The organism is Schaalia cardiffensis F0333 (assembly GCF_005886435.1).
Taxonomy (GTDB): Bacteria; Actinomycetota; Actinomycetes; order Actinomycetales; family Actinomycetaceae; genus Pauljensenia; species Pauljensenia cardiffensis.
Map to the genome: position 1 here is coordinate 115,343 of NZ_CP040505.1, position 57,671 is coordinate 173,013.

At 61.5% G+C, this 57,671-nt stretch carries 49 protein-coding genes and 4 tRNA genes (2 of these 53 running past the window's edge); 21 read left to right on the top strand and 32 right to left on the bottom strand.

Going from position 1 to position 57,671, the window contains the following annotated elements; genetic code table 11:
• From FFA61_RS00450 to FFA61_RS00480, 7 genes are all read right to left on the bottom strand, one after another.
• Window positions 1–218: the 5' portion of a DUF3618 domain-containing protein gene (locus FFA61_RS00450; protein ID WP_005962471.1), read on the bottom strand. Its footprint begins 85 nt before the window's first position; only the first 218 of its 303 coding nucleotides appear in the window; it begins with the start codon at window positions 216–218; its stop codon lies off the left edge, out of view.
• A complete protein-coding gene (locus tag FFA61_RS00455) occupies window positions 215–670 on the bottom strand; it encodes a phage holin family protein (protein ID WP_040313566.1) in 456 nt (151 codons plus the stop codon). The genes FFA61_RS00450 and FFA61_RS00455 overlap by 4 nt, the downstream gene beginning before the upstream one ends.
• Window positions 671–1,317: 647 nt before the next feature.
• Window positions 1,318–3,261 (bottom strand): ATP-binding cassette domain-containing protein, encoded by a 1,944-nt coding sequence (locus FFA61_RS00460; RefSeq protein ID WP_005962468.1) that lies wholly within the window; start codon window positions 3,259–3,261, stop codon window positions 1,318–1,320.
• Window positions 3,262–3,547: 286 nt separating this feature from the next.
• Window positions 3,548–4,663, bottom strand: a complete 1,116-nt coding sequence (locus FFA61_RS00465) for an IS1249 family transposase (protein WP_040314467.1) — start codon at window positions 4,661–4,663, stop codon at window positions 3,548–3,550.
• A 293-nt stretch (window positions 4,664–4,956) separates the two neighbouring features.
• A tRNA-Phe gene (locus FFA61_RS00470) sits at window positions 4,957–5,032 on the bottom strand.
• 27 nt (window positions 5,033–5,059) lie between these two features.
• Window positions 5,060–5,133: transfer RNA gene (locus FFA61_RS00475), tRNA-Asp, on the bottom strand.
• Between the two features lie 60 nt (window positions 5,134–5,193).
• Window positions 5,194–5,266: transfer RNA gene (locus FFA61_RS00480), tRNA-Glu, on the bottom strand.
• Window positions 5,267–5,455: 189 nt separating this feature from the next.
• On the opposite strand from FFA61_RS00480, the gene FFA61_RS00485 reads away from it, so the two are divergent.
• On the top strand, window positions 5,456–7,234 hold the full coding sequence (locus FFA61_RS00485; protein WP_005962466.1) for a mechanosensitive ion channel family protein: 1,779 nt from the start codon (window positions 5,456–5,458) through the stop codon (window positions 7,232–7,234).
• A gap of 187 nt (window positions 7,235–7,421) precedes the next feature.
• Here FFA61_RS00485 and FFA61_RS09150 read toward each other — a convergent pair whose 3' ends face one another.
• A complete protein-coding gene (locus FFA61_RS09150) occupies window positions 7,422–7,571 on the bottom strand; it encodes a hypothetical protein (protein ID WP_005962465.1) in 150 nt (49 codons plus the stop codon).
• Window positions 7,572–7,577: 6 nt separating this feature from the next.
• On the opposite strand from FFA61_RS09150, the gene msrB reads away from it, so the two are divergent.
• The gene (gene msrB, locus FFA61_RS00490) at window positions 7,578–7,994 is read left to right on the top strand and encodes a peptide-methionine (R)-S-oxide reductase MsrB (protein WP_005962464.1); all 417 of its coding nucleotides are present in this window, start codon (window positions 7,578–7,580) and stop codon (window positions 7,992–7,994) included.
• Window positions 7,995–8,021: 27 nt separating this feature from the next.
• Here msrB and FFA61_RS00495 read toward each other — a convergent pair whose 3' ends face one another.
• On the bottom strand, window positions 8,022–9,254 hold the full coding sequence (locus FFA61_RS00495) for a multidrug effflux MFS transporter (RefSeq protein WP_051057806.1): 1,233 nt from the start codon (window positions 9,252–9,254) through the stop codon (window positions 8,022–8,024).
• Window positions 9,255–9,442: 188 nt separating this feature from the next.
• Window positions 9,443–9,514 (bottom strand) — tRNA-Lys (locus tag FFA61_RS00500).
• 73 nt (window positions 9,515–9,587) lie between these two features.
• On the opposite strand from FFA61_RS00500, the gene FFA61_RS00505 reads away from it, so the two are divergent.
• The gene (locus tag FFA61_RS00505) at window positions 9,588–10,223 is read left to right on the top strand and encodes a hypothetical protein (RefSeq protein ID WP_005962462.1); all 636 of its coding nucleotides are present in this window, start codon (window positions 9,588–9,590) and stop codon (window positions 10,221–10,223) included.
• A 130-nt stretch (window positions 10,224–10,353) separates the two neighbouring features.
• On the opposite strand, the gene FFA61_RS00510 is transcribed toward FFA61_RS00505, so the two are convergent.
• From FFA61_RS00510 to FFA61_RS00535, 6 genes are all read right to left on the bottom strand, one after another.
• Window positions 10,354–10,836: a DUF4853 domain-containing protein gene (locus FFA61_RS00510; protein WP_175406547.1), complete on the bottom strand. Its 483-nt coding sequence runs from the start codon at window positions 10,834–10,836 to the stop codon at window positions 10,354–10,356.
• A 293-nt stretch (window positions 10,837–11,129) separates the two neighbouring features.
• Window positions 11,130–11,687 (bottom strand): DUF4853 domain-containing protein, encoded by a 558-nt coding sequence (locus tag FFA61_RS00515; RefSeq protein ID WP_138588732.1) that lies wholly within the window; start codon window positions 11,685–11,687, stop codon window positions 11,130–11,132.
• Between the two features lie 155 nt (window positions 11,688–11,842).
• On the bottom strand, window positions 11,843–12,325 hold the full coding sequence (locus tag FFA61_RS00520; protein ID WP_175406548.1) for a DUF4853 domain-containing protein: 483 nt from the start codon (window positions 12,323–12,325) through the stop codon (window positions 11,843–11,845).
• 293 nt (window positions 12,326–12,618) lie between these two features.
• The gene (locus FFA61_RS00525) at window positions 12,619–13,176 is read right to left on the bottom strand and encodes a DUF4853 domain-containing protein (protein ID WP_138588736.1); all 558 of its coding nucleotides are present in this window, start codon (window positions 13,174–13,176) and stop codon (window positions 12,619–12,621) included.
• A gap of 319 nt (window positions 13,177–13,495) precedes the next feature.
• Window positions 13,496–14,059 carry a DUF4853 domain-containing protein gene (locus FFA61_RS00530; protein WP_175406549.1) on the bottom strand — a complete coding sequence of 188 codons (564 nt, stop codon included), beginning with the start codon at window positions 14,057–14,059 and terminating at the stop codon, window positions 13,496–13,498.
• A complete protein-coding gene (locus tag FFA61_RS00535; protein WP_175406550.1) occupies window positions 14,056–15,657 on the bottom strand; it encodes an alpha/beta hydrolase in 1,602 nt (533 codons plus the stop codon). Before FFA61_RS00535 ends, FFA61_RS00530 begins: the two co-directional genes overlap by 4 nt.
• Before the next feature lie 789 nt (window positions 15,658–16,446).
• On the opposite strand from FFA61_RS00535, the gene FFA61_RS00540 reads away from it, so the two are divergent.
• Entirely contained in the window at window positions 16,447–18,924 is a 2,478-nt protein-coding gene (locus FFA61_RS00540) for an RNA degradosome polyphosphate kinase (protein ID WP_005962455.1), read from the top strand.
• Window positions 18,925–19,057: 133 nt separating this feature from the next.
• On the opposite strand, the gene FFA61_RS00545 is transcribed toward FFA61_RS00540, so the two are convergent.
• A complete protein-coding gene (locus tag FFA61_RS00545) occupies window positions 19,058–20,275 on the bottom strand; it encodes a TsoY family (seleno)protein (protein ID WP_005962454.1) in 1,218 nt (405 codons plus the stop codon).
• A 201-nt stretch (window positions 20,276–20,476) separates the two neighbouring features.
• Window positions 20,477–20,824: a DUF4342 domain-containing protein gene (locus FFA61_RS00550; RefSeq protein WP_005962453.1), complete on the bottom strand. Its 348-nt coding sequence runs from the start codon at window positions 20,822–20,824 to the stop codon at window positions 20,477–20,479.
• Between the two features lie 138 nt (window positions 20,825–20,962).
• Between FFA61_RS00550 and FFA61_RS00555 the strand changes: the two genes are divergently transcribed.
• Window positions 20,963–22,006, top strand: a complete 1,044-nt coding sequence (locus FFA61_RS00555) for an NUDIX hydrolase (protein ID WP_005962452.1) — start codon at window positions 20,963–20,965, stop codon at window positions 22,004–22,006.
• 185 nt (window positions 22,007–22,191) lie between these two features.
• On the opposite strand, the gene FFA61_RS00560 is transcribed toward FFA61_RS00555, so the two are convergent.
• The 3 genes from FFA61_RS00560 to FFA61_RS00570 are packed head-to-tail and all read right to left on the bottom strand — an operon-like array spanning window position 22,192 to window position 24,354.
• Window positions 22,192–22,656, bottom strand: a complete 465-nt coding sequence (locus FFA61_RS00560; RefSeq protein WP_005962451.1) for a septum formation family protein — start codon at window positions 22,654–22,656, stop codon at window positions 22,192–22,194.
• On the bottom strand, window positions 22,653–23,717 hold the full coding sequence (locus FFA61_RS00565) for an inorganic phosphate transporter (RefSeq protein ID WP_005962450.1): 1,065 nt from the start codon (window positions 23,715–23,717) through the stop codon (window positions 22,653–22,655). The genes FFA61_RS00560 and FFA61_RS00565 overlap by 4 nt, the downstream gene beginning before the upstream one ends.
• Window positions 23,718–23,721: 4 nt before the next feature.
• A complete protein-coding gene (locus FFA61_RS00570) occupies window positions 23,722–24,354 on the bottom strand; it encodes a DUF47 domain-containing protein (RefSeq protein ID WP_005962449.1) in 633 nt (210 codons plus the stop codon).
• A 238-nt stretch (window positions 24,355–24,592) separates the two neighbouring features.
• On the opposite strand from FFA61_RS00570, the gene FFA61_RS00575 reads away from it, so the two are divergent.
• From FFA61_RS00575 to FFA61_RS00620, 10 genes are all read left to right on the top strand, one after another.
• Window positions 24,593–26,428, top strand: a complete 1,836-nt coding sequence (locus FFA61_RS00575) for a phosphoenolpyruvate carboxykinase (GTP) (protein ID WP_005962448.1) — start codon at window positions 24,593–24,595, stop codon at window positions 26,426–26,428.
• 479 nt (window positions 26,429–26,907) lie between these two features.
• Complete coding sequence (locus FFA61_RS00580; protein WP_005962447.1) at window positions 26,908–28,527, top strand: SpaH/EbpB family LPXTG-anchored major pilin; 1,620 nt, start codon at window positions 26,908–26,910, stop codon at window positions 28,525–28,527.
• Window positions 28,528–28,683: 156 nt separating this feature from the next.
• Entirely contained in the window at window positions 28,684–31,569 is a 2,886-nt protein-coding gene (locus tag FFA61_RS00585) for a CshA/CshB family fibrillar adhesin-related protein (protein ID WP_005962446.1), read from the top strand.
• 178 nt (window positions 31,570–31,747) lie between these two features.
• Window positions 31,748–32,584, top strand: a complete 837-nt coding sequence (locus FFA61_RS00590; RefSeq protein WP_040313562.1) for a class C sortase — start codon at window positions 31,748–31,750, stop codon at window positions 32,582–32,584.
• A 109-nt stretch (window positions 32,585–32,693) separates the two neighbouring features.
• Entirely contained in the window at window positions 32,694–34,043 is a 1,350-nt protein-coding gene (purD, locus tag FFA61_RS00595; protein ID WP_005962444.1) for a phosphoribosylamine--glycine ligase, read from the top strand.
• A 26-nt stretch (window positions 34,044–34,069) separates the two neighbouring features.
• Window positions 34,070–35,197 (top strand): phosphoribosylaminoimidazolesuccinocarboxamide synthase, encoded by a 1,128-nt coding sequence (locus FFA61_RS00600; RefSeq protein ID WP_005962443.1) that lies wholly within the window; start codon window positions 34,070–34,072, stop codon window positions 35,195–35,197.
• Between the two features lie 52 nt (window positions 35,198–35,249).
• Entirely contained in the window at window positions 35,250–35,513 is a 264-nt protein-coding gene (gene purS / locus FFA61_RS00605) for a phosphoribosylformylglycinamidine synthase subunit PurS (RefSeq protein ID WP_005962442.1), read from the top strand.
• On the top strand, window positions 35,510–36,220 hold the full coding sequence (gene purQ, locus FFA61_RS00610) for a phosphoribosylformylglycinamidine synthase subunit PurQ (RefSeq protein WP_005962441.1): 711 nt from the start codon (window positions 35,510–35,512) through the stop codon (window positions 36,218–36,220). The genes purS and purQ overlap by 4 nt, the downstream gene beginning before the upstream one ends.
• Window positions 36,221–36,303: 83 nt before the next feature.
• The gene (gene purL, locus FFA61_RS00615; RefSeq protein ID WP_005962440.1) at window positions 36,304–38,670 is read left to right on the top strand and encodes a phosphoribosylformylglycinamidine synthase subunit PurL; all 2,367 of its coding nucleotides are present in this window, start codon (window positions 36,304–36,306) and stop codon (window positions 38,668–38,670) included.
• Window positions 38,671–39,084: 414 nt separating this feature from the next.
• Entirely contained in the window at window positions 39,085–39,861 is a 777-nt protein-coding gene (locus FFA61_RS00620) for a CDP-alcohol phosphatidyltransferase family protein (protein ID WP_005962439.1), read from the top strand.
• A gap of 64 nt (window positions 39,862–39,925) precedes the next feature.
• On the opposite strand, the gene FFA61_RS00625 is transcribed toward FFA61_RS00620, so the two are convergent.
• Both FFA61_RS00625 and FFA61_RS00630 read right to left on the bottom strand, forming a co-directional pair.
• A complete protein-coding gene (locus FFA61_RS00625) occupies window positions 39,926–40,879 on the bottom strand; it encodes a hypothetical protein (RefSeq protein ID WP_005962438.1) in 954 nt (317 codons plus the stop codon).
• Window positions 40,880–40,908: 29 nt separating this feature from the next.
• A complete protein-coding gene (locus FFA61_RS00630) occupies window positions 40,909–41,178 on the bottom strand; it encodes a hypothetical protein (protein WP_005962437.1) in 270 nt (89 codons plus the stop codon).
• A 22-nt stretch (window positions 41,179–41,200) separates the two neighbouring features.
• On the opposite strand from FFA61_RS00630, the gene FFA61_RS00635 reads away from it, so the two are divergent.
• Complete coding sequence (locus FFA61_RS00635) at window positions 41,201–41,566, top strand: sterol carrier family protein (protein ID WP_005962436.1); 366 nt, start codon at window positions 41,201–41,203, stop codon at window positions 41,564–41,566.
• A gap of 109 nt (window positions 41,567–41,675) precedes the next feature.
• Here FFA61_RS00635 and FFA61_RS00640 read toward each other — a convergent pair whose 3' ends face one another.
• Entirely contained in the window at window positions 41,676–41,939 is a 264-nt protein-coding gene (locus FFA61_RS00640; protein ID WP_005962435.1) for a DUF4235 domain-containing protein, read from the bottom strand.
• Window positions 41,940–42,101: 162 nt separating this feature from the next.
• Here FFA61_RS00640 and FFA61_RS00645 point away from each other — a divergent pair, with 162 nt between their 5' ends.
• Window positions 42,102–43,226 (top strand): hypothetical protein, encoded by a 1,125-nt coding sequence (locus tag FFA61_RS00645; RefSeq protein WP_005962434.1) that lies wholly within the window; start codon window positions 42,102–42,104, stop codon window positions 43,224–43,226.
• A gap of 34 nt (window positions 43,227–43,260) precedes the next feature.
• On the opposite strand, the gene FFA61_RS00650 is transcribed toward FFA61_RS00645, so the two are convergent.
• From FFA61_RS00650 to FFA61_RS00670, 5 genes are all read right to left on the bottom strand, one after another.
• On the bottom strand, window positions 43,261–44,580 hold the full coding sequence (locus FFA61_RS00650; RefSeq protein WP_005962433.1) for a DUF4921 family protein: 1,320 nt from the start codon (window positions 44,578–44,580) through the stop codon (window positions 43,261–43,263).
• Window positions 44,581–44,761: 181 nt separating this feature from the next.
• Window positions 44,762–45,172, bottom strand: a complete 411-nt coding sequence (locus tag FFA61_RS00655; RefSeq protein WP_005962432.1) for an ACT domain-containing protein — start codon at window positions 45,170–45,172, stop codon at window positions 44,762–44,764.
• 119 nt (window positions 45,173–45,291) lie between these two features.
• Window positions 45,292–46,137, bottom strand: coding sequence for an aldo/keto reductase (locus FFA61_RS00660; protein WP_005962431.1), 846 nt, complete (start codon window positions 46,135–46,137; stop codon window positions 45,292–45,294).
• Between the two features lie 296 nt (window positions 46,138–46,433).
• Window positions 46,434–48,596, bottom strand: coding sequence for an ABC transporter ATP-binding protein (locus FFA61_RS09480; RefSeq protein WP_005962430.1), 2,163 nt, complete (start codon window positions 48,594–48,596; stop codon window positions 46,434–46,436).
• Complete coding sequence (locus FFA61_RS00670) at window positions 48,593–50,332, bottom strand: ABC transporter ATP-binding protein (protein ID WP_005962429.1); 1,740 nt, start codon at window positions 50,330–50,332, stop codon at window positions 48,593–48,595. Before FFA61_RS00670 ends, FFA61_RS09480 begins: the two co-directional genes overlap by 4 nt.
• 446 nt (window positions 50,333–50,778) lie before the next feature.
• Between FFA61_RS00670 and FFA61_RS00675 the strand changes: the two genes are divergently transcribed.
• A complete protein-coding gene (locus FFA61_RS00675) occupies window positions 50,779–51,510 on the top strand; it encodes a hypothetical protein (protein ID WP_005962428.1) in 732 nt (243 codons plus the stop codon).
• Between the two features lie 51 nt (window positions 51,511–51,561).
• Entirely contained in the window at window positions 51,562–52,134 is a 573-nt protein-coding gene (locus FFA61_RS00680; RefSeq protein ID WP_005962427.1) for a PadR family transcriptional regulator, read from the top strand.
• Window positions 52,135–52,561: 427 nt separating this feature from the next.
• On the opposite strand, the gene FFA61_RS00685 is transcribed toward FFA61_RS00680, so the two are convergent.
• Window positions 52,562–53,071: an RNA-binding S4 domain-containing protein gene (locus tag FFA61_RS00685; protein WP_005962426.1), complete on the bottom strand. Its 510-nt coding sequence runs from the start codon at window positions 53,069–53,071 to the stop codon at window positions 52,562–52,564.
• A gap of 26 nt (window positions 53,072–53,097) precedes the next feature.
• Window positions 53,098–54,030, bottom strand: a complete 933-nt coding sequence (locus FFA61_RS00690; RefSeq protein ID WP_040313561.1) for a hypothetical protein — start codon at window positions 54,028–54,030, stop codon at window positions 53,098–53,100.
• 265 nt (window positions 54,031–54,295) lie between these two features.
• On the opposite strand from FFA61_RS00690, the gene FFA61_RS00695 reads away from it, so the two are divergent.
• Together FFA61_RS00695 and FFA61_RS00700 are read left to right on the top strand one after the other, a co-directional pair.
• Window positions 54,296–55,864, top strand: a complete 1,569-nt coding sequence (locus FFA61_RS00695) for an aspartate:alanine exchanger family transporter (RefSeq protein ID WP_005962424.1) — start codon at window positions 54,296–54,298, stop codon at window positions 55,862–55,864.
• Between the two features lie 824 nt (window positions 55,865–56,688).
• On the top strand, window positions 56,689–57,228 hold the full coding sequence (locus FFA61_RS00700) for an NUDIX hydrolase (RefSeq protein WP_005962423.1): 540 nt from the start codon (window positions 56,689–56,691) through the stop codon (window positions 57,226–57,228).
• 317 nt (window positions 57,229–57,545) lie between these two features.
• On the opposite strand, the gene FFA61_RS00705 is transcribed toward FFA61_RS00700, so the two are convergent.
• Window positions 57,546–57,671, bottom strand: partial view of a M18 family aminopeptidase gene (locus tag FFA61_RS00705; RefSeq protein ID WP_040313560.1) — the end only. 1,173 nt of this gene lie beyond the right edge of the window; 126 of the gene's 1,299 nt are visible here — the last part of the coding sequence; its start codon lies off the right edge, out of view — the gene reads right to left on this strand; the stop codon is at window positions 57,546–57,548.

Consider the following 57,671-nt stretch of genomic DNA (forward strand, 5'->3'; position numbering starts at 1 on the left):
GCTTCGGAGTCGCCGTCCTTCGCGTCATCAACGGTCTGTGCAGCGAAAGACTTGAGTTCGTCAAACTTCGCTCTCGCGTTGTCTTTCGCCTGACCGACGATGTAGTCGGGCTGGACTCGGCCGAAGAGTTCGTCAACGGTTTGGGTCATCTGCTCGCGCACCGCTTCGAGTTCGGCGCGGATCTGGTCTTCTGTGCGTTCGAGGTTGTCAGTGCTCACTTCCCCAGGCCTTTCTTCAGAGCGTCAATGTCACGAGTGAGACCGTCCTTCGGATCAGGAACGTCCGCCTGGCTCTTCCCCAGGAGGGACGCGCCGACGGCCGCGAGGACAGCCACGATGAGTAGAAGGATGACGGTGGTGATCAGCGAAGCCGCCCAAGCGGGGAGGGCAACGGCGATCGCGAGTTCGATCGTGTGGAACACCCAGGCGAGGAGATAAAGGGCGAAAACGGCGGCAAGTGCGAGGAGCGCACCACCCGCACCGAATTTCTTCGCAAAGTTCTTCACCTTGAGCTTGTTAAGCTCGATCTCACCATTGACGAGGGTCGTCACCTGCGTCGATAAGGCGGAGAAGAGCTCTCCCATGCTCGCAGGGCGTTGAGGCTCGGTGCTCCAAGTCGCTGCTCGTTGGGTGCGCTGAGTCGTGGAGGGCGGTTCGATCGGTGTCGTCATCGGAGGCACTCGCTTCCTCTTTCGATGGTCGCGGGCGTCCCGCGCTTCACCTCAGTTTCTCACGTCTCGCATGCATCTGCAGACGACCCGTGAATCACGAGGTCGGGGCATAGACCCCAGAAGTCGAGTGGCGAAAAAACAGCCCCGGTGTATCTGGTGATGTCGGAGCGATGCAGAAGAGTTGATGCGTCGCAGCCCTTGCATCACAGCCCTTGCGTCGCCGTCACGTCATGCCCGAGCTCGCCTGAGCGTTCTTGATCGTCTTCGCTTGACGTGCATCATCACGACACGGCGATTTCTTCGTAACGCTCATCGAATATCCTCTCAGAGGATGTTCGCACGCTCATTTTGATGGAATGATGCCCAAAAACGTCAATCCTGTACAGACGTGCGCCGCTAACCCGCGAAAGTCCCCTTTGGGGTCGAAAGCCTCCGATGGGCCGAAAAGTGAAGGGGCTTCGCAATCCCCGCCTTCAAAGCTTGAAAGTCGAGAGGCTCTGCGGATCGTCCTTGCCTTCAACGAAAGCTCCACATTCAGAAGCTGAGTCCTTCCCCGTCGGGGTGATCCTGCTGGCTGGAGTGCAGAGCCCACTCCTCCGGCAGGACTGGGCCCCGGGTGTGCGTGGTCGGCGGCGCGCTCGCAGTCGCTATTCTTCCGGCACGACTGGGCCCGGAAGGTCTTTGAGGATCCTGCGAGCCTTATCGATGACCGCCGCAGTTTCAGGCGTTGGCGCAAGGGGGACAGGCGCGGATTGCGGAAGATGAGTGATGCGCGCTTCGTTCTCTCTGGGACGGGCGTGTCGAGCAGAGACATCGTGAAGCCCAAGGGTACGAATCACTCGCGTAATCGGATCTGATTCATCGTCGAGGATGGGGCATTCAGCCGACGTGGGGAGCTTATTTTCGAATGAGGTGCGTGCGGGTTCTTCCTCCGGCTCCGCAGTGTCGGGGTGCGCCTCTGAGTAGCTGGAAGCCAAAAGGGATTCTGATGCCTCGAAGTCTGCGAGAACCGAGCTGGACTGAAGTGTCGAATCGGACTCAAGGGTCCCAGGTGTTTTATTGTCAATGGGCGCCGGGGCGATCTGAGTCGGCTCCTCGGGTTCAGATGGCACTTCCTCAGACCCTGAGGGGGCGTCAGTCTCAGATGGTGAGGCATTGGATTGGACGTCCTCAGAGGTATTGCTATCCCCGGGTGATGCATCGGCTTGAGGGGCGGCGATAATCTCAGCCAGACTCAAGGAGACAAAGGGCGCGGTGTCATACACCTCCGTGCTCGTATCGGCAGAGTCTTCGTGCGGGGTCTTCGACGCTTGCTCGGCGTTACTCGGGAGAGATTCTTCCGCCTTCGCGTGAGCGAGAGTCTGCTCAGCAGGTGTCGCCGTCGCCGTCGTCAGTGGATGGAAGTTCGGGCGTCGCCGCAGCGGGGTGGCGGAAGAAGGGAGAGTGGAAGGAATCGCAGTGCTCTCCTCTCCTTGGGCCGGTGCTGTGTCGTGGCGAGGAACATCGCCCGGTGATGCGTCGTGAATCGCTGCCTTGCCAGGGGTTGTCTCTGCCTTGGATTCCTGTACCGTTTCCAGGGTTTCCAGGGTTTCCAGGGTTTCCAGGGTTTCCAGGGTTTCCAAAGTTTCCTGGGGCCTGGTTTCGCTCCGCTCAAGAGCTTTAGAGAACGCAAGGTCACGAGTGTGCGTCCCCTGGTCGACCTCGAAAATTAAACTCTCGTCCTCGGCGGGGAAAAGAGAGGCGCTCGGTGCCGAAGTTGAGTCTTCGTTCTCGATACGCGCAAGAGCAAGAGGGATGGGGCCGAGCAGAGTTGTCGGATCCTCCACACCATCGCCGAGGGCCTGACGAAGCTCCTCCTCCTTGGGGCGCACGAAGTCTGCGCTCAAGCGGCCATTCGTCAAGAGGATCGCGCGTCCTGCCTGAGCAGCAGCTGCAGGATCTGCGGTCGCGAGGATGACAGCCGAACCCTGAGAAGCGAGAATCGGCAGAAGATCAAGCGCCTGACGACGATCTTGAGTGTTTCGCAGGTGCGTTGGATCTTCAACGAGGATCAGATCACCGCCGCCGACGATCGCACGGGCAATCGAGAGTCGGAAGCGGTCGAGCGTAGACAATTCCGAGACCGGAATCGTGGTCTTGTCTTTCAGGCCAGTGACGGCCAGAGCGGCGTGAAACTGTCCGTGACTGGCGAAGGTTCCCGTCTCTGCGAGGGGAAGGATGAGATTCTGGTTGACAGTCATCGTCGGATCCAGTGGGGAATGCTCGTGGATCAGGGAGACGGAAGCGGTCCGACCAGGTTTGCGGGCCGAAGCTGGAAGCTTCACGGTGACGCGGCCAGAATCTGCAAGGGATAGCCCTGCGAGTAGGAGGAACAGTGCGCGCGAGCGCGCAAGGGTAGGGTCAAGGATCGCGCTGTAGGACTTTGTGCGAAATCCCAGCGTCACTGAATCGATGAGGTGGGCGCCCACTTCAGAAACCGAAGTCACTCGATCGCAATATGCGAGGACGATGCCTCCGTCTCCTGCGGCGGAGTGCTCTCGACGACTTCTCCACCAGGGCTTTGGGCTGAGACTTCCGTTCGGACCAGACATGGTCGCATTGTCTCAGTTCTGAGCGTCTGAGTGTCGAGGACGCGGCCGAGGGCGGGAGTGTTGGGGGGATGCAGGGGGTGTTGTGGATACGTGTTGTGGTTGTGGAGATCGGACTGTTGCGTTGTTTCCGAATCGGCCATGTGGGCAGGAACGAGTGAAACGCAGTGGCACCTACCCTGATTATGTTTTCGGTGAGGGTCGACCCGGGGTGGGGGTGGTGAGATTGTGTTTGGGGTTGTGTGGGTGCGCGAGTGCCGGGTTATAGGACAAAATGTGTTGGTCGGGTCTAGTCCCAGTCGGTGCGGTAGGGGCTGTGGTGGTGGAGTTCATGCCAGGCGATGGCGTCTCCCCATTGGGGGATGATGCCGGCGGCGGGGTGGTCGCGTGAGGCCTGTTGCCAGGCCTGTTCGATCTGGGTGTCGGTGGGCATGACTTTCAGGATCTGAGCGGCCGACAAGGGGTGCTCCGTGTGCATGTAGCACCACCAGAAGATCGCCTTGATCCTGCGCGTGAGCCGCATACCCCGGTGGTCGCGCAGCATTTGGCGCAGGGGCGCGTTCGTGGCTCCTTCGATCTGGTTGTTCATCGCCGGCATCGCCTGCCCCCAGGTGGGGTCGCAGAACGTGAACAACACACCCCTCGCCAGTAGCCGGTTCAGGCTGTTACGGGCGCGCACGAGCCGCTCATGCGTGTACTCCCACCCGCCATCGTCTCTGGGTGTCTTCTCGGCGAGGAACGCCTCCCACCGCTCACACCACCCCCTGTAGTCCTCCACCCACGCCTCGGCCTGCGGAAGATCCGTGACGCGAATGAGCTGCTTGCCCAGGGCGTACAGCTCTTTGGACGCAGGCAGCTTCGGACGGGTCGTTGTCGCTTCCTTCACCTTCGAAAACGCGTGAAACGTGCACCGCTGCACCCGCGAATCCGGCCAGATCTTCTTACGCGCCTTCTCGAACCCACTCCCCCCATCGGTCACCACCAGCTCCGGAGGGGCGATCCTGCTCATGAGGGCCTCCCAGGCGCGCGAGTTCTCCGTCCTGGCCACATACCAGCCCACCACATGCTCACGCGTCTGAGCGATCACCACGACCGCCTTGCGGCCCAGATGAATCCCGTCAACGAACACGACCTCGTGCACCTCATCGACCACGGGAGCGAAAGGCCAGACCTCCCACAGGTGCTGGCACCGCCGCCGAAACGACCGCCCACCCCCAGGCATATCCGCCTGACGGGCCCCGCTGAGCAACCAGGAAAGGAACTCGCCCAGGTGCTTGGCCGACGCGTCAATCTCATTCAGACCGGTGACATTGCAGGCCGTACACCTCCACCGCTGCCGTCCAGCTGACGTCTTCCCATGACGCGTCATCCGACCACCACACACAGGGCACGAAGCAGTATTCACCCCGAGAGGCAAACACACCCAACTAAAACCCGGACTTTCCCGCACCACAGAGCCGAAAAACCCCGATCAGACCAACACATTCTGTCCACCCTCATAGTTGGCCGCCACCAACTAAAACCCAGACCTTCCCGCACCAGCACAACGAAAAGTCCCAGTCAGACCAACACGAGGTGTCCTTTAACCCCGAGTGCCAGGTCGTCTCGAGCGCCACCGCGTCGCCGGAGTCGGGTGTGCCTCAGAAGTGCGCCGCAGAAACCAAAAAATCCCCGAAGCTCTCGCTTCGAGGATTTCAGTGGTGGCTCCGACCGGCGTCGATCCGGTGACCTTTCGATTTTCAGTCGAACGCTCTACCAACTGAGCTACAGAGCCATGAACCGGACCGAGCGGTCTGGTCGGCGACCCCGACGGGACTTGAACCCGCGACCTCCGCCGTGACAGGGCGGCGCGCTAACCAACTGCGCTACGGGGCCTCACAACAGGTAAGACCTATTGAATTGTTTTCCACCGCGCGAAGGATTCGCGCTGAGGAGTACCCCCAACGGGATTCGAACCCGTGTCGCTGCCGTGAAAGGGCAGTGTCCTAGGCCGCTAGACGATGGGGGCCAATCTCGGCCACCGAGGTGGCGTCCGAAGACGAAGAGAAGCATATGCAATTCTGATGCCTCTTGGCAAAATGAGATTGGGTGACGCCTCTCACAGTCGAAAGAAGTGGCGGAATCCTGCGGGAAAGTCCTGTGAGAATCGCGTGGGGTCCACAGGAAAAGAGCAGAGTCGCCCTCTAGTCTGGTCGATATGAATCGGATGATGACCGCACTCGACTTTCGTGGGCTCTCCTCAGCCCCTCACTTCTTGAGTCAGGTCCCTCACGGAAGGGCTGGCTTGCTAACCTCCGCGCCGATAGAACCAGCGCTATCCGCCCAGGCAGGACACTTCGCCCCCGAAGAACATTTCTCCCTTGAGCCGCTGCGAGCAGCGGCCGATTCAACTGCGGATGAACTCCAATCCGGCGCGGATGCTGCTGTCGCGGTTGCCGTCGATTTCGTGTCTCCACTGCTGGGAATCGTGGTCGGCCTCGTACTGGGATTCTTTGCAGCGGCACTCGTGTCTTGGCTGCTGCGCCGCACAATGCGCAGATGGGCGGTTGGCGCTGTCCTCACGAAGCGAGTCCGCACTCCGCTGTACGTCACCGGAATGGTGTGGCTCGCCTGGATGGGCGTGCAGTGGCCATTCTTCAACTCGGATGGGGATTCGACGAACGCGACCGTGGTTGCGACCGCTGCGCATGCGCTCCTGATTCTCGCGATCGCCGCGATGACGTGGATCGCCTACGCTGCCGCGTGGGTGTTCGAGGACGCGGCCCGCTTGCGGCAGGGGGCTGACCAAGGACGGGCCCGCCGTTTCGAGACCCAGGCGCAGGTCATTCGCCGCCTCATCCAGGTGATCGTCGTGATCGTCGGAATCGTGTCGGTTCTGGGCACTTTCGCGGCTGCGCGACAAGTGATGACGACCCTTTTGGCCTCTGCGGGCCTGATTTCGGTGATTGCGGGTCTTGCCGCACAGCAGACCCTTGGGAATGTGTTCGCCGGTGTTCTCCTCGCTTTCACGGACGCGATCCGCGTGGGTGATGTGGTCGTCGCGAATCAGAAGGGTGAATCGGGTGCGATCGAGGAGATCACCCTTTCCTACGTGGTTGTGCGCCTGTGGGATGAGCGTCGCCTCATCGTTCCTTCGACCTACTTCACGTCGAACTCTTTCGAGAACTGGACTCGTCGCGCTGCCGCCCAGCTCGGCACGGTGGAACTCCAACTCGATTGGGCAGCGCCGATGGCTCTGCTGCGTCAGAAGGTCGAGGCGATCCTCGCCTCTACGGACCTGTGGGACGGGCGCACCTGGAATGTTCAAATGACGGCTTCGGACATGTCCACGGTCACGGTCCGAGTCCTCGTTTCTGCCCAGAACTCCGGGAACTTGTCGGATCTGCGCTGCTACATTCGCGAGCATCTCATCGATTGGATCGTCTCCGAAGAACCGTGGCTCCGGCCCGCATCGCGTATTCAGCCTCAGGAGAGCATCACTGTCGAGGTCGATCCCACGCGCGCCAGAGTGGCGGCCCTCGCTTCCGAGCTCGCTTCGATCGCGGGCGACCCGACGCAGACAGCATCGCACAAGGGCGCAGCTTCGGCTCTCGCCTCCGGTCCTGGACTTGCGGACCAGGATGAGGCGATCCACGCGGCGCGAATGGTCGCTGCACGCCGGAAGGCGAAGAGGGCCCGCAGGCGCGCGATGTCTGACCGGATGCGTGAACTTGCCGAGAAGGGCGACACGGATGTTACTGCGACTTCGCAAATGCCGTCCTTTGCGCGTACACAAGTCATGACCCAGGGGACTCTTGCGCGGATCCTTGCTACGCCGAAGAGTGCGGTGAGTGGAGGGGAACGCCTCTACTCGGGCTCGCCTGATGCTGAGGAGCGTTCGGGGATCTTCGCTGGCCCTGGCGAAGAGGCCCTTGCCGAACGTGAAGCGGTGGCCAAGCGCCGTGAGGCGGAGGCTCGAGGTAGAGAACACAGTTGAACCTCAGCCCAAGTGGCATCTGGCTTGAGTGGCATCTGGCTTGAGTGCGCGTCCTTGCGCCGTCGTCAGCCCACTTGCTGAAGATGAAGCGTGCCATGAAGACCTGGGCCATGAAGCCCCTCTCCATGAAGACCATGCCATGAAGAGCCCAGGGAGTGGCCGAACTGCCCGGCCCTGCGGCCCTCGATTATGCCCTCACCACCTTCGACAGGCTGTAGAGAACCTCGTGATGAGGTAGAGAACCCCGTGATGAGTCGGGGAAGCTCCCGTCCTCGTTGATGTTCCCGATGTTCGCATCGAGGGAGATGTCGCGCACGCTCAAAATGTGGAGGAACATTGGGACATGAGTGAGTTTCCGAGTCTTGACTTCAAGGAGCTGAGCGAGGCGCAGTGGCGCCGCATGCTCACGCCCATGCAATACCACGTCCTTCGCGAGGGCGGAACGGAGCGCCCCTTCACCGGGGAACTTCTGAACGAGGAGCGAGCAGGCTCTTACCATTGCGCCGCATGCGGAGCCGAGCTTTTCGATGCGACGACCAAATTCGAGTCGCACTGCGGATGGCCGTCCTTCTACGAGTCGAAGGGTTCGTCCACGACCGAACTTGAGGACACCTCTCATGGGATGATCCGCACCGAGGTCCGCTGTACACAGTGCGGTTCGCATCTCGGACACGTGTTCCCTGATGCGCCGGACCAGCCGAGTGGTCGACGCTACTGCATGAACTCTGCGGCACTGAGCTTCGTTCCTCGGAGCGAATGAGTTCTCGGGCGGCGGATGAACTGACTGTCAGGACGCTTTGGGACGCGCGATCAGGAAGAAGGATACCCAGGCGCCGAGTGTGCCGAGGATCATGACGAGGATCATCGGGACTGCCGAAGTACCCCCGCCCGAGGTCGCCAGCGGGGAGGCGGTCGCCATCGCCGTCGCCTGCACAAGCCCTTGAACGGCCGAGGCTGTGCCCGCGTGCTCGCGGCTCTCAGCCAGGGCGCGAGCCCCCGCATTGCCAAAGATGAATGCTGTCGCCGCCATGATGAGCGCGAATCCGATGAGCACAGGGATAGTCGTCACATTGAAGACGAAGACCGACAGGCTCAGGATCACGACGCCCAGGAGGGACAGAGCAAGACCGAAGGTAATGAGGGGCCGGGGCTCGAAACGCCCGATCAAACGAACGTTCACCAGGGCGAGCACAGTGGACAGCAGAGCGTTGGATGCGAAGACGATCGAGAAGCGTAACGGCGACATTCCGAGCATCTGCTGGAGGATGTAGGACGAATCCGCGATATAGGCGAACATGCAGAATCCGGAGAAGGCGGAGGTGAGCATGAAGCCGAGGAAGGCGCGGATCTTCAGAACCGAACCCATGTCGACCAGGAAACGCGAGAAGCCGCCGCCGTGTCGCCGCTCCTCGGGCAATGACTCGGGTGCCCACGCCCATGCCGCCAGAGTCATGAGGATCGTAAAGGCCGTGAGGAACCAGAACACCCAGCGCCACGGCATGTACGTAACGATCACGCCACCGAGCACCGGCGCGATCATGGGGGCCAAGCCGCCGATCGCCTGCAGAAGAGACATTGCCCTCGCGAGGACGTGCCCGTGCGCAAGGTCGACGAGAATAGCGCGTGCGACTGCTGCTGCGGCTCCACCTCCGAGCCCCTGGAGAACTCGTCCGAAAAAGAGGAAGAGGATCGAGGGCGAGAAAGCGCATGCGAGGGATCCGAGGATCGAGAGGAGACCGCCGATGATGAGGGGGCCGCGGCGTCCTCGCTGATCGGAGAGTGCTCCACCGCCGATTTGCCCGGCGCCGAAGCCGATGAAGAATGCGGTGAGGGTGAAGCCGACGGCGCTTGCGCTCGTCGAGAGATCAGTTGTGATCTCCGGGAAGGCGGGGGAGTACATGTCCGTTGCCAGGGGAGGGACCGCATTGTGCAGAGCGATCGTGATGAGGAGCGTCCCGGTGACTGCGCCGCCGAGGACGCTGCTGCTCTTCTCATTCTTGAGAGGATTTGGGCTGTTCATACTTCGATTGTCACGCCGCTCCTGAAGGTGTTTTCGCCGAGGTTCGCCGTTTTTCAGGGGGAGATCATTCACTCTGTGGGATGTGTCACCTGTCGTGTGCAGACACCTATGTGAGGGGAGAGCTGGGGTTCACGAGGAGTATCCGGGCGAGTGTGCCGGAGCGTGTGTGACGCTGCCCGGGGCGACAGTAGGCCCAGGGGGACTCGAACCCCCAACCCACGGATTAAAAGTCCGCTGCTCTACCATTGAGCTATAGGCCCGCGCGGCTCACCGCGCTCGCGGTTACCCGCGGGATCATGAGATCCGATTCTATTGTAAGAGGAGGAAGGCGAAATGGCCGAACTGAGACTTCCTCGGCGTCCTGCGATCCTCTCTCCCGCCAGAGCCGAGACGATCATCGGCGATGAGGATCCAGCTGCCGCCTCTGGAATTGCGCATTCGACGGCTTGGGCTCTCCTGGGGATCCCGGATGAGGACTTCGACTTGGAAGCGATCACCCGCCTCCGTTCTCTCGTATGCGCTCAAGGGCCCGATATTGTTGCGCACCTGTGGTCGCGCAGCCCGGAGTTCACCCTGCCCGGTGTTTTGTGGCGCCTCCATCTGTTCGTTGAATGGTGCGAGAGAGATCTCCCTCTCGTCAAGGACAGGTACGAGGTCGGGCGTCAGGCTGAGATCGTCCCCGCCGGAATGGAGGTTCTGAGTGAGGTTCCTCTGCTTGAATCCGTCATCGAGGACGCGAAGGCTCTGCTGCGCGGGGAGCTGACGGATGACGACCTTGAGCGTGTTGCCGTGCAAGCAGCGATCGCGATGCGTGTGCTCGCCGCGGGTGAGGGCGGTGAGGGTTCTTGGATCACGGATCCGGGTGATCCTTTGGCTCACATGGTGACGACCCGCGCTCGGGCTTTGTTGAAGACTGCTGAAGAGTTGGATCTCGCGGCGCGCGAAGCGGCGTTCGGGAACTTGGAGTAGTGCCTGGGAAGGTGTGAGCTTCTAAGTAGCTGCCTGTGGGGGCTTTCGCTTGCTTGCGAGGGGTCGTGGGGTGGTGGCAGAGAGAAGTTTCTGGCCGGGTGCTTTCGAGATTGTGAGGTGGGTTCTGTTCCTATCGAGATTGTGGGGTGTTGGGGGTGAGGTCGTGTTCCCAGGTGGGGATGTTGCGGGTTTGGCCGACTTTGGTGGTGCCGTCGGTTGGTCGACACCCTGAGAATGCCGCGAGGCTCGCGTCCCCGTCCTTAAGGAACGCGAGGGTGATGTATCCGCCGTTGGCTTTGTCCATCCAGCGGATGTGGTCTTCGTCTTGGGTGAGCAGTTCATAGCCCAGGGGCGTGAAGGTGTGGGTGACGGCGTTGATCATGTCGTTGTGGTCGAAGGGCGGGGCGAAAGCGATCGCCGCCGTGAAGAGCTCGAAGCCCTCCTCGCCACAGGCTTCGAGGTTGGATGGGACGTAGACGCTGATGGGTCCGGTGTTGGCGGAGTAGGTGTAGGCGAACTCGCCGAGTGTGCGTTCGATGTGATCCTCGAAGTTTTCGATGCTCCGACGCTGCTCGAAGGGTAAGGACCCGTCCCACCACAGTTTCTTGTTCACAGTGTCTCCTCCCACAGAACACGCAGAAACCACCACAACAGCAACCAGGGTGAGAGTGGTCAGGGCTACGAGTGGTAAACGCAGGTGTTTCATTCATGTCCTTTCCCCTTCTTCACTCCAACGGGGGAACGTGTACGAGAGGAGATACTTGCGAGGGTCGTGGGGTGGTGGCAGAGAGGAGTTTCTGGCCGGGTGCTTTCGAGATTGTGAGGTGAGTTCTGTTCCTATCGAGATTGTGGAGTTGAGGTCTGATTCTCCCAGTCCGCGTGTTTTGGGGTGTGGTGATTTTAGGATTATGGGGTGTTGGGGGTGAGCTCGTGTTCCCAGTCGGGGATGTTGCGGGCTTGGCCGACTTTGGTGGTGCCGTCGGTGGGCCGACACCCTGAGAATGCCGCGAGGCCCGCGCCCCCGTCGTCGAGGAATAGGAGGGTGATGTATCCGCCGTTGGCTTTGTCCATCCACAGGATGTCTCGTTCGTCTTGGGTGAGCAGTTCATAGCCCAAGGGTGTGAAGGTGTGGGCGACGGCGTTGATCATGTCGTCGTGGTCGAAGGGCGGGGCGAAAGCGATCGCCGCCGTGTCAAGCTCGAAGCCCTCCTCGCCACAGGCTTCGAGGTTGGATGGGACGTAGACGCTGATGGGTCCGGTGTTAGCGGAGTAGGTGTAAGCGAACTCGCCGAGTGTGCGTTCGATGTGCTCCTCGAACTCTTCAATGCTCCGACGCTGCTCGAAAGGCAAGGACCCCTCCCACCACAGTTTCTTGTTCACGGTGTTTCCTCCTATAGAACACGCCGAAACCACCACAACGATCAGGGTGAGGGTCGAGGCGAGCAATAGACGCAGGTGTTTCATTCGTGTCCTTTCCCCTGATTCACTTCACCGTGGGGTGGTGGCAGAGGTTCTTGTAAGCCTGGTGCTGGTTGGATCACGCGGGGGTTTTCAGGCTTGGTGTTTTCGGGTGGGGGTTGGGTTGTTGTCCTTTCGTGATTGTGGGGTGGGTTCTGTTCCTATCGAGATTGTGGGGTGTTGGGGGTGAGCTCGTGTTCCCAGTCGGGGATGTTGCGGGTTTGGCCGACTTTAGTGGTGCCGTCGGTGGGCCGACACCCTGAAGCAACATAGAGGCCTGCTCTGCCGTCGTCGAGGAATAGGAGGGTGATGTATCCGCCGTTGGCTTTGTCCATCCAGCGGATGTGGTCTTCGTCTTGGGTGAGCAGTTCATAGCCCAGGGGCGTGAAGGTGTGGGTGACGGCGTTGATCATGTCGTTGTGGTCGAAGGGCGGGGCGAAAGCGATCGCCGCCGTGAAGAGCTCGAAGCCCTCCTCGCCACAGGCTTCGAGGTTGGATGGGACGTAGACGCTGATGGGTCCGGTGTTGGCGGAGTAGGTGTAGGCGAACTCGCCGAGTGTGCGTTCGATGTGATCCTCGAAGTTTTCGATGCTCCGACGCTGCTCGAAGGGTAAGGACCCGTCCCACCACAGTTTCTTGTTCACAGTGTCTCCTCCCACAGAACACGCAGAAACCACCACAACAGCAACCAGGGTGAGAGTGGTCAGGGCTACGAGTGGTAAACGCAGGTGTTTCATTCATGTCCTTTCCCCTTCTTCACTCCAACGGGGGAACGTGTACGAGAGGAGATACTTGCGAGGGTCGTGGGGTGGTGGCAGAGAGGAGTTTCTGGCCGGGTGCTTTCGAGATTGTGAGGTGAGTTCTGTTCCTATCGAGATTGTGGAGTTGAGGTCTGATTCTCCCAGTCCGCGTGTTTTGGGGTGTGGTGATTTTAGGATTATGGGGTGTTGGGGGTGAGCTCGTGTTCCCAGTCGGGGATGTTGCGGGCTTGGCCGACTTTGGTGGTGCCGTCGGTGGGCCGACACCCTGAGAATGCCGCGAGGCCCGCGCCCCCGTCGTCGAGGAATAGGAGGGTGATGTATCCGCCGTTGGCTTTGTCCATCCACAGGATGTCTCGTTCGTCTTGGGTGAGCAGTTCATAGCCCAAGGGTGTGAAGGTGTGGGCGACGGCGTTGATCATGTCGTCGTGGTCGAAGGGCGGGGCGAAAGCGATCGCCGCCGTGTCAAGCTCGAAGCCCTCCTCGCCACAGGCTTCGAGGTTGGATGGGACGTAGACGCTGATGGGTCCGGTGTTAGCGGAGTAGGTGTAAGCGAACTCGCCGAGTGTGCGTTCGATGTGCTCCTCGAACTCTTCAATGCTCCGACGCTGCTCGAAAGGCAAGGACCCCTCCCACCACAGTTTCTTGTTCACGGTGTTTCCTCCTATAGAACACGCCGAAACCACCACAACAATCAGGGTGAGGATCGAGGCGAGCAATAGACGCAAATGTTTCATTCGTGTCCTTTCCCCTTCTTCACTCCAACGAAGGAACGTGTACGAGAGGAGGTGATTGCAAGCCTGGTGCTGGTTAGATTGTGCGCCGCTTTCAGGCTTGGTGCTGGTTGGATGACGCGGAGGCTTTCAGGCCTCGTGTTTTCGGGTGGGGGTTGGGTTGTTGTGCTTTCGAGATTGTGGAGTTGAGTCCTGATTCTCCCAGTCCGCGTGTTTTTGGGTTCGGGGTGTTGTGGATTGTGGGGGTTGGGTTGCTGTGCTTTCGAGATTGTGGGGTTGAGGTCTGATTCTCCCGGGCCGCGTGTTTTGGGGTGTGGTGATTTTAGGATTGTGGGGTGTTGGGGGTGAGCTCGTGTTCCCAGTCGGGGATGTTGCGGGTTTGGCCGACTTTGGTGGTGCCGTCGGTGGGCCGACACCCTGAAGCAACATAGAGGCCTGCTCTGCCGTCGTCGAGGAATAGGAGGGTGATGTATCCGCCGTTGGCTTTGTCCATCCAGCGGATGTGGTCTTCGTCTTGGGTGAGGAGTTCATAGCCCAAGGGTGTGAAGGTGTGGGCGACGGCGTTGATCATGTCGTTGTGGTCGAAGGGCGGGGCGAAAGCGATCGCCGCGCTGTAGAGCTCGAAGCCTTCTTCGCCACAGTGTCTAAGGTTGGATGGGACGTAGACGCTGATGGGTCCGGTGTTGGCGGAGTAGGTGTAGGCGAACTCGCCGAGGGTGCGTTCGATGTGATCCTCGAACTCTTCGATGCTCCGACGCTGCTCGAAAGGCAAGGACCCGTCCCACCACAGTTTCTTGTTCACGGTGTTTCCTCCTATAGAACACGCCGAAACCACCACAACGATCAGGGTGAGGGTCGAGGCGAGCAATAGACGCAGATGTTTCATTCGTATGCTCCTGTCACGACGCGAGCGAAGTCCTTGAGAGCCCCAGAGCCCTCTTCCAGATAGGAGCTGTGACGCCCGACGGGCGACCATTTATTCGGGTCGTCGGGGGCATCACTGGACAGATGGGTGATGCCCTTGAGGTCCGTGGGGTTGGTGCCGAAAGTGCGGTCGGGACCGACGCCCTGAACCCAGTCCTCAGAGTCGACGGCGGACACATAAGCTCTGCCCGAGTCGAGATTGTATTCGCGGATGTCGTGAACGCCCGAACCTGGAGAACCGAACATCACCAGATCATCAACCGCTCCGGGAGCAATGCGAGACACGGCTTTACCTGAGGTCATGGACCCATAGGAGTGCCCCAGGATCGTCGTGTGCGGATCAGAGGCAGAGCCGGGGACAGAGGAGGCGTGCATGGCGCGAGAGGCGTGCAGGCCCTCCTGGAAAGAAGAGAGAAGACGAGCTCCGGTTTCCGCCCTGCGGGTGGAGGCCACCTCGGTCCAGCCCGGATCTCCTAAGGCCGCAGGAGCGTCATAGCCCAGCCAGGCGACGGTCGCTATAGTCCCTGTACCGAAGCGCCTCGACTCCTCTTCGATATTGGAGGCTTGCCTCAGACACAGCTCCAAACTATCCGCCGGGTTGGTACTCATTCCCGGAACATAGGTAGCGATATGATCCGCCGTATCGACATCGCCGATCGCCATCGCAACGCGCAGATGGTCCGAGCCCGAGGCATCCAGGGTGAGCAGCTTGTAATCAGGATTCAATGAGGCCTGCCGAATAGTCTCATCAATGTCAGCAAGCTTGGCCCAGGCAATGCGCAGTTGCTCCGCGTAGGGGTTGGGGCCGTCCGCCGAGCCGCGCGATTTGGCGGCCTCAGCGTATAAGGCACGAATCCTGTCGACATCGGCTGCTAAGGAATCCCTCAAAGGAAGCAAACGTCGACGGTTCGCCAGATCACGCGAACGAGCGTCGATCCCGTCAAGGTTTCCGATCAGCTCCGGATGATTCGTGATGATCTCGGCCCGCTCCTCGTCACTGAGACCGTTCCACCAGGAGGACACCGCGAAGACCGACCAGTCGGCCTGGGGTAGATCCGCCAGACCTGGAGAATGACTCGATGACGTCTCCTCGCACCTATACGTCCCCGAGGCCACAGCATTCAAGCGCGCCCGATAATCCGCGTCGACCTGCTCAGCGTACTCGAGTGCGTCGTTCACCATCTCTTGCAGCTCGTGCCCGGCCTGAATCTTGGCGATATTGCGCGACTGGGCAGGACCAACGGTGTACTGCGAGGCCGAAGGCGGGACGGATTCAAGTGAGTATGACACTTTCCCAGAAGCTTCCACGCTGATGTTGTTGAGCCCGGCGAACTGCTCGCACTCGAGAACCCTTCTTTGCACCTCCCACACGCCATCGGCGGCCTGGGCAGTCGCCATCAATAACTCCGACACGTCATTGATGAGACGATCAAGGTCGCCCTTTGATCCACTGAGCTGTGAACGCGCCGCTTCAAGGGTTTCACCCCGTGACTCTCCAAAGAGGAAAAGCCTGTGCGCCTGCTCCAAGGAATCTCCATTGCTTTCCGCAATTCGCCTCACCTCGCTCAGATCGGCAGTTGCTGCATTGAGCGGCCCTGGTTTCCATGCGCTCACATCACCCCACGAGAGCACTCTTAGCCCAACCTCTCGACAAGCCATGACATAGAACGGGAAGAGAAAGTGGGAGGAGGGACATCGGCTCTTTGAAATGCTCCGCTGAGATTCTCCTCGTTCGCCATGAAGGCGTTCCTCGCGGCGAGTACATCGTCACTGAAGGTACGCAAATCTTCCACGAGTCTGCGCTTTCGAGTGTCAACCTGAGTGCCCGCATCCTCCATCGAAGCTCGCGAGGTACTTCCCGGCATCGCTGAAGTCCCCTCCGAAAGAGCGTCAAGAATGCGGGAGCTAGACAGCGAATCAGCGACATCACAGGCCGTAGAAGAAACCGAAGTCAACTCATGTGGGATCACAAGGAGCTCATCCATGGGGGCCTTTCAGTTCCCGGGTGAATCGTTGAGTACATGCTAAAAGCGGAATCTGCGTGCTGCAATCCTCGGCTTCCGGGGGTGTTGAAAGGACTTTAGAAGAGACTTCGAGGAAGGAAACCTCTGAGAAACGCTCTGTGGTTCCCCTTCTGAAGATGAATACTCGTCATGTCGGAGGCGAATATGGGTCATTCCCGAGGCAGTGAGATCTGTCTTCCCGAGGTAGAGGGATCGCTGTAGGGCGAGACGAGGACCTCAGGGGGCTGCGAAGTCGCAGGTGAGATGACACCATGGGAGTGTGCTCCCGAGGGAGTGGGCGCAATGCGGCCCTTCCCGGGTCACTGCGAGCGAGGAAGGACGGCCAATGCCGGAGACATCGAAGAAGAGCTCAAACGACAACCGGTCAGCGAAGACTGCCTCCCCATCGAAGAAAGAGCGGGAACTTCGAGCGGATAGTCCCGTCTTCTCCGCTCCCGACTCCTCTTGGCCGGGCCCAGGCTCTGAAATCCCCGAGGAGGCCTTCGCCCCAGACACCCTCCCCGCATCCTCCTCCACGGCCCTCGTCGAGGGCGCTCGAGCGGAGGAGATGTTCGTTCCCGCCGACGATACTGGGCTGGTCGGCGTCGAGTATGAGGACGAGGAGTTCGAAGGGGAAAACGGAAAGGCTCGTCCCGCTCAACCGATCCTCACGAACGAGGTTGACACCTCCGCTCCTCTCGGTGAGGACGAGCCCTTACCCAAGGGGCGTTTCGCCGATCGTGAGATTTCCTGGATGGCCTTCAATCAGCGCGTCCTCGAACAATCGGAGGACCTTGAGCTTCCCCTGCTCGAGCGCGCATGGTTCTCGGCGATCTTCTCTTCGAACCTCGACGAGTTCTACATGGTTCGCGTCGCAGGCCTCAAGCGTCGCATCGCTGCGGGAATCGCGAAGAAGACGGCTTCGGGTCTGGAACCGCGCCAAGTCCTCGAGGGGATTCAGGCTCGTACTCGCGAGCTCAGTGCCCGCCAGGCCGAAGACTTTCAAACCCAAATCCGCCCGGCCTTGGATGCTGTGGGCATCCACCTGCGGCGCTGGGCGGAGCTGAGCGAAAAGCAGCATCATGAACTCGCCCGCTACTTCCGTCGCCAGATCTTCCCGGTCCTTACCCCGCTCGCGGTCGACCCTTCGCATCCCTTCCCCTATATCTCGGGTTTGTCTTTGAATCTTGCGGTCGTGGTCCGCAATCCTTTGTCCGGCAAGCTGCATTTTGCGCGGGTGAAGGTCCCGCAGTCTTTGCCCCGCCTCATCAATGTGGACACCGCAGGGATGGATGGAGTCGCAGAGGACTTCGTCGAAAGCGAGAGCGGCGCGACTTTCGTGACACTTGAGGATGTGGTCCGGGCGCATCTTGAGCACCTCTTCCCCGGAGTTGAGATCGTGGAGGCCCACGGTTTCCGCGTCACGCGCAATGAGGATCTCGAGGTCGAGGAGGATGACGCTGAAAACCTCTTGACCGCGATGGAGGAGGAACTTCTGCGCCGTAAGTTCGGCCCGGTTGTGCGCCTCGAGGTCGAAGAGACGATCTCGAAGTTCGTCCTCGACTTCCTCGCCGAAAAGCTTGAGATCCAGATGACGGATGTCATTTCCCTGCCCGCGCCACTCGACTTGACTTTGTGCAATGAACTGCACGAGCTTGATCTGACGGACTTGAAGTACCCGAAGTATGTTCCCGTCACGGCGGCGGGGCTGGCGGAGTTCGAATCGGCGAGGGCGGGGGATATCTTCGCGAGGGTCCGCGACCATGATGTGCTCTTGCATCATCCTTATGATTCTTTCGCGACCTCAGTTCAGGCGTTCATCACCCAGGCGGCGCGCGACCCGAATGTTTTGGCGATGAAGCAGACCTTGTATCGGACTTCAGGTGATTCGCCGATCGTTTCCGCTCTGATCGAGGCCGCCCAGTCGGGTAAGCAGGTTGTTGCGATTGTCGAGATCAAGGCTCGTTTTGACGAGGAGGCGAATATTGGCTGGGCGCGCAAGCTTGAACGCGCCGGCGTCCATGTCGTCTACGGCATGGTGGGCTTGAAGACGCACTGCAAGCTTTCCCTCGTCGTCCGTCAAGAATCTGAGGGGCTGCGCCGCTACTGTCACATCGGCACCGGCAATTACCATCCGAAGACGGCGCGCGGATACGAGGATTTGGGCCTCTTGACCTGCGATCGTGAGGTCGCTCAGGACTTGACGCGCCTGTTTAACCAGCTTTCCGGCTACGCGCCGCGCTCGACCTTCCACAGGCTCCTCGTCGCGCCCCTGTCGATCAGGGATGGACTCATTGAGAGGATCCAGCGCCAGATCGCCCGTAAGAAGGCAGGTGAGGAGGCGTGGATCGGCATTAAGGTCAACTCCGTTGTTGACGAGGCCGTGATCGATGCCCTCTATCGGGCTTCTCAGGCGGGAGTCCCCGTTGATGTCCAAGTGAGGGGGATCTGCGCGATCCGTGCAGGCGTTCCCGGTCTTTCGGAGAACATTCGGGTCCGTTCGATTCTTGGCCGCTACCTTGAGCATTCGCGAATCTACGCTTTTGGCCCGAAGGGCGAGGAAGAGGTGTGGATCGGTTCAGCGGATCTTATGCACCGCAATCTCGACCGTCGTGTTGAAGCTCTCGTGAGGATCGCTGATCCGAGGCAGGTTTCTTATCTTGCGGAGCTTGTGCGTCGCGGAGTTTCGCCGAAGACCTCCTCTTGGGCTTTGAAGAAGCGTGGGGAGTGGAAGCGCCAACAGTATGCGAAGGATGGTTCTCTTCTCAGTGATGTGCAGGAAGAACTGATGGAGGAGGCCTCCTCCCGAGTTGTCGGAAGGTAGACCTCCTCCACCTTGCGTTGTGGGTTGAGAGTGCCGCGGTACTGTGCGGTCGGCGCAGCCCTGTCGGCCAGGCTCAGCGCAAGCCCGCTCAGTCCCTCAGCCTGGTCCTCGGCTCTGGTGCGGGCAGCGCGGCTCAGGCCGCCTTTGCCTCCGCCTTGTCCTCTTCGCTCGCCTTGGGTGCGCCTAGGAGTTTGGCGTTCAGGCGCGCCACGGTGCGGATCGTCAGAAGCTGGAGCGCGAAGATGAGGGCGAGCAAGGCCAGGTGGGGGATGGAGAACTTCTCCAGTATGCCGGTGGCAACGAGGCCGCGGCCGATGAAGAACTGGGAGAGGACTGCGAGAGCGACTCCCGGGCAGATGAGGCCGTATGCGGGGATGGAGCGTCCCGGCCCGGAGACGAAGTGCGAGAAGTAGCCCTGGCGGCGCATGACCGCCCAACCGAAGAGGCCGACGATGAGCTGTAAGGCGATCAGAGCCCCGAAGACAACGAGCCACACGATGTTCGGAATATTCGCGTGGAGGATATTGTGGGCGATTCCGCTGCTGACGCGGATACCTGCGATGCCGAAGAGAGTGAGGATCGGGATGGCGAGCCACAGGGTCGGGCCGGCCTCGCGTGCCATTCCGTGACGCAGCATGGCGCCGAAGCTGACGGGCATCTTCACGAATCCCCACAGGGCGGCTGCGGCGAGGAAGAGGGCGGTTCCTGCGGCACCGATGAGGGAGGTCACCAGGGTGTTGCTCATGGCGGCGGCGGAGGAAAAACCGACGCCGATCATTGCGAAGGCGAATGAGGGCAGCACTTGGCTGAAGTGGTTCGTGTCATCGACGTTGAAGGAGCCGTCGGAAAGGATCCGCGTGATGTAGCGGCCGAAGAGTCGCAGGGCGTAGGCGCCGATGGCGATATTCGCTGCGAGGGCGAAGGGGAAGAGCCATTCCTTGATATCCCAGAGTCCAGGGATCGCGAGTGCGCCGAGGACGAAGAGGACGCTGACGGTCATTGACAGGGTCAGTGGGATCGCCATGAGTTGGACTTCCCCATTGGAGGAGATCAATGCCGTGTATTCGGGTGTACGGCTGAATCGGCGGTGGGCGCCGATGTTCGCGATGAGCAGTTGCACGTGGCGCACTGCGAAGTAGGCGATGGCGAGGAGGGCCACAACCATGAGGGTGTTGCTCAGCATGGTCCCCTTGGCGAACTGAGTGGCAAGCGCATCGAATGTGGGGATGGGGGTATCGGGGTGGGGGACGAGGAACATCAGGTACATGAAGAAGGAGATGCTCAGGCCGCCCATGCCGAGTGCGGCCAGGAAGTACAGCGGGCGGTAATTCTCGCTGAAGCGGGGGATCATATGTGGTCCAACCTCTCGAAAACGTGTGGTCACGAAAGGGTAGCTAATACCCCCGGGGGTATACAAATGGGGTGAGGAACGACATGAATAGTTTGAGTGTTCCGTGCTCAGCAGCGGCCTCGGCTGTGCGTACTGTGACAGCCGAGGCCGCTCAACTTCGTTCCTCGTCCTGCAAGAAGCTGCGCATTTTGAGAGTTCGGCCTAGTTCTTCTCGGAAGAGTCCGGGTCAGAAAGCGGCGCCCCGGCCTCGGTGTCAATCGGATCACTCGTGACGATGTCGGTCCGCTCAACCTCGACGGTGTACCTCGTCATCTTCGCGCCCACGGTCGCCGTCGCCCCGGCAAGGAGAGTCAGCACTGGATTCGTCACGAGGGCGAGAATGCCGACACCCGCACCAAGGTTCATGGGGATCGACACTCTCTCCTTACCGGTCTCATCACGAATCACGATCTTGCGAACAGAGCCGTCCTTCACGAGCTTCTTCACGGTGGCGAGAAGCTCGTTGGCGAAGACCTGGATCTTCTCGTTCGTGGAATTGGATGCGTTCACTTATGGGTTCCTCCCCTAAAGATCGAAAGCGTGTAGTCAAGCCTAGAAGGCCCCGGGAGGAGGGGCGATGGGGGAGGACCCCGAATGTTCCCGGACCCGCGTTCAGCAGATCCCCGCTACCCTTGAAGCGTGCCCCGAATGTCTCGCCCCGCCCCTGTCCCCTCGCGCCTCGTGCGAGCCGCAGGATCCTTGGTGTGGCGATTCACCGACCCGGAGAGGACCGCCATTCCCGGTGAAAGCCTGAAAGCCTCCGAGATTCAAGTGCTCATAGTTCATCGTCCGCGTTACCGAGATTGGTCGTGGCCGAAAGGCAAAGCCGAGGCGAATGAGCCGATCGTCGCCGCTGCGGTTCGCGAGGTTGAAGAAGAAACAGGTGTTGTCGCAGTCCTCCATGCCCCATTGACGACTCAGCGGTACCGCCTCGGATCCGGGCAGACGAAGGAAGTTCACTATTGGGTGGGTACTGTCGCTCCCGGAGAAGCAATCTCCCCAGTGACTCGTTCGAGAATTCCGGTTCGCCCCGCTCCAAGTTCTGAAATTGACCAGACCCGCTGGGCCAGTCCCGCCAAGGCTGATCAGCTTCTCACCCGACGCGGCGATCGACGCCTCCTTTCCGAGCTTGTCGCCCGCGCCCAGGATGGACGCCTTGTCACGACGACTATGGTGATGGCGCGTCATGCGAAAGCGATCTCGCGCCACTCCTGGCACGAGAGTGAAGCGACTCGCCCCCTGACGCGTGTTGGTGCGCGTCAGGCAATCGACCTCGTGGATCTTCTCTCGGCTTTCGGAATCGAAGAGTGCGTGAGTTCACCGTGGACCCGATGCGTGCAGACGCTTTCCCCCTGGGCGGGGCTCAGTGGAGGGGAACTCAGTGTCCGCGGGGAGCTGACCGAGACGGCGGTTGAAGGGGACCCGAGTGCGGCAGGGAATATGACTGCAGCGCTCCTAAGAAAGATCGAGGTCCCCACGGCGCTGTGCGTGCACCGCCCAACGATCCCAGTCCTCCTCAAGCCCCTGAAGGCCATCGCCCCCTCGTCTCTGGCGCGTTCCTTCCCGAATCACAGCCCCTGGCTTGCGACTGCAGAGATCCTCGTCGCGCACATCTCTCGCGCTGACACCGAGCCCCACCTGCTCTCACTTGAACGCCACGCGACGCGAACGAAGCTTCTTTTCGGAGTGTGACGCCCCGTTTTTCATGGCTTAAGGCCCTGTTTCTTCGGGTTCTTTCGGGGGACACTGCTCCTCGTGCCCCACTCCCAGGGTAGATTCCGCTTCGGGGCGAGCGCATTGTGGGTGCACTCCTCCTGAAGGTAAAGTCGTGGCTGAAAAGCTTCCTGTGCTTCACAGCAAAGGTGCTTACCCGAAGCTCAGAGTTTCGAATCCTTGACGGAGGACATCAGAGGCTGAGCGTCCATCGCGTTCACGAGGCAGACGATCTGACGATCGCCCTCGCCCCAGGAACTCTTGGTGGGCAGCAACCAGGTGACGTCCAAAGACGAGAGGACATAGGGCGTGCCCACGTAGGATTCGAAGGATTCCACGCACGCGCTTTCTGCCTGAAGAGCCAATGCCTCCTCGCCCGGGAACGGCGCTGAGGCGTCCTTCGGGTCCGTGTCGACGAGGGTGGAAACCTCAGCTTCGTGAGACTCAGAGCAGGAGGTGTGCTCAATGGTGACAGCCTCATCCCCATGGGGAAGCATGACGCAGTCCCCGACTTTCAAGTCCAGAACGGATGAGCTTTGACATGCGCTGAGTCCGATTGCGCACAAGACGAGGCCGCCCGCCCCGAAAAGACGGGCGACCCGAGTGAAACGCGAACTCCTCACCCTCATGCAAGAGTCACAAGGAAGTTCACGATGAAGAACATGATGGCCGCGACGAGGGCAGCCGCTGGAAGGGTGAGGAACCATCCTCCAACGATATTGCCGGCGACCCCCCAACGGACTGCGGAAAAGCGTTTGGTCGCTCCGACACCGAGGATCGCCGAGGTGATCGTGTGTGTCGTCGAGATTGGTGCGTGGAACACGAAGGCCGACAAATACAAGACGAGTGCGGACACGCCTTCGGCGACGAAACCGCGGGCCGGATCCAAGTCGATGATCTTCCTGCCGAGGGTGCGCATGATGCGCCAGCCGCCCGAGTAGGTCCCCAAGGAGATAGCACCGGCTGCTGCCAGCTTCACCCATAAGGGGATCGTCATGTCCCCAGTGACAGGGTCGAAGACATTGTGGGTATGTCCGTAGCCACCTGCGACGAGGGCCATCACAATGACGCCCATCGTTTTTTGCGCATCCTGCAGGCCGTGGCCCAAAGCCATGGCCGCAGCCGAGAGCGTTTGCAGCACGCGGAATCGGCGCATCGTCCGGTGGTAGGGCAGGCGCGTGAGGAGGCGCATCATGATCCACATGAGGATGTAGCCGAAGAAGAAACCGATGAAAGGCGAGGCGAACATCGGGATGATGACGTGCTCGACGATCCCCGACCAGTGCACTTCTGTTGCGGAGGCGAGGCCCGCTCCGACGAGGCCGCCGATGAGGGCGTGCGAGGATGAAGAGGGCAGACCGAACCACCAGGTGATGAGATTCCAGACGACCGCTCCGACGAGTGCAGACAAGACAATGACGAGGCCTTCGCGCTGCATCATGAGGTCGGTGGAAGAGGTGTAGTGAGAAATGTCGATGATGCCCTTGCCGATCGTCTTCGCGACTTCGGTCCCCATGAGGGCGCCAATGACATTCATGATCGCTGCCATGAGCAGAGCGGCTCGCGGAGTCAGGGCTCGCGTTGAGACCGATGTGGCAATCGCATTCGCGGCGTCGTGAAAACCGTTCGTGTAGTCGAAACCAAGAGCGATGATGATGACGAGCGAAACGAGGATCAGGTTGAGATCCACGGTCTCAAGACTCCTTCACCGCGATCGTCTCGATCCTGCTCGCCAGGTTCTCGAAGGCGTCGGTCGCCTCCTCAAGGACCTCGACGAGATCCTTGAGCTTGATGATCGTGATCGGATCGGCTCCAGAGTCGAAGGTTGCGGTCAAGGCGCGACGGTAGGTCAGGTCGCCCTCGTTCTCCAAACGATTGAGCTCAACCCAGAAGTCGCGCAGATCGAGGGGGGACTTCAATGCGGGAATGTTGTGCGCGGTCTGATCGGCGCAGCGGGCGATGATGTCGATCTGCTCGGCGACAAGCGAATGCACGGATGCGGGAATGTTTTCGATGCCGTACATGACGATGAGGTCGCCGGCCTCGTCAATGAAATCCATGCAATCGTCGAGGCAAGAGGCGACGGCGCCCAGGTCCTCACGATCGAAGGGCGTGACGAAGGTCTGGTTGACGAGCTGGGCGATGCGGTGGTTGATCTCGTCGCCTTGGTGCTCGATCTCGTGGAGGTGGTCGCGCAGGGCCACGCGTTCCTGAGCGGAGGCGTCGAGGATCGACGCGAGGAGAGCAGCGCCTGAAACGAGGTTCGCGGCCTGCTGCGAGAAGAGGTCGAAGAAAGACGGCCCTTCAGAGCCCTTACGGAATCCCACGATTTTCCTCCTGTGGATGGGGTGTGCGGACGAGGCACATCCTCAGAGTAGGGCACACGAAGCAGTGCGAGAGTGCGGTAGCTCATGCGAATTGCTACGGACTGCAAGTGTGTGAACTGTTGCACATTTGTTCACGGGACCATTCGCCCGTGCGCTCTGCCACACGATCAGGGATGATTGTTCGCGTACTAAAGGAGCGTGACCGCGCTCCTGAATACCGAGTGCCTCAGGAGGCAAAATGTCCGTGACTGAACAGGATGTGCGCGCAGCTGCGCCCGCCAACGCTCCCGAAGACGTCCTCGCATGGGTGGCTGAGATCGCAGCGCTGACGACGCCTGACGCCATTGAGTTCTGCGATGGCTCGCAGGAAGAGTGGGATCGTCTCACCGCTCTCATGGTTGAGAACGGCATGTTCACCAAGCTCAACGAGGAGAAGCGCCCGAACTCCTTCCTCGCCCGCTCCAAGCCCTCCGATGTCGCGCGCGTTGAGTCCCGCACCTTCATCTGCTCCGAGAAGGAAGAAGATGCCGGCCCGACGAACCACTGGGCCGATCCGAAGGAGATGAAGGCGATCCTCAAGGAGAAGTTCGCTGGCTCCATGGTTGGTCGCACCCTCTACGTGATCCCCTTCTCCATGGGCCCGCTCGGCGGCCCGATCTCCCAGCTCGGCGTTGAGATCACCGACTCCCCCTACGTCGTGTGCAACATGCGCATCATGACCCGTATGGGTACTGCTGCCATGGACCTCATCGCTGAGGGCAAGCCGTGGGTTCCCGCCGTCCACTCTGTCGGCGTTCCGCTCGCTGAGGGCGCCGTTGACGACAACTGGCCCTGCAACGACGAGAAGTACATCACCCACTTCCCCGAAACCAATGAGATCTGGTCCTTCGGTTCCGGCTACGGCGGCAACGCCCTCCTGGGTAAGAAGTGCTTCGCGTTGCGCATCGCCTCGACCATGGCCCGTCGTGATGGCTGGATGGCCGAGCACATGCTCATCCTGCGCCTGACCCGCCAGGAGACCGGCCAGCAGTTCCACGTGACAGCCGCCTTCCCCTCGGCCTGTGGCAAGACGAACCTCGCCATGCTCCAGCCGACGATCCCCGGCTACAACGTCGAGACCGTCGGCGACGACATCGCCTGGATGCGCCCGGGCCCCGATGGTCGCCTCTACGCGATCAACCCCGAGGCCGGTTTCTTCGGCGTTGCCCCCGGCACCTCCTACGACACCAACCCGATGGCCATGGACACCATGCGCGCCAACTCCATCTTCACCAACGTCGCCCTGACCGATGACGGTGACGTGTGGTGGGAAGGCATCGACGGGGAGGTCCCCGCGCACCTCATCGACTGGCTCGGCAAGGACTGGACCCCCGAGTCCGGCGAGAAGGCGGCTCACCCGAACTCCCGCTTCACCGTCCCCGCGTCCCAGTGCCCGATCATCTGCCCCGATTGGGAGGCCCCCCAGGGCGTTCCGGTCGACGCGATCCTCTTCGGCGGACGCCGCGCCACGAACGTGCCGCTCGTCGCCGAGCAGTACGAGGCCGCTCACGGCGTCTTCATCGGTGCTTCGGTCGCCTCTGAGGTCACCGCCGCTGCGACCGACGTCAAGGCCGGTTCGCTGCGCCACGACCCCTTCGCCATGCTCCCCTTCTGCGGCTACCACATGGCCGACTACTGGGGCCACTGGCTCGAGATGCAGGCCGAAGTCGGCGACAAGTTCCCGAAGGTCTACCAGGTGAACTGGTTCCGCAAGGACGAGAACGGCAAGTTCATGTGGCCCGGCTACGGCGACAACTCGCGCGTCCTCGACTGGATCGTTCGCCGTGCGGCGGGCGAAGTTGAGGCCATTGATGGTGTCACCGGCCGCTACCCGAAGTTCGAGGACTTCAACCTCGACGGTCTCGACATTGACGAGGCCGTGTGGGCCAAGCTCTTCGAGATCGATCTCGATGCCTGGACCGCTGAAATGGACGGCACCGAGGAGTACTTCGCCCAGTTCGGCGACAAGCTCCCCGCAGCCATCACTGAGCAGCTCGCGAAGTTCCGCGCCCGCATCGAGGCCGCTCGCGCCTGATCCTTTTTAGTCTGTGAGGTGACGCGAATTCGGCGGGGTCCGACCTTAGGGTCGGGCCCCGCCCTGTTTGTATTTCGGACCCTGAATTTCAATTCCTACATTTCAAGCCCTCTAGTTCAGCTTTTGCATTTCAGTGTCTGTTTGTAATTCGGCGCCTGTATTTCGACCTCATATCGGGATGTGGCGCATGTGGGGGCCGAGTGCGTTTTGGCGCTGTAAAGCGATCAGAGCGCTCGTGTGGCAGGCGTGTTGTATCGGGGTTGCATTCTGTCAAGGTTCGCACGGCGATGGATTCGTCAAGACGCTTCTGCGCACTGAGCGCCTCTTAAGGACGCACCCGATGTTTCAGGAGTGAAAGTGATTTCCTTTTCAGATTCCTCTTCCGAACTTCTCAAATTTGGAATGATCCCCTATCATTGCGTTTGAACTATCCAATCCCGTCACTATTTAAGAGTGCGGAAGTATTGAGAGCAAGAGGAGTGAGCAGGAAAAACGCCCCCCTCGAGCGTCGGCTCATGGCCGTCGCGGGCGCCCTGAGCATCGGTGCGGCGAGCGTCGTCGCCACCAGCGCAGCGGCCTTCGCGAAGGACCCGGCTTACGGCAACATCGATCAGAATGCCACGGGTTCAATCATCATCCACAAGCACCTGAAGAACGATTCGGGCATCGTGGGCAATGTCGATGGAACCGCCGATGCCGGCGGCGACGGCGTCGATGGCGTCACCTTCAAGGCCTTCAAGATCACCGATCTTGATCTGTCCAAGCCCGCCGACTGGGACACCCTCTCCGGCCTTGCCGGAAACATTCCGGACAGCGCCTGTGCGAATCCCGCGGCTCCGACGCTCGGACCCGGTGCCCCCGCGGTGTCGAACATTGCTGCGGCCGAGGGCACGACCTCGGGTGGCGGCGTAACGACCCTGGGGCAGCTGCCGGTCGCCGCCTACCTGGTCTGCGAGACCGCCGCGCCCGCGAACATCGTCGAGAAGGCCAAGCCCTTCGTTGTGACGATCCCCTTCCCGAACACCACCAATGGTGGCGACGGTAAGTGGCTCTACGATGTGCACGCCTACCCGAAGAACCAGAAGATCGAGGTCTCGAAGACCATTTCCGATCAGACGGTCAACGGCGTTGGTCTCGGTTCGCGCGTGACCTTCCCAGTCTCCACGACCTTGCCGAGCCTCGACCCGAACACCACCTATTCCTACTTCTACCTGCGCGACACCCTGGACTCTCGCCTCGGTGACGGCAAGGTGGACTCGGTCACCCTGGGGGCCACGGTCCTGACGGAGAACACCGACTACAAGGTTCGCAAGGAAGGGCAGACGCTCATCGTCTCCTTCATGCGCGCCGGCCTGGCGAAGCTGAAGGACAACCCGGGTGAGAAGCTCGTTGCCGTCTTCTCCGGCCGCGTCGACAGCGTGGGCGATGGCACCATTAAGAACAAGGCCGATCTCGTCCAAGACACGACCTACGGGGCCGTTCCTCCGAACGAGCCGGGCGATAAGCCCCCGTTCGAGCCTGAAAACCCGCCGACCACTCCCGAGGTCGCTACTTACTGGGGTAACGTCCAGCTCTTCAAGTATGACGCAGACACTGAGAACGCCACCAAGGTCGGCCTGGCCGGCGCGAAGTTCAACGTGTACAACGCCGTTGAGCCTTACGCGGCCGACTGCTCGACCGCGACCAAGACCGGCAGCCCCATCGCGGTCGGAAGCGGTGGGAACGCTCCTCAGACCGTGTTCGTCTCCGACGCGGCCGGTCTCGTGAAGATCGACGGCCTCTACGTCGGTGACTCCGAGGGCTCGGCCGGCGCAGGCTCCAAGGACGCCACCAAGCGCTGCTACGTCGTCGAAGAGATCGAAGCTCCCGCAGGATTCGTCCTTCCGCAGACGACCACGACCCCCATTGAGGTCGTCAAGGGCGAACAGGCCTCCACCTCGTACAACGCCCAGATCAAGAACAAGAAGCAGTCCGTGCCCCAGCTGCCCCTCACGGGCGCCAGCGGCCAGCTGCTCATGACCATCGGCGGCGCCTCCCTGGCCCTCATCGCCGCTGGTTCCACCCTGGTGATCCGCTCGCGCAAGCGCGGCGAAGCCTGATACCCCGCGGGGGTGCGGGGCTACCACCCCGCACCCCCGGAACCTGCGGCTCGGCACGAGCCGGAGATCAATCCTCCGCTCGTGCCGCGCTGCGGCGCATCGCTGAAAGCACATGCTGAATGGCGATTCTCGCGAAACCTAGTAATTGGAGTTGAAGTGTCCCAGCACGTCCGTCCACAGCCACGCGCTCGACGATTCGCGCGCTTTGCGGTCGCCTTCGTGGTCTGCACGGCCCTCTGCGCCGCACCAGTCTTGGCAGACACAGTCGAAGCGGCGCAAGCAGTACCCGACAGGGCCCCCCAGGGCGCACTGCCCGCAACCTTCGCGACCGGCGGTTCCGGACGCTTCAAGGACTCCATTCAATGGCTTCAATGGGCCGATTACGACACGCAATTCAAAGGTGTCGACAAGCCCAACGTCCCCGTCCTCGACTACGGGGAGGGACCTAAAGACTTTGTGAACTACCGGGACCTCGGTGACGCGGGGAGCCTGGTCACCACCTGCACCCTGTCGAACCTCACGCACCTGGGACACGCGCTTGATGTCTCCACGGCCCAGGCCAAGGGGCCCCTGGTCGCGACTATTCCCGGTGCCTGGGCGGGCGACGCCCTGGACAACCTCTACAACGTCGGCGGACCCGGTTCGTGGAGCGATGGCTCCGAGGTCTGGCACAGCGGTCTTACGTACCCCAAGGATTACGTCAACAAGAACCAGATGGTGATCGGCCTGGCGAACGGCTACGCCTACAACGGGTCCAACGCCTGGGACGGCAAGCCGTGGAACGAATCGACGGACCACCGCCCCACGGGATACGCCGCGCGCGTTAGCGTTGACTACAGCTGCAAGGCAGAAATCCACGGCAACGACGGCACCATCACGAATGTGCCGATCCAGGGCCTTGTCTTCGCAGACGCGGAGGCCTCTTCCCGGCGCTTCGGCATCGTGGACTGGGCGAAAGACGAATGGGCGGACGAGTGGGTCGAGGCCACAGTGAAGACGACCTCGGGCAACAAGCCCGTCCGTTGGAGAGTTCTCGACACCTTGCGCTCCGAGACATGCATCAGTAAGTACACCGGTAAGCAGGTCACCACAGACGGGATTCTATCGAACGCGTCACGTACGCTGCGCCTCATGCCCTCCGATGAGGAGTGCGTCTACCAATCAGGCGGCAGCTATTCCAGGCCCAATGGACACGGCGGGCCCGATGCCGTCATGTTCATGGAGGGCGCCACCTCCGCAACTGTTACCCTGCAAGGCTCCGGATACTCCGCAGTCGCGCTCGGCCTGGTCGTCGCCACCGACTTCGGCGACGCTCCTGAATCCTATGGCGTCGCCTCCTCCCTCTTCCAACCCTCGTGGCACGGAGGCGAGGTCCGGGCGACCACCGACCTCTTCAAAGTCTCCCCCCAGGCCGAGATGTACATGGAGAAGGGCTCGCCCCGCCTCGGAGAGAGCATCGACGCAGAGCCGGAGCAGCTGTTCAGCGCCGACGCTCTTGGAGACGACAACAATGGCGGGACCAACGACGAGGACGGTTTCGTCGTGCCCGCAGAAGGCATCCGTACCCGGCCCGGCGCCACGCACACCGAGAACGTCAAGTGCGAAGGCTTCGGCAAGGTCGCCGGCTGGATCGATTGGAACCACAATGGCGTCTTCGATGACGCTGAGAAGTCCGACGAGAACGCTTGCACCGCATCCGGAGAGGTGACTCTGTCATGGACCGTGCCTTCCGACGTCGCGCGCTCCGTGGAAGGCGAGGACGGTACCGGCACCGCGACCTACATGCGACTGCGCATCACGAACGACAATAACGGCGACGGACAGCGCCCCATTGGCGGTACCGCCACCGGTGAAGTCGAGGACTACCGTATCGATGTGCGCGTACCCACCTTGCAACTGGTCAAGAAGGTTGATGACAAGTACGCCTCCGGCGAAGTCAGTGGCTTGGCCGCCGACCAGTGGACGCTCACCGGTGGAGCCAATGGTTACACTGTGAGCGGCCAGGGCACCACGGGTGCGCCCGGGGTAGTGCTCCCCGGATACAACGACATCGCGGAGACCACCTCCAACCCCGCTGGCATCGCCTATGAATCAGGGCAATGGACATGCGAAGAGGCTCCGGGAACACTGGGGGAGAACTACACCTCCTCGATCCCTGGCACCACGACCAATGGTCGGGCACAAGTCCTCATTAACAACACCGACCGCGTTCTGTGCACGATCACGAACACCGGGACACCTGGATCCATTAGCTGGAAGAAGGTTGATGTCGACGGCGTCACCCCCCTGGGTGGGACCAGCTGGAATCTTATCGGCCCCGATGTTCACGGCAATCCCAAGGTGAAGGACTGCACCGCCAGCCCCTGTTCCACCCTGCCCTACAGTGATCAGGATCCCGCGGTGGGCTCCTTCAAACTCGAGGGCCTCAAGTGGGGCACCTACACCATCCGCGAGGCCAGTGCGCCCGCCGGCTATGAGCTGAGCACCGAAAGCTTCACCTTCCCGAAGATTACGCCGACCACCTTGGACGTCAGCTTGGACAGAGTGATCGTCAACAAGCGCAAGAGCGGGTCCGTGACGTGGAAGAAGGTCGACGCATCGGACACCTCCAAGCTTCTCTCCGGCTCGGAATGGACGATCAGCGGCGGTGCACTGCTTTCTCCTGTGACCATCGCAGACTGCGAAGCAGCCTCAGCGAATCAGTGCCCGAAGGCCCCCGACGCCACCTACTACGACACGGACCCCGCCGCAGGCTCCTTCGCGGTGAAGGGGCTGCCCTGGAGTGCGAACCTCTACACCCTCATGGAGAAGAAGGCACCCGCAGGCTACCGACTCGATAAGACGCAGCGGACTTTCAAGATCAGTCAGGACTCACTCGACTTCGTCTTCGACCCGATCCCCAACGAGAAGCAGCGGATTCCCGGACTCCCGCTGACAGGCGGATTCGGTGCTGACGGATACGTGATCGGCGGCATCATCGCTGGCCTGGGCGCCCTAGGAGCCGGCGCTGCCATCAAGCGCTACAAGAAACGGAAGGCATGACGCGATTGGGGGGAGTCCGCAGACCGGGACTCCCCCCCAACGCTGCTGCGCTATGACTCATACGCCTGAAACAGGAAGCAGGGCTCCCGAGCAGGATGCACCGCCTGCAGTCTCGGCGAGTTCCCCCGGCCCCCTTCGCTCGAAGGTTTCTCGGAAATGGAGCTTTTCGCCCCTCTCCTTGATCCCCTCACTCCTCGGCCTCGCGGGAATGCTGCTCTTCTTGTATCCGTCGATCTCCGCGTGGATCGTCCAATACAACCAGTCGCAGCTCATTGCCGACTACGAGGGAGAGATCGAGCGCGCCGACCCTTCGGCTAACGAACAGCTTGAACTCGCCGCACGCTACAACGATGCCCTGAGCGTCGGGGCCGTGCTGGAGGCGAATACGAATGTCCCCACGGGTGAGGGCACTTCCGACGATCGAAGTCTTGACTACAACTCGATCCTCACTGCGAACGAAACGGGCCTGATGGCTCGATTGAAGGTTCCCGTCGCGAACATCGACCTGCCGATCTACCACGGGACCGCCGACGACACCCTGCTCATGGGCCTAGGGCACCTGGAGGGCACCTCACTGCCCGTTGGCGGGGCGGGGCACCGTACGGTCATCACCGGTCACCGTGGGCTCGCTGAGGCGCGCATGTTCACCGATCTCGACAAGGTCAACATCGGAGACACCTTCACCTTCGAAGTGTTCGGGGAGGTCCTCAGTTACCGGGTCTTCGACAAGAAGGTCGTCGAGCCCGAGGAGACCGAGGCACTGCGCGCAGAACCCGGCCGCGACCTGGCGACCCTCGTGACCTGCACTCCGCTCGGGATCAACACGCAGCGCATCCTCATCACCGGTGAGCGGATTTATCCGACGCCGCAGAAGGACCTCGACGCGGCGGGCGCCACTCCGGAGATCCCCGGCTTCCCGTGGTGGGCCGTAGGTCTGCTAGGGGGAGTCGTGCTGATCGGAGGCTACATCTGGCGTTCTGGATACTCGTCGTCTTCCCGAAAGCGCGCACGCTGAAGGGGAGCGGCGCTCTCCCGCCTGAATGAAGCTCAGCGCCGAGGCCACGAGTGGTCTTCACCACAAGATGGGACTTCGAGGAACTACTCAGAACCGCTAGGCTGAAGATGTGAAGGTTCTTCTCGTGGGGAACGGAGGGCGTGAACACGCCCTCGCCCGAGCACTTGTCCGCACCTCCAACGCCGAGCACCCCGTACAGCTCTCAGTACAAGCCGGAAACCCCGGCCTCGAAACCCTGGGCGACTCCTTCGCGTTCACCGCGACGGAGCCCGACGAAGTCCTCGCGCTCGCGAAAGCCCACGGCGTAGAACTCGTTGTCGTCGGCCCAGAAGCCCCACTCGTCGCCGGAGTCGCCGACGCCCTGATAGCTGCGGGCATCCCCTGCTTCGGTCCTACTTCTGACGCGGCCCGCCTCGAAGCCTCAAAATCCTTCGCGAAAGACGTCATGGCGGAAGCCGGGGTCGCAACCGCGCGCTCCTTCACCTGTCGAAACATGAACGAAGTCGACACAGCCTTCCAAGAGCTCGGTGCCCCGCACGTCGTCAAAGACGATGCCCTCGCGGCAGGAAAAGGAGTCGTCGTCACCCACAACGTGGAAGAGGCTCGCGCCCATGCGAAATCCTGCCTCGAACGCGAAGACGGCGCCGTCGTCATCGAGGACTATCTCGACGGCCCCGAAGTCTCGCTCTTCTGCCTGTGCGACGGGACAAGCGTCGTCCCCCTCGTTCCCGCGCAAGACTTCAAACGCGCAGGCGACGCCAACTCGGGGCCGAACACGGGCGGCATGGGCGCCTACTCGCCGCTCCCATGGCTCGACGAGGGCGTCGTTGAAGAGGTCGTCCGCTCCGTCGCCCAACCCACCGTCAACGCCATGGCGAAACGCAATACCCCCTTCGTCGGTCTCCTCTACTGCGGCCTCGCAATGACCTCGAGGGGCATTCGGGTCGTCGAGTTCAACGTCCGTTTCGGCGATCCGGAAACCCAGGTCGTCCTCGAACGTCTCGACTCGCCCCTGGTCGAGCTCCTCCACGCCGCGGCCACTGGCACCCTCGATCAGGTTCCCGCCCCCCAATGGTCCACTGACGCGGCCGTCACCGTCGTCATGGCCTCAGGCGGCTATCCCGGACCGAGCGACACCGGCCATGAGATCACAGGCATCGACAAGGCCGAAGCAATTCCCGGCATCCACGTCATCCAAGCCGGCACCTCGCGGAAAACCGTCTCCCCCGAAGGCGCCCTCGTCCCGGCGGGGAGCGGCCCCGAGGCGAAAGAGATCCTCGTCAACTCGGGAGGCCGCGTCCTCAACGTCGTGGGGCGCGCCGCCACAGTGCAAGCCGCGCGCGCCCTCGCATACGAGGGCGTCAAGCAGATCTCATTCGCCGGAGAACACCACCGATCCGATATCGCGACCTGGCCCGCAGAACTGGACCTGAGTGTCGGCTCGGACCTGAAGAACTGAACTGAAAAGAGACTCGGAGGAATCTGATGAGCGCACGCGAACTGCCCGGATGGGTCCACGTTTCCTCCGGGAAGGTGCGCGACATTTACATTCCCGAGGGGACGAGACTCCCTAAGGGCTCAAAGGTCCCCGAGGCCTCGGAGCTCACGAAAAGCCCGGACCTTACCCACGGGGGCGACTCCCAGGACGGCCACAACGCACCAGGAAGCCAAAGCGGGCCAGGAAATCAGTCCGGCTTCGCAAGCCCGACTGCATCCGAAAGCCAGGTCGCACCTGGAAGCCGAAGCGAGCTCGAAAGCCAAATCGGCGACGGAAGCGAATCCTCCCCCGACCGCCTCCTTCTCGTCACCTCGGACAGGATCAGCGCCTACGACTTCATCCTCCCCACCCCGATCCCGGACAAAGGCAAAATCCTCAACCAACTCGCGATCTGGTGGATGAAACGCCTCGACACCGTCATCGACAACCACCTGCTCTCCACATCATTCGACCCCGCCGACCCCCTGAGTGTCCCTCAAGCCGTCGAAGGGCGAGCCGTCGTCGCACGAGCGCTCGACATGATCCCAATCGAATGCGTCGTCCGCGGCTACCTCACGGGCTCCGGCCTCGTCGAATACCGAGAATCACAGTCCGTCTGCTCCCTGCCCCTCCCCGCAGGACTCCAAGAAGGCTCCCGCCTGGAAGAAGCGATCTTCACACCCGCCGCGAAAGCGGAACTCGGCGAACACGACGAGAACATCTCCTTCGAACGCGCCTGCACCATGGTCGGCGGTGAACTTGCCACCCGCCTTCGTGACACTTCCATCCGCCTCTACGAGAAGGCGCGCCGCATCGGCGCCGAACGCGGAGTCATCATCGCCGACACGAAGTTCGAATTCGGCCTCGACCGCGAAAGCGGCGCCCTCGTCCTCGCAGATGAGATCCTCACCCCCGACTCTTCGCGTTTCTGGCCCGCCGATGAATGGACTCCCGGCCGCGTCACCCCCAGCTTCGATAAGCAATACATCCGCGATTGGCTCACCTCCGAAGAATCAGGGTGGGACAAAAACTCGGGCGAAGAGCCCCCCGCTCTTCCCAAGAAGGTCGTCGCCGCGACCCGCGAGCGCTACATCGAAGCTTTCCGTCGCCTCACCGGCGAGGAACCGCAACTTTAAAGCAGCACCCGATGGCGGGGCGAAAGGCCCCGCCCGACCAAGGAGGAACGCCGTGGGGCGAATCATCGTGGAAGTGATGCCGAAGCCGGAAATCCTGGACCCCCAGGGCAAAGCAGTCGGATCAGCGCTGCCCAGGCTCGGGATCACGAGCTTCACTTCGGTCCGCCAGGGCAAATGCTTCCACCTCAGCGTTGAAGGCCCAGTGACCGAAGAGCTCCTCGCTCAGGCCCGCACAGCCGCCGAAGAGGTCCTCTCGAACCCGATCATCGAGGACGTCGTGCGCGTTGAGGCCCTCCCAGAGGAGGAGGCCAAGTGACCCGCATTGGAGTCATCACCTTCCCCGGCACCCTCGACGACCAGGATGCGGCGCGCGCAGTGCGCCTCGCTGGCGGCGAGCCCATTGCCCTGTGGCACAAGGACAGCGAACTGCATGGAGTCGACGCGGTCATCATCCCCGGGGGCTTCTCCTACGGCGACTACCTGCGCTGTGGTGCAATCGCCGCGACAGCGCCCGTCATGAGGGAAATCATCGAACAAGCTGGGAAAGGCATGCCCGTCCTCGGCATCTGCAACGGCTTTCAGGTCCTATGCGAAGCCCACCTCCTGCCCGGCGCGCTCATCCGCAACGACCACCAAAAATTCTTGTGCCGCGACCAGGTTCTACGCATCGAGAACAGCGACACCATGTGGACCAAGTCCTTCACACAAGGTGACCTCATCACCGTCCCCCTCAAGAACGGCGAAGGTAACTTCCAGGCCAGCCCCGAAGAACTCGAACGCCTCGAGGGCGAGGGCCGCGTCGTCTTCCGCTACATGGAGGGCAACCCCAATGGTTCGGCCAAAGACATCGCAGGAGTCGCGAACGATGCGGGCAATGTCGTCGGCCTCATGCCCCACCCCGAGCACGCCATCGAGTCCGGTTTCGGGCCGCTTAGCGTTGACGCTTCCGGCGCCCACCTCGGCCACGGAGGCACGCAGGGCCTGGGGATCTTCCAGTCCGTCCTGGCTAGCCTCCTTCGCTGACCCGGCATCCGTCGACACCAGCGGGCACACCGCATAGACCCAAGGAACCCCGGGCGTTGAGCCCGAAAAGGAACGGAACGCAAATGACCGCCGAGCTCGTCCCCACCGCCCCCCGCGAACTACCCGACACCATCGAGGACGCCGCCGCAACACCTTCCAAAGAGATGCCGTGGAAGGAACTCGGACTCAAAGCCGATGAATACGAGCGGATCGTTGAAATCCTCGATCGTCGCCCCACGAACGCTGAACTCGCCATGTACTCCGTCATGTGGTCGGAGCACTGCAGCTACAAGTCATCGAAGAAACACCTCGTCGAACAATTCGGCAAGCGCACCAGCGAAGAGATGAAACGCCACCTCCTCGTCGGCATGGGCCAGAACGCCGGAGTCGTCGACATCGGTGGCGGATGGGCCGTCACCTTCAAAGTCGAATCCCACAACCACCCCTCCTTCGTTGAGCCCTACCAGGGGGCTGCGACCGGAGTCGGCGGGATCGTCCGTGACATCATCTCCATGGGTGCGCGCCCCGTTGCCGTCATGGATCAACTCCGCTTCGGCTCCGTCGACCACCCGGACACGGCTCGCGTCGTCCACGGTGTCGTCTCCGGCGTCGGCGGCTACGGCAACTGCCTCGGCCTGCCTAACATCGGCGGGGAAACCGAATTCGACTCCTCCTACCAGGGCAACCCCCTCGTCAACGCCCTATGCGTCGGGACTTTGCGCCACGAGGACATTCACCTTGCCAACGCGACCGGTGAAGGCAACCTCGTCGTCCTCTTCGGTGCTCGCACCGGCGGTGACGGCATCGGCGGTGCCTCGATCCTCGCCTCGGAAACCTTCGAAGATGGGATGCCCGCCAAACGCCCCTCCGTGCAGGTCGGCGACCCTTTCATGGAGAAGGTCTTGATCGAATGCTGCCTCGACCTGTTCAAAGCCGGGGTCGTCCAGGGCATCCAGGACCTGGGAGCTGCGGGCATTTCCTGCGCGACCTCGGAGCTTGCCTCCAATGGTGATTCAGGGATGCACGTTGACCTCGAGAAGGTCCTCCTGCGCGACCCGAGCCTCACCGCCGGTGAGATCCTCATGTCCGAATCCCAAGAACGCATGATGGCGATCGTCACTCCCGAGGACGAGGAGCACTTCTTCGAGATCATCGACAAGTGGGACGTTGAGGCCTCCATCATCGGCGAACTCACCGGCGATGGTCGCCTCACCATCGACCACTTCGGTCACCGCATCGTCGACGTGGACCCGAAGACCGTCGCCCATGAGGGCCCCGTCTACGACCGTCCCTACGCCCGCCCGCTGTGGCAAGACGAACTCCAGGCCAATACTTCCGCCGCGCTTGCCCGCCCTTCCTCCTCCGAAGAGCTCGTCGCAGACATCATGAGTGTCCTCACGGATGTCAACCAGGCGTCGAAAGCGTGGGTGACCGACCAATACGACCGTTATGTGCAGGGCAACACCGCCCTCGCACAGCCCGACGACGCGGGCGTCGTACGTGTTGACGAGGAGAGTGGTCTTGGGGTTGCTCTGGCGACGGACGCGAACGGCTGGTACACGAAACTCGATCCGGCAATGGGCGCGAAGCAGGCGCTCGCCGAGTCCTACCGCAATGTGGCGATCGTCGGCGCGGAACCAGTCGCCATCACTGACTGCCTGAACTTCGGTAATCCTGAGGACACGGATGCGATGTGGCAGCTCGTCACCGCGATGACGGCCCTCGCTGATGGTTGCATCGAACTCGGCATTCCCGTCACCGGCGGTAATGTGTCGCTCTACAACTCCTCTGGAACGGAGAAGAACCTCCCAAACTCTTCGATCAACCCGACTCCCGTCGTCGGCATGCTCGGAATCATGGAGGATGTCAGCCGCGCGAACCCCTCGGGTTTCACGGAGGAGGGGCTCGCGGTCGTTCTCCTCGGCGATACCCGCGATGAGCTTGACGGCTCCGCGTGGGCGCGCATCCGTCACGGCCACCTCGGCGGCCTTCCCCCGCAGGTCGATCTGAGCGCCGAGGTCGCCCTCGGCAACGTGGTCCGCGCCCTCAGTGCCGCAGATGACCCTCAGGGCCGTCCGCTCATTCGCGCCGCGCACGACCTGTCGAATGGTGGTCTTGCGCAGTCCCTCGTCGACATGTGCCTGCGTTTCGGCGTCGGCGGGTCTTTCGATCTGAGTGAGGCGGCGGGCATATCGGGCCTGGGCGACTTCGAAATGCTCTTCTCTGAGTCCCAGGGGCGCGCTCTCATCGCCGTTCATGAAGCCGCACTTCCGGCCGTGTACGCGGCTGCCGAGGCCGAGGGCGTGCGGGCGACGAGGATCGGCACGAGCGGAGGCGAGCTGCTCGCCGTTCTCGGCACGGACCTGCTCGGAGAGGGAGAAAAGCCCTGGATCGCTGATCTGGGGGAGCTTCGAGCCGCCTCTGAAGCGGCACTGAGGGATCGTTTCTGATCGCCCTGCCTTTCTCGCCTCGACATCGCTCAGGAGTCCAGCCTGAGTCTGTTCAGGGCGGGGGAGGGGTGGAGGGCGTGTTTCGAGCGCATCTGTTCGAGGGGTGTGCGCGCTGCTGTGCGGCGCGCACACCCGCGCACGGCAGATGCCCATTCGGGGGACGTCGCTTGTTGGGGGATAGTCGAGGGACACCGCTTGTTGCGAGATAGGACCTGCGAGGCGGAGCCCACACGCTCCTTCCTTTGCGAGGCCGTGAAACCTACGGCCCGTGACTTGAGGGCTCGGACTCAAAGCCCGAGCCCTCTCAGGGGATTCCCTGATTCTCTTCGCCCACCAGCCTTAAGTCCTCGAGATTCTTGTTTTCTTAGCGCACACTAGAGTCCAGTTCATCCAGACTCATCAGGAGACTCCTTCATGTCCACGCCTTGCGAAAACGCGGAGACAGCATCGCAACCCCAGGTTGAGCCCACCCTCAACCCTGCAGCGCCATCCGCATCGGAGAAAATCGCCGCTTGGGCTGTACACGCCTTCACCATGTCAGGTCTCGCCTGGGCGATGCTCGCGGCCATCGCCCTCGTGGAAGGAGAGATCAAATGGATGTGGTTCTGGCTCCTGATTTCCCTCATTGTGGATGGGGTCGATGGGACTCTGGCCCGTCACTTCCGCGTCAAAGAGGTCGTGCCCTGGTTCGACGGCGGTGTCCTCGACAATGTCGTCGACTACATCACCTGGACCTTCCTTCCGGCGATGTTCATGTACCTCTACTTGCCTTTCGGCTCGAAGACCATTGGGCTCATCGCCGCCGTTGTCGCCGTCGTATCCTCGGTGTTCTGCTATGCGAATGCGGGGGAGAAATCGAATGATTCGTACTTCGTGGGCTTCCCCGCTGCGTGGAATGTCGTTGCTCTCGCGATGTACCTCCTCCACACTCCCGTGTGGTTCAACATTGCGGCGACCATCATCTTGGCGGTCCTCACTCTGGTTCCCCTGCACTACACGCATCCCATGCGGGTGAGGCGCTACCGGATGGTGAACCTCATTGCGACCGGAACCTGGATCGGGGCCGTCGCCGTCCTCGTGTGGATGCATCCTTTCGCTCCAGTGTGGGCGCTCGTTGTTTTCTGGGTCTCTGCAGCATGGTTCTTGTTAAGCGGCATCTTCCGCACGATCCGCGGTCGCGACGACGAGTAATTCCCCGGGGTCCGAATGATCGCATCCGCGATGAATCGGATTCACCGCCCCACAAGCCTGACGCTCAGCGCCCCTCGCGAAGCCCCCGTGCAACCAGACGGTCCCGCAACCAGCGGATCCCCTCCAGAGCAATTGCGCCGACAATCATTGCGACCACAAAAGCCGTCACACCCGGCGGATAGTTCTTACCGTGCATCCAGAAATAGACGTAGGGCGACACAAAAGTCACGATCGTCACAATGAGCCCGGCAAAGCGCGTGAAGAAGGTCCTCCCCGCTACAAGAGCAAGAAGACCCCAGGTATAGGGAATCGCCGTGATGATGTCGATCAGCCACAAGACCCAGACCCGCCCGTGGAAACCCGGAACGAGGACGACGGGCAGCGCCCTCAGCGATGAGTAGACGAACACGACGAAATAGGCGACGAATCGGGGATCAATGATGAGCCGGGCAAGACGAGAGCGCTCGCGGATACGGACCTGGGCGCGCCGCAGTGCTGCGATCGCTCGATGCGAGGCACGCAAAGTATCCGCATTGCGCAGAACATGACGAAGGTAATGAGCCTTCTCAGGATTCTCAGACCATGCGGTGACGAGCGCAACCGGGTTGAGGGCGATCGGGATCTTCTGGTCGGCGCGCATCGGCCCGGCAATACGGATGAGCTCACTCCCAATGAAGTCTTCGAGAGTATCGAGAGAATCGGCGGACACGACAGACAGCCAGAGGGTACAGCGGTGTTCCAAAGCTTCTTTCAGGCGGTGGCCGAATGCGATACCCCAGGAGTTGGGGCGCAGAACATCGGGGCTCGCCTCCTGAGCGAACTCGTCGAGCGCTTCAATGTAGGCGGTGTGCCTGACAGCGAGCGAACCGATGCGATCCACCCCGGAGACTTCCTTCAACACCTCCGGGTCCCAGTTGCCGTTTCGTGCTTCGGGGGTGTCGAGGACGGAACCGGAAACGAGGAAACGCTCCCACGGCCGAAGATCGCACTTCGTCTGTAGGTGGTCAGCCTTCTTCATGGCCCTCCTTGAGTCGGTGTCGCGTCCTCTCACCAGGAGAAAACACGGATGGATGAGAAGTCTGCTGAGCGGGGAGGCGAATGCAGGTCCTCGGCCTCTCCGGCGTTGTGCTTCACAAGAAGACGCTGAACGAGGCTGGTGGTGTTCCTCAGCTGGTTTCTCCTGGTAGTGGGACCTTTCTGAAAGAAGAGCACCGGGGGTGGCACCTCTGGGGAAGAGGCAGCACTGCCGTGCTTAGAGTCTGCCAGGTGAAAGCCCTCCTCGGCTATCCGGGACCCCCTGTATTCGTCCTCCATCATTGGCTGCCTTTAGGATTTACGCATGTCGAAACGCCGGATCAGCTCCGAAGAAGGCCTATTAGCACTTCGCACATGGGCGCGCGAAGGAGAGGACACTGAGCGCGCACTCATGCTGACCGCTGTTCGCTTTTCATTGGAGGAACTCGGCGCTTTGCATCCTGGGCGAGCCGTCGAAGTCCGAGTCCCCCCGGCGGGTGCGGTCCAGATCCTCCCAGGAACGACTCACCGCCGGGGCACACCTCCCGCTGTTGTGGAAACCTCGATGCAGGTGTGGCTCTCCCTCGTCACGGGGTGCTTGAGCTGGGAGGACGCCATTTCTGATGGGCGAATCCAAGCTTCGGGGGAGCGAACGGATCTCGCGCCCTTTTTCCCGTACCTGTCGTTGTAACCCCCTCCGCGCCGCAGGGTCGGTTCCTTAAGTGCGGGGTCCTTGCCGACGGGGAGAGCTCAAGTCCTCCTGGGATTGAAACCCCTCCCCCTTGCAGGACCCCTTGCCCTCATCCCCAGTTTCTCGACTCGCGCAGCCTCCGGCTGTTCATTTTCTTCGCAGCACGGAAGGCATAACGCTCTGCAACCGCGCCAATCGCAGCGGAGGCTGCGGCGAACACAATGAGGGAGATCAAAGCGGCCTCGTCATCGTCCTCGCGCGGAACATCCCTGCCGGTCGCGGCTTTCCACGCGACTTCGACGATCTTGCCGGCAGCGAGCGCCGAAACCGCCATCACGCCCGCGCTCGCGAGCTTCCAACCAAGATCCTCCATGATCTCCTCCTAGGCTGAGACAAGGGAAAGGGCCCGGACCAACGGGCACCACAGTTCATACCTGCTTCATCATGCCGCATGACAGGAAACTGCGCAGGTCCACCGAAGCGTGCTTTCCGGCCTAAACTATCCACTGTTCGCCGCCACGCCAAAGGAGTTCTGATGGAATCGACTCGCCGACCGATCATGATCGGAGCTGGACTTGCCGCGTGCATCCTCCTTGCGGCCTGTACCCCGGCAGTCAGTCCCTCATACGAGTCTGTTGACCCCTTCGACAAACCGATCGAACCCAACGGGATGGGCGCGCAAGCATCGCAGTCCGCTTCCGAGGGGAGCCTGGGAGCACCAGAGCCCCTGAAAGGCTCAGGCAGCGTGAAGCTCGCCGTAATGGAGGGCCAAAGGCTTCCCGCCTCAGTTGAAGAAGCTTTCCACACGTACACAGGATTCACCCTTGAACAGAAGGAAGTGGCCTCCGCTTCGCACATCTTGGGACTCGGAGTGGACGCGGTGATCGGTCTGGGAGCCAATGACCTCTTCGAGGCGGGCTCCGCCCTTGGCACAACACCCGCTCTCGACCTCGTCCCTGAAGGAACCGGGGTTGAGGGGGTGGCCTCCGAACTCGCCTATGGCAGGGACGACGTGTGCGTCCTGGCAGACCGGGGCTGGATGTCGGCGAATAGGCGCTCAATGCCAAGCGGAATCGAAATGCTCGCGAGCACGGATCATGCCCAATTGCTGGCGTTCCCGGACCCGGACCACTTTTCACCTTCCGCTCTCTTCATCGCGGGCGCACGCGCGAAACTCGGTGAAGGCATGGGACAGTGGGCCTTCGACATGAGGGCCGGGGGAGCTCTCATCGCCTCGCAGGAGGAGGCGAACTCCTCGTGGACTGCTCTCGAACCGCCCCAGTCAGATGCGCAGCCGTCGCGTCCGCTCATGATCGCCCCGATGAGCGCGATCATGCGCTCCACCACGAACACGGGGGTCGAGGCCGCAGCCCAAGCCCTTGATGCGAGCTGTGTGCAACGCTACCTTTATGCAGCCCCCGCAGCAGATGCTGCGAATGAGAAGGGCGCGACTTCGTTCATGACCTGGTTGCTCACCTGGTCGGGCCAGCATGCACTCGCCGAGGCGGGAGTCGCGTATCCCCTGGATCCTCAGGCCGTGGAGAACACTCCGGCGCACTGGTTCCTCACGCCCAAGTCTGATGCCCTCATCCTTGATGAGACGGCGATCAAGAATACTGGGGACGCGCTCGCCCAATGGGATGCGGCGAGCAACGGCTGAGATCGAGACGAGCCCCGGGAAAATCCCAGACTCTTCAGTCTGAGAGCATCTCCGGGCTGACGCGGCACTCCTTGCCGATCTTCATCGGAGCGATCGTGCCGGCCTCACGCATTTCCAGAAGACGTGGAACGAGCTTGTCGACGACATTCCACGGGTCGATGGTGTTGAGGTAGATACGAGTCCCGCCCTCGAAACCCGCGAGCGTCGAAATGCGCCACTTGAGCAGGATCCTGAAGCGCATCGGAGTGCGCACCGAGGGAGGACGGTGGTACCACTCCTCGTTGCAGGGCACATCCACGCCAGTGGCAGCGTGCATTGCGTGCAGCAGGTCGGAGACGGAACGCATCTGTTCTTCGGAGAGCTCCCAGGGGTTCTTCGGAGAATACAGGGGCCAGATCGCGACCCCCGGGAAACGGTGGCCGAAACCGGCCATTGCAATGGCATGCTCGTTTTGCGCGATGAGGAGCTTACGGGTCGCAGCGACTTTGAGGATCTCATCGTAGATTCCGGGTTGGGAGCGCAAGCGATTGAGCTCCGCCTCCGTTTGAACGGAGAAGTCGTCAATCGCGACGAGCTGCTTGTGCAAGTGGTCGAAGGAGGCTCCCGCGGGTTTCAACCAGTTCTGGAAGGTCGCGACGTAGCGGACGTGCTCATCGAGACCGTAGAGCTCATTCATTGTGCGCGCCGTGAAGGCCGTGTACTGGTAGTGCTCCTCGGGAGTGAGAGTGCCCGAACCTGCGAGCGCGGTCGTATCCATCGCACCATCGACATAGTGGCGGCGAGCGACGATCAGATCATGGCCGCCGGAGAAGAAGCCATTGGCCTGCTGAAGCTTTTGAGAATCCCCCATCGCTTCGAACTCTTCGGCGGAAACACCCGAGGCGAGCATACGGGCCCTCACAACGCGCATGATGTGCTCGTAGCCCTCGGGAGAGGCCAGGTACTCCGCCATACGACGATGCTCGGATTCGGAGGGGATGTGCCCGTGATTGAGATGCCAATAGTTGTAGGAAACGATCTCAAACAGGTTCGGGATGCGCCTGAACTCCGCTACCTGCTGAGAAAGGCGTTCAGCCGGAAGCCCGGCGATTTCGCGCCAGGACCCGTCCTCGTCAATGACGAGACGTGACTTCTCCGGTGGGGTCTCAAGGTAGCGGGCATCGCAGAAGGCGCAGTGGTGGCCGTCGCGTGAATGGTCGATCGGCAAAGGATCGGGGTGTGGGACCGATAGAGGGCGGTTGCCTCGCCCTGGGACGGTCCACACCTCGGTTCCGGTGAGAAGGTTGTGCTGTTTGACCGTGCCGTCTGCGAGTCGCATAATGGCGCGATCCGTCCGCGAGAGCTCCTTTGCCATGCCTCCATCCTACCTGTTGGGACACGAGTCGCGAGGGCGGCACCGACTCCCCTCGCTTGTGGGCAGGCCAATTCCGCCAACTCTGGTGGGGCAGAGGCGTGGCCAAGTCCCCTCGCGTGTGGGGAAAGCAAAGCCTCGGTTCTGGGACGGGCAGGTGCTGAGTTGTGGGGCAGACAGGCGCTCAGTTGTGAGGCAGCCAGCCGCGAGCGTTCTTCCCCAGCTCAATGAGCAGCTGAGCGGCCTCGGCGGCGCGATCCGCCTGGACGAAGAAATGATCGTGACGGGCGCAGGCAATCGGGTTCGCGACAATGGAACGCGCCGAGAGGATCTGCGCGATAGTTGCGGTCACACCGATCGAGTCGAGGTCAGCCTGCAAACCGAGGGAGAGGTGCGCGTAGGTCTTGTCCACGGGCAGGCCCACGGCCTCGGCTTCGGATTTTTCAAGGACGACGGTGAGCATGTCATCATCGCGGATCACTGCGAAAGGATGTGTGCCGGCAGGGACCTCATCGACGAGGGCGAAAACGTACTCTCCCTGGGGTGTGGGGGAGAGGGTGGCGAGCATCTGGTCAAGAGCCTGAGGATCGGACATGCGCGAAAGACTAGCGCGGAAAGGACCTCACTTCCCACCCCGTCCCACTGCTGGACAGGCGCAGACTCACACCAGCAGAGAGCAAAAAAAGAGTATTCGCTTGTGATCTGCGCTGACGCTCAGAGGCGGTTCATTGTGTCGGGGTGGGAACCCGTGCGCCCGGCCTCGCCCTCGTCGAGGGAGGAGATGAGGGCGCACTCCTCAGTTGAAAGCTCGAGGCCCACGGCCTCACGGTTCTCCAACTGGCGCGCAGGGTCCAAGGACTTCGGGAAAACCGCGTCCCCGCGCTGCAGTGCCCAGGCGAGTGCGACCTGGGCGGCGCTCTTGGCGTGGGCGGCCCCGATCTTGGCCAGGATCGGATCACATGTCGCGCGGCCTCGCGCCAGAGGGGACCAGGCTTCAATCGTCATGCCGAGGGAGCGCGCATAGTCGCGGAGCGCATTATTCGGCAGGTAGGGGTTGGCTTCGATCTGCAGGACATGCGGAGAAACGGAAGCGACTTTGAGGACTTCGTCGATGTGCGATGCCTGGTAGTTCGACAAACCGATCGCTTGAGCCTGACCCAGGTCGTAGAACTCCTCGAGCACCGGCCACGGCAGGGCGACATTCCCCTCGTAGAGTCCGGGCAGTGGCCAGTGAACGAGGAAGAGATCCACGTAATCGCTCTGCAAGTCTTCGAGGCTCTGCTTGAAGGAATCGCGCGCGGCCTGAGGCTCGTGATTACGGTTGTTGAGCTTCGAGGTGAGGAAGATCTGCTCGCGCGGAATCCCCGATTCTACGATTGCGCGCCCGACTTCAACCTCATTTCCATACATCTGCGCGGTGTCGATGTGCCGGTATCCAAGCTCCAAAGCAGAGGAGACCGCGTCGAAGGTGTCCTCGGGGCTGATCTTGAAGGTGCCGAATCCGAACTGGGGCATCGCTTTGCCGTTTGAAAGGACAAGGTTCGGGATCTGAGGAGACATGGTGGTCCTTGGGGTTAGAGGATCACAGCTGTGCTGCGCCCCCTCAGTCTCGCACTTCGATCCTCGAGGGCGTGGGTGAACAGAGAGAAGCGCCGACACTCAGCGAGAAGTCGGGGCACGGGACGCCCTGGACCTTGCGGCTGGCCTCCCCGTGTCGCGCGAGAGGGCTCTTCCAAGAGAACCCACTTCCGTACGGGAGGGCCTCCACTCTTGGGAGAAGCCTCCTGAGCTGCGAGGCGGAAGGGAAGACGAAAATGAGGCTGCGACGCGGTAGTCAGGCCACGGCTGGGGTGATCTCAGATCGTTGAAGCCTCAGTAGGACCGGCGAACTGGGCGTTGTAGAGGCGCGCGTAGGCGCCACCCGCGGCGAGGAGTTCCTCGTGCCGCCCCATCTCCACGACATCGCCCTGCTCCATGACGAGAATGACATCGGCATCGCGGATCGTCGAGAGACGGTGGGCGATGACGAAGGCGGTGCGACCCTCGCGCAAACGATCCATGGCCTTTTGGACGAGGACCTCGGTGCGGGTGTCGACCGAAGAGGTCGCTTCGTCGAGGATGAGAATGTCGGGCCTGGACACGAAGGCTCTCGCGATCGTGAGGAGCTGCCTCTCGCCCTGGGAGATGACATCCGCCGAGTCGGAGACATGCGTCTCGTAGCCTTCGGGCAGGTGGCGAATCAAACGATCCGCAGCGGTCTGCTTCGCAGCGTCAACGACCTCCTCAGAGCTGGCGTCATCGGAGCCGAAAGCGATGTTTTCCTCAATGGTGCCCTCGAAGAGCCAGGTGTCTTGCAAGACCATCCCCATATGAGCACGCAGCACATCCTTATCAAGAGTGGAGATGTCCACCCCATCAAGAGTGATCCGACCCGAGTCGAGCTCGTAGAAGCGCATGAGCAGATTGACGAGTGTCGTCTTGCCTGCGCCGGTCGGGCCGATAATGGCAACCATCTGCCCGGGATCGACCTCGAGAGACAAATCCTGAATGATCGGCGTGCCCTCGACGTAGGAGAAACGCACGTGGTCGAAAACGACACGGCCCGAAACGTGCTCCTCTTCGCCAGCGCCTGAGTCGCCCTCGTCAAGGATGCTGCCAGCGTGAAGGGCCCTCCCCTTAGCGAGGCTCTCCCCCTCGGCGCGGAGGGTGCCTTGAGTGAGCTCAGCACTTTCCGCGCTTTCGGCATTGTTGACACCATCAGCGCGACCAGCACTTTCAGTGAGTTCGGCAGCGACAGCAACAGCGCCGGTGGCTTTGCGCGCTTCGGCCAAGGACTTCGCGCCCCTGTCAGGAGCCATCTCCTGCGCGTCGAGGAACTCAAAGACCCGTTCAGCGGAGGCGACGCCCGACTGGAGTGAGTTCATCATCTGCGCGAGCTGGCCGATCGGCTGGTTGAGTTGGCGCGAGTACTGGATGAATGCCTGCACATCGCCCAGGGACATGGAGCCCTTCGCGACCATGAGGCCGCCACCGACCGCGACGATCACATAGGAAATGTTCGAGATCATGTTCATCAGCGGCATCACGAGGTTCGAAATGAATTGCGCGATGAAGCTTGAACGATACAAGGCCGTGTTCGACTTCTCGAAGGCGGTGGTGTAGCGCCCTTCCAGGCCGTAGAGGGCGAGGACCTCGTGTCCGGAGATCGTCTCTTCAACGAGATCTGAGACTTCGCCGGTGGACTTCCACTGCTGGCGGAACTGAGGCTGTGCCTTGCTCATGAGAACCCCGGTGAGCGCCCCGCCCAGCGGAATGACAATAAGAGCAAGAAGGGTGAGCTTCCACGAGAGGGTGAGCATCATTGTGAGAATGCCGAGGACCATGAGGACCGCTTGGAACAACTGCGAGAGGGTCTGGTTCATGACCTGAGCGATATTGTCCACGTCGTTCGACACTCGTGACATGAGGTCGCCGCGCGAGTGCGAATCAAAGTAGGACAGGGGCAGTTTCTCGATCTTCCTTTGCACCTTGTCGCGCAAACGCCAGCCGAGGTTTTGCACCGCGATCCGAAGAACCCAGCCGCTGAGAAAAGAGATGAGGGCTGCGGCGAGGTAGATGCCGACCGTGATGAGAAGGACCCTGCCGAGGGCGTCGAAGTCGATGCCCGCCCCCGGAGTGATGTCCATGGAGTCGAGCATCCTCGCCAGATCCGTCTTTCCTTGGGCTTCGAGGGCGGCGACGGCCGCTTCCTTCGAGGGTGCCTGAGCGATCATCTTGGAGACGACGCCGTTGAAGATAATGTCGGTGCCTTTGCCAAGGACCTTCGGTGCGGCCACGTTGAAAGCCACTGAGAACACGGCGGCGATGAGAGCGATGGACACGAACCAGTAGTCGGGGCGCAGTTCCCCGATCAGGCGTTTGAAGGAGCCGGAGAAATCCTTCGATTTTTCAACGGGCCGATTCATTGCCTCATGGGGGTTTCGAGGACGAGGGGCTTGACGTGTTTCCCGCGAGCTCATGCTGCTTCCTCTTCCTTCATCTGAGAGGCGACGATCTCCTTGTAGGTCTCGCAGGACGAGAGCAGTTCGGCGTGGGTGCCGCGCCCGATGATGCGCCCATCTTCGAGGACGAGGATCTCGTCCGCGTGGCGGATCGAGGCGACCCTTTGCCCGACGATGAGGATGGCCGCACCATTGGTGTAGGTGTTGAGGCCGAGGCGCAGCTTCGCGTCCGTTGCGTAGTCGAGGGCCGAGAAGGAGTCATCGAAGACGTACAGCTCGGCCGCCCGGTACAGGGCTCGTGCAATGGCCAGGCGCTGGCGCTGGCCCCCGGAGAAGTTCGCTCCACCGGGCTCGACCTCGTGATCGATCCCATTGGGGAGGGCGGAAACGAACTCTTTCGCCTGCGCCCCTTCGAGCGCGAGTTCCACCCTGGCGCGTTGCGCGGCGTCGGGGTTTTCCACGCCTGAGACGGTGGAGGCGATTGTGCCGGAGAACAAATAGGCTTTCTGGGGGACCATCGCGATGCGCGAGCGCAGCTCCGAGAGAGGGAGGTCTTTGAGGTCCTGGCCGTTGACGGCGAGGCGACCGCCTGTCGGATCGATCATGCGCGGCAGCAGATTCACGAGGGTCGTCTTACCGGAGGCCGTCGCGCCGATGATGGCGGTCGTCGTGCCCGGGCGGAGCGTGAGGTTCAGGTCTTCGAGGACGGCCTCCTCGGCTCCGGGGTAACGGAAAGCGGCTCCTTCGAAGGTGAAGGTCCACGCTCCGCTCGGGAGTGCGGCCGGGGCATCTGCCTCCTTCACGGTGGCTTCGTGGTCGAGGACTTCGGTGATGCGTCGAGCCGCCACATTTGCGCGCGGAACCATGATGAAGATCATTGCTGCCATCATGACCGCGCCGGAGATCATGCCGACGTAGTTGATGTAGGCGATCATTGAACCGATTTGCAGTTCATTAGAGTCGATGAGGATTGAAGCGAGCCAGAGGACGCCGACGGTCGAGATTGAGATGACCACCATGACGGCGGGGAACAGGAAGGCGAACCAGGAACCGATGGACAGGGCGACCCTACGGAGCTGATCGTTCGCCTCGGTATAGCGTTCGCGGATGAAGTCCTGGCGGATGAAGGCGCGGATGACGCGGATCCCGGCCAGTTCTTCGCGCAGAGCCGTATTCATATTGTCGATGCGGGTTTGCTGCACGTGGAACAGTGGGCTGAGGCGCCTCATGACGAGGGCGATGATGACGGTGAGGAGGGGAACGAGGACGAGAAGGACCGCTGAGAGCTTGACGTCTTGGCGCAGTGCCATGATGACGCCGCCGACACCCATGATCGGGGCGCCGATCATGATGGAGAAGGTGAGCATCACCGTCGTTTGGATCTGCTGGATGTCATTCGTTGAGCGGGTGATGAGCGAGGAGGCGCCGAAGGAGTGGTAGTCCTGGGTGGAGAATCCGTGGATCTTCGTGAAGATGTCGGAGCGCAGGTGTGCTCCGAGGGACATGGCGAGGCGGGCCCCCAGGTAGATCGCGAGCGCGGTGCACAGCATCTGCGCGAAGGCGATGGCGAGCATTTGCGCGCCGAAGTGCCAGATGAGCCCGGTGTTGCCTTGAGCGACGCCCTCGTCGATGATGCGGGCGTTGAGGTCTGGCAGTTCGAGGGAAGCGATTGTCGCTGCGGTTTGAAGGACGACGACTGCGAGGACTTCCCAGACTCGCGCTTTTAGATGTCGCGATGCAAGGCTGAAGAGCATGGGGACTTCTTCCAAAGAGCAATTTTCAGGTTGCTGAAAAGTGTAGCGCCGAGGTGACGGAGTGTCGTCTTCGAGGGGGTGGAGGGGCTCGCTGTGGGTGACAAGGATGGGGGCGCGCTCTGGTGTGCGGCGAGCCTCTCGGGCGAGAGGCGTGGGCGCAAGCTGGTCTGATCGCATCGCAGACGGGCTGTGGGGCCTGCGGGCGAGGGGCCCATGAGCCCAGGGCATGGTCGCAAGCTGGTCTGATCGCATCGCAGACGGGGGTGGAGGGGCTCACGGTGCGGACCTAAGGATGGGGCCTCGCGCTGTGGTGCGCGGCGGGGCTCTCGGGCGAGAGGCGTGATCGTGAAGGAAGGTGTCAGCGCCGGAGTGCCCATGGTGGGGGCTCGCGGAGAGGAATTGAAGTGGGGGACTCGAGGCCCAGGCCAGCTTGCTACAATGAAGGGGTGAATGAGCCCACGACTCAACCCAAAGCAGAACGCGCCGGGGAAGACGAATCCACCCCGCGCACCCCTAAGGCCCGAACCACGGCCTTCACCGATGCTCAGATCGAAGCAGGATTCTGGCTATTGGCTTCGCGAGCCCACCCCTCGGCCCTGGAGCTTGACGAGACCCGCACCGACGAGACCCTCTTCGACACCCTCAAGCCGCTGATCGGCAAGAATAACCTCACTCGCGACAAGGTGAAGAAGGCGATCGCTCCGATCCTCGCCGCGAAAGAGGCTGCGGCGGCTGGGAAACTCCCTCAGCTTTCCGCCGCACGCGCCGACGAGGTCCGAAAACTCATCTTGAAAGAATGGAGAATCTCGTCCAGCAAAGGCGCTCTGCTGTGGCCGACGGGTTCGAGGACGATTGCGGTTCGCCTCGGGAAAGGAAAATGGAACGATGCCCTGGCGCGTCTTGGTCTTCGGGCGAGTGGACGAGGACGGGCACAAGGTTCGGGGCGTTTCAATGAGGCCGTAATGCGCACAATCCTCACCGAATTCCTCGAAACCACGGAGACTACGGGACTGAGCGCCACCTTGGGCGGCTACACCTCATGGTCGAAAGAGCAGCGCGCTTTGGGGCGTCAAGATGTTCCCTCGACCGCCAGCGTTCGTCAGCGTTTCGGTACCTGGGGGAAGGCCATGGAATTCGCGTCTCGCACTGAAGAGGACAGCGGTCAAGGACTGGGATAGTATCGTTGCGTTTCCGTGTTTATCTGCCCAAATCCAGGGTCGGGAGCTCCAATGTCTGTTCGCAATGCACTTCTTGCTCTTGTCTCGCTTCAGCCTGCCGGGGTCTATCGGCTCAAGCAGATGTTTGAGGATCAAACATGCGGCGCATGGCCGTTGAACATCGGTCAGGTCTACCAGACAATGCAGCGCCTTGAACGCACTGGTTGCGTCACCTCCCACCAGGAGACCAACGCCGGTCGAGACTCCGAAGTCTTCGAGATCACCGATGCGGGCCGTGCGATCCTCGACGAGTGGTGGTCCACTCCGGTTACTCGTGAGCAGCCAGAGCGTGATGAGCTTGTCATGAAGCTTGCCGTCGCCGCCGCAGATCCGAGTGTCGACGTCGCTTCACTAATCCAGATGCAGCGCCGTGCGACTCGCGCGGTTCTGCGCGAGGCTACGCGCATGAACGAAAGCGCCGATGATGGGGAGCTCGCCTGGAAGCTCATCCTCGAAAGCCACATCTTCGAACTTGAAGCAGAATCGAAGTGGCTTAACCACATTGAAACGGGTGCGATCTCGCAAGCGTCACGCCGAGCGGATTTCGCTGCCTCGAAGCGCCGCCCTCGCCGCGATACCGCTTAAGATCTTTCATTCAGTGAAGAGGATTTGAGGGGGAATGACAAGGGGTGTTGAAAGCTCCTTATCGCTGAGAATTCGCCTTTTCCACTCGGCATTCGCTCTTCAACACTGAGCATCGCCTCTTCAAGGGGCCCTGCTGGTCCTTCCTTCAGTGTCCCTTCCTTGAGGGCGGCTTCTCACTCCTGTAGCTCGTCACTCCCGCAGGGGGAGCGGCGCCCTCAATGCTGGGCAGCGTTGACCTCGATACGGGTGGGGCACGTGGCGCTTGCTAGCAGTTCTTCACTCTTCCACGGGAAGTCTCGTTCAGGCGAGCATCACTCCCGTGCAGCGCCGGGCGCTACGGGCAGGGCGGCACTCACGTCGGGGTAACGGTGGCCGACTCCCGCGCAGCACCAGGCGCTACCCTCTTCGGCTCTGTTGAGGCATCCGTTCAGTCCTCCAGGACAGCCTCCCGATCCCACGTGGCAGATGCGCGCTCCAAACGAGCGCGCTCGTGCGAATCCCTCCCACGCAGACGATCAAGTTCACGCCTTTCCTTCTTCGAGGGACGTCCAGCGCCGCGTTCGCGAATGGCAATGGGAACCACCATTTTCGGGCGAGCAGGTGTCCGATCCTCGTAGCAGACCCTGGCCTGAGGTGCGCCGACTCTCTTCACGAGGAGCTTGCGCACGAGAAGAACCTGATCGAAGCCCTCAATACGCAATCGGACCTCGTCGCCGACTCGGATCTTTTGAGCAGCCTTCGCACTGTCTCCATTCACCTTCACATGTCCGGCCCTCGCCGCACTTGTCGCTTGAGAACGCGACTTCATCTTGCGGACCGCCCACAACCATGTGTCCACCCGAACGCTATCCCCATCGGCGAGGGCACCGCGGGGAATATCCACCTCCTCGGTCGTGTTCGGCGGGGATACCGGGGGCTGGGAGGATGAGGCGCTCATAAGGGAATGGTAGATGCCAGAAGGAATCAGCTCCTGGCAGGCAGGAGCACAACCTCAATGTTCGGACCGCACAGGGCGAGGAGCGCCGAGGCGGAGAAAGCGGCAAGCACGGCAACGATGCCGTCGCGTGTCGCAGTGGTGGCACTCCCGCGCTTTGTCGCCGCTTCCATAAGCGTCTGAGCAATCGCTTCAAAGGACCAAATGTCAATGACGAAAGCTTGCCCGCCGAGCACATCAACGAGTCCATCGGAGTTGACGCTCGTCCCCGGCTGCGCATTCACCACGAGGACGAGTTCACGATGCTCGCCCATAGCCAGGGGAATTGGTGCTGAAACCCAGGGCGTGCAGGCCTGGCCGAGGCGAGCGCCCGGAGGCAACACCGTCCGCAGGCGCTCGGCCCGAGCCAAGGCCGCCGCAGGAAGCTCGGCGGGATCCAATCCCCAAGAGCGCATCAGAGCCTCAACCGCTTCACGCGAGTCGATCATCAGGCGCAGCGCGGTCTTCAGTCCATCCATTGCTCCACAGCCGAAATCGTCTTCCCCGACTGTTTCGCTCGAATGAACGCACACTTCGATGCCGGACTTGCGCAGGGTGGAGAACAGGTTGGAAATCCATGCCTCGCATTGCTCGGGCACATCGGCGGGGAGGGGGTCTTCGCCCTCGTCCCAGCCAGTAAACCCCTCAGGGCGGAAGGCTCCGACGAGCAGCAAGTCGGCGACCCAGGTCGTCAGGCTCCCTCCGGGTACGCGCACACGTGCCGGTGCGGGTTCCGGTTTCCCGGAGGGAGAATCCTCAGCCTTGAGCATGAAGGGCCGCCCATCCATGCAGCCGCTTGGGTACGAGCCGTGAAGATCGATTCTGTGGGCATCGGGCGCGGCGCGAATGTCATCGAAGATGCGGTGAAGCTCGTCGATTCTGTCCTGAGTCGGCTCAATGGTGCCGATCGCGCTGGACAACATGGGGCACTCCTTCATGCGGGCGACCTCCTTAGGGTAAACGAGCAGCGGCCCTCGGGCTCGCGCAGAAAGCCACGGGAGGACGCGCGGCCCCTCGCCGCTCAGCTAGCGGCCCTCGGGCGCGCGCAGAAAGCTCAAGCGCGGCGGAAGCGAAGAGATGACACTCCGAGCGGAAGGGGGCCTTGTGAGGAGTGATGTCGTTTCTTGCACCTCGAAACGGTCATTCCCCAAGTGAGGGGTGTCCCGAACGAGGGAATAGGCTTGAGACATGGCCGAACTACTGGAGACGAACCACCTACTTGCCTTTTTCCTCGTTGTAGGCGCGGGAGCCGCTCTCGGAGCGATCCGCTTCGGACCTTTGCGCTTCGGCGCGGCCGGCGCCCTCTTCGTGGGACTCGCAGTCTCCGCCTGGGACCCGAATATCGGCAATGACATGAAGATCGTCCAGCAGATCGGACTCGCATTCTTCGTCTACACCGTCGGCATCTCCGCAGGAGCCATGTTTTTCCAGGACCTGCGCAAGCAAACATCCCTTTTGACCTCAGCAGCAATCGTCTCCCTCCTCGGCGCCTTAGCCGCAGCTCTTGGAGGACACCTCCTGCACCTGCCGAAGGGCTTGACCCTCGGTATCTTCACGGGCTCCCTGACTGCGGCCCCCGCCCTCGACGCTGCGACACGCGTCACCGGCGACCCCCAAGCGGCCGTCGGCTACGCCTTCGGCTATCCGATCGGTGTCATCGTCGGAATTCTCGTCGTCACCATGACCGTGACAAGGAAATGGGTCGGCGTGAAGGACACACCATCGCTTGCGGGCAAAAGCCTCGAAACTCTGACAGTCCGAGTCACCGAGACGGTCAACACCCGCCATGTTCGAGCATGGCGCGAGCAGCGCGTGCGCATGTCTTATCTGCGTCGCGGCGACATCACCCGAGTTGTCGTGCCCGGTGAGGATCTCGAGGAAGGTGATTTCATCCTCCTCGTCGGAGACCCCGAGAATATTGAGGAAGCCGCTTCCCAGGTCGGAGTGGCCGTGGACCATCACCTCGAAGATGACCGTTCGGATGTCGCATTCGAAAGGATCGTCGTCTCGAACCCGGATGTCGCGGGCCGATCCATCTCCGCTCTCAACGTTTCAACCCGCTTCGGTGCAGTCATCACCCGTGTGCGTCGCGGAGACCTGGACCTGCTTGCCCGCGACGACCTTGACCTGCAGCTCGGCGATCATGTGGCCGTCGTCGTCCCGACCGAAGAGCTTGAGAATATTCAGAACTGGCTGGGTGATTCGGAGAAGCGAGTCTCGGAAGTCGATGCCATGGCCTTCGGTATCGGAATGGTGCTCGGAATGCTGCTCGGAGCGCTCCCCTTCCCGATTCCCGGAGGTGCCACCTTCGAACTCGGCTCCGCAGCGGGCCCCCTGATCGTCGGGATGCTCCTTGGCGCGCTGCGCCGCACGGGCCCTCTCGTCTGGTCGCTTCCCACGTCCGCGAACCTCACGATCCGCCAGATCGGCCTGCTCCTCTTCCTCGCGGGGCTTGGGTTGGGAGCGGGCCCCCAACTCTCCGCGCTGCTGACCAGCCCGGAGGGGCCCAAGGCCGCCTTGCTCGCTTTCTTCCTTGTTCTGCTGTGCTGCGTCGCTCAAGCGCTCGCGGGCCGGTTCGCGGGATTGTCGGCTGCGAGAAGCGCAGGGGGAGTCGCGGGTTTCCTCGGCCAGCCTGCAGTCCTTCAGGCAGCGGATGCTCGCGTCGCCGATGAACGTATCGAAGCCGCATACGCCACTCTTTTCGCTTTCACGATCATTGTGAAGATCCTCCTCGTGCCACTGATTTGGAGCATCTGATAGGTTTCGCGCTGATCTGGCGCATGTGAAAGTCCTTTCACGGATCTGGTGGATCTGAAAGTTGTTCCACTGATCTGGTGGATCTGAAAGCTAAGACGACTCGAAGTGCTGTGCATCTGGAGAAGCAGGCTCAAGGTGTCGTGCATCTGCTGAGCAGGTTCGAGGTGCTGTGTATCCGCTGAAGCAGGTCGAGGACCGCTTGTCCAAGGAGACATTCCCTTCTCACGAATCGGCTCCGGTTCCGAACTATTGGTGCGCGCGCGGGGAGTATGCCCCGTGGGTGTGGGGCTGCGCGTGGAGTGCGAACGTGAGCTCAGAGGGGGGTCCGAGCGTGAGCTTAGAGAGTGGGGTTGTCGAGTGGAGCACGAGTGTGAGTTCAAAGGGTGGGTTTTCGCGTGGGGTGCGAGCGTGAGCTCAGGGTGTGGACCCCAGCTGTGCAGCCTCATCGGCCACGTTGAGCACTATGCGGCACGCGCTTGAGCGCAGATTTCCTCTTGTGAGCGGACCTATTTCTTCTTGTGAGCGGACCTTGCACATGAGCTCCTTGTGGAATCGACGAAAACAGGCATTTCCCCTTGTAATCCCCTGTAAGGACGGCCCTTCCTTCGTCTGCTCTGCCAACTTCCTGGGATGAACGTGTCCCCATGCAAGCGCGGGCCCTGCGGATCGTGAAGACTGCGATAGCGGATGCGGGGCGTAACCCCCATGCAAGCGCGGGTTCTCCCCCACAGAGGTTCGCTGATGTCCCCGCTCACGTGTAACCCCCTTGTAAAGGCGGCCTCTCCGGTTCAGTGGCACATGATGAGTGCGCATAGGCTGAGGGCATGACGACACCAGATTTCGTCCTCGAACTGCGAAAAAAGATCGGACATGCAGAGCTCTGGCTGCCCGGAACCACCGCGATCGTTGTGAGAGCTCTCGACCCGGACAGTGGTGAAGCGACGATTCCTCCACACGGATGGTCACGCATGATTCACGACTGCACCGCAGTCGAGGTGTTGTGCGTGAAGCGTGCGGACACGGGTGCGTGGACTCCGGTCACTGGCATCGTGGATCCTCGTGAAGAACCGGCAATCGCGGCCGTTCGTGAAACGGAGGAAGAAGCCGCAGTATCGGCTCGAGTCGACCGGCTGATCAGCGTTGATGTCGTCGGTCCCATCACCTATGAGAACGGTGATGTCTCCAGCTACCTGGATACCGCGTTCGTCCTCGAATGGAACGAGGGCGAGCCTGAGCCCCGCGATGGGGAAAACACAGAGGCGGTGTTCCTGCGCGCCAATGCCTTGCCCAAGATGAACAAGCGTTTCCAGCGTCTGATTGCGAAGGCACTTTCCGGCAGCGTTATCGCTGACTTCGAGGATTAGAGGCTTCGCCTGAGCAACGTCGCGGAGGAGGAAATGGGCGTGAGCGGGCTTGCATGCCCCGAATGCTGGCCTGAATGTGTCTGTGCGCTCGAAGGGGAGGCTTGAGGGTCCCTGCGCGTCCCAAATGGGGGCCTGAGCGTGCTTGCGCGCTCGAAGTGGAGGTCCGGACCTCCCCACCCGCCCTAAGTGGAGGGGATGGCGTGTTGTGGAGGGGATGGCGTGTTGTGGAGGGGTTATATCCCCTCCTTTTGTCGTTATCCCCTCCACTACGGGGAGAGCCCCATCCCCCCACAAAGGAATCAGAAGCGAGCCCGCCTTCAGGCGCCGAGCCAGTAGGCCTCCAGCGCCTTCGACAGGGCGATGAGATCGTCAACATGGCTCATCTCGCGCGCCGAGTGCATCGACAGCAGCCCGATGCCCACATCCACAGTGAGAATGCCGAG

Excerpts from the sequence above, each read along its gene's own strand:
- FFA61_RS00455 (WP_040313566.1), bottom strand. The coding sequence starts at position 670 with ATGACGACACCGATCGAACCGCCCTCCACGACTCAGCGCACCCAACGA.
- FFA61_RS00460 (WP_005962468.1), bottom strand. The coding sequence starts at position 3,261 with ATGTCTGGTCCGAACGGAAGTCTCAGCCCAAAGCCCTGGTGGAGAAGT.
- FFA61_RS00485 (WP_005962466.1), top strand. The coding sequence starts at position 5,456 with ATGAATCGGATGATGACCGCACTCGACTTTCGTGGGCTCTCCTCAGCC.
- FFA61_RS09150 (WP_005962465.1), bottom strand. The coding sequence starts at position 7,571 with ATGTTCCTCCACATTTTGAGCGTGCGCGACATCTCCCTCGATGCGAAC.
- msrB (WP_005962464.1), top strand. The coding sequence starts at position 7,578 with ATGAGTGAGTTTCCGAGTCTTGACTTCAAGGAGCTGAGCGAGGCGCAG.
- FFA61_RS00495 (WP_051057806.1), bottom strand. The coding sequence starts at position 9,254 with ATGAACAGCCCAAATCCTCTCAAGAATGAGAAGAGCAGCAGCGTCCTC.
- FFA61_RS00505 (WP_005962462.1), top strand. The coding sequence starts at position 9,588 with ATGGCCGAACTGAGACTTCCTCGGCGTCCTGCGATCCTCTCTCCCGCC.
- FFA61_RS00515 (WP_138588732.1), bottom strand. The coding sequence starts at position 11,687 with ATGAAACACCTGCGTCTATTGCTCGCCTCGACCCTCACCCTGATCGTT.
- FFA61_RS00525 (WP_138588736.1), bottom strand. The coding sequence starts at position 13,176 with ATGAAACATTTGCGTCTATTGCTCGCCTCGATCCTCACCCTGATTGTT.
- FFA61_RS00530 (WP_175406549.1), bottom strand. The coding sequence starts at position 14,059 with ATGAAACATCTGCGTCTATTGCTCGCCTCGACCCTCACCCTGATCGTT.
- FFA61_RS00540 (WP_005962455.1), top strand. The coding sequence starts at position 16,447 with ATGCCGGAGACATCGAAGAAGAGCTCAAACGACAACCGGTCAGCGAAG.
- FFA61_RS00545 (WP_005962454.1), bottom strand. The coding sequence starts at position 20,275 with ATGATCCCCCGCTTCAGCGAGAATTACCGCCCGCTGTACTTCCTGGCC.
- FFA61_RS00555 (WP_005962452.1), top strand. The coding sequence starts at position 20,963 with ATGTCTCGCCCCGCCCCTGTCCCCTCGCGCCTCGTGCGAGCCGCAGGA.
- FFA61_RS00560 (WP_005962451.1), bottom strand. The coding sequence starts at position 22,656 with ATGAGGGTGAGGAGTTCGCGTTTCACTCGGGTCGCCCGTCTTTTCGGG.
- FFA61_RS00575 (WP_005962448.1), top strand. The coding sequence starts at position 24,593 with ATGTCCGTGACTGAACAGGATGTGCGCGCAGCTGCGCCCGCCAACGCT.
- FFA61_RS00600 (WP_005962443.1), top strand. The coding sequence starts at position 34,070 with ATGAGCGCACGCGAACTGCCCGGATGGGTCCACGTTTCCTCCGGGAAG.
- purL (WP_005962440.1), top strand. The coding sequence starts at position 36,304 with ATGACCGCCGAGCTCGTCCCCACCGCCCCCCGCGAACTACCCGACACC.
- FFA61_RS00620 (WP_005962439.1), top strand. The coding sequence starts at position 39,085 with ATGTCCACGCCTTGCGAAAACGCGGAGACAGCATCGCAACCCCAGGTT.
- FFA61_RS00625 (WP_005962438.1), bottom strand. The coding sequence starts at position 40,879 with ATGAAGAAGGCTGACCACCTACAGACGAAGTGCGATCTTCGGCCGTGG.
- FFA61_RS00630 (WP_005962437.1), bottom strand. The coding sequence starts at position 41,178 with ATGATGGAGGACGAATACAGGGGGTCCCGGATAGCCGAGGAGGGCTTT.
- FFA61_RS00635 (WP_005962436.1), top strand. The coding sequence starts at position 41,201 with ATGTCGAAACGCCGGATCAGCTCCGAAGAAGGCCTATTAGCACTTCGC.
- FFA61_RS00640 (WP_005962435.1), bottom strand. The coding sequence starts at position 41,939 with ATGGAGGATCTTGGTTGGAAGCTCGCGAGCGCGGGCGTGATGGCGGTT.
- FFA61_RS00645 (WP_005962434.1), top strand. The coding sequence starts at position 42,102 with ATGGAATCGACTCGCCGACCGATCATGATCGGAGCTGGACTTGCCGCG.
- FFA61_RS00650 (WP_005962433.1), bottom strand. The coding sequence starts at position 44,580 with ATGGCAAAGGAGCTCTCGCGGACGGATCGCGCCATTATGCGACTCGCA.
- FFA61_RS00655 (WP_005962432.1), bottom strand. The coding sequence starts at position 45,172 with ATGTCCGATCCTCAGGCTCTTGACCAGATGCTCGCCACCCTCTCCCCC.
- FFA61_RS00660 (WP_005962431.1), bottom strand. The coding sequence starts at position 46,137 with ATGTCTCCTCAGATCCCGAACCTTGTCCTTTCAAACGGCAAAGCGATG.
- FFA61_RS09480 (WP_005962430.1), bottom strand. The coding sequence starts at position 48,596 with ATGAGCTCGCGGGAAACACGTCAAGCCCCTCGTCCTCGAAACCCCCAT.
- FFA61_RS00670 (WP_005962429.1), bottom strand. The coding sequence starts at position 50,332 with ATGCTCTTCAGCCTTGCATCGCGACATCTAAAAGCGCGAGTCTGGGAA.
- FFA61_RS00680 (WP_005962427.1), top strand. The coding sequence starts at position 51,562 with ATGTCTGTTCGCAATGCACTTCTTGCTCTTGTCTCGCTTCAGCCTGCC.
- FFA61_RS00685 (WP_005962426.1), bottom strand. The coding sequence starts at position 53,071 with ATGAGCGCCTCATCCTCCCAGCCCCCGGTATCCCCGCCGAACACGACC.
- FFA61_RS00690 (WP_040313561.1), bottom strand. The coding sequence starts at position 54,030 with ATGTTGTCCAGCGCGATCGGCACCATTGAGCCGACTCAGGACAGAATC.
- FFA61_RS00695 (WP_005962424.1), top strand. The coding sequence starts at position 54,296 with ATGGCCGAACTACTGGAGACGAACCACCTACTTGCCTTTTTCCTCGTT.
- FFA61_RS00700 (WP_005962423.1), top strand. The coding sequence starts at position 56,689 with ATGACGACACCAGATTTCGTCCTCGAACTGCGAAAAAAGATCGGACAT.